The sequence below is a fragment of the Micromonospora sp. NPDC004551 genome, from assembly GCF_040609975.1.
Lineage (GTDB): Bacteria > Actinomycetota > Actinomycetes > Mycobacteriales > Micromonosporaceae > Micromonospora.
On record NZ_JBEXLM010000001.1, the window covers coordinates 289404 to 347074 of the forward strand.

47 protein-coding genes, 1 tRNA gene and 2 pseudogenes (2 of these 50 cut by a window edge) are annotated in these 57671 nt (G+C 73.1%); 30 read left to right on the forward strand and 20 right to left on the reverse strand.

What is annotated here, in order from left to right; translation table 11 throughout:
* On the reverse strand, positions 1–141 hold the beginning of the coding sequence (gene eccE, locus ABZW14_RS01460) for a type VII secretion protein EccE (protein ID WP_355337982.1). It extends 1662 nt beyond the left edge of the window; only the first 141 of its 1803 coding nucleotides appear in the window; its start codon is at positions 139–141; its stop codon lies beyond the left edge, outside the window.
* 234 nt (positions 142–375) lie between these two features.
* Here eccE and ABZW14_RS01465 point away from each other — a divergent pair, with 234 nt between their 5' ends.
* Together ABZW14_RS01465 and ABZW14_RS01470 are read left to right on the forward strand one after the other, a co-directional pair.
* Complete coding sequence (locus ABZW14_RS01465; RefSeq protein WP_355337985.1) at positions 376–693, forward strand: WXG100 family type VII secretion target; 318 nt, start codon at positions 376–378, stop codon at positions 691–693.
* A 19-nt stretch (positions 694–712) separates the two neighbouring features.
* Complete coding sequence (locus ABZW14_RS01470) at positions 713–1006, forward strand: WXG100 family type VII secretion target (protein WP_355337988.1); 294 nt, start codon at positions 713–715, stop codon at positions 1004–1006.
* 68 nt (positions 1007–1074) lie between these two features.
* On the opposite strand, the gene mycP is transcribed toward ABZW14_RS01470, so the two are convergent.
* On the reverse strand, positions 1075–2280 hold the full coding sequence (gene mycP, locus ABZW14_RS01475; protein WP_355337991.1) for a type VII secretion-associated serine protease mycosin: 1206 nt from the start codon (positions 2278–2280) through the stop codon (positions 1075–1077).
* 153 nt (positions 2281–2433) lie between these two features.
* Here mycP and ABZW14_RS01480 point away from each other — a divergent pair, with 153 nt between their 5' ends.
* Positions 2434–5751, forward strand: coding sequence for an SseB family protein (locus ABZW14_RS01480; protein ID WP_355337994.1), 3318 nt, complete (start codon positions 2434–2436; stop codon positions 5749–5751).
* The gene (locus tag ABZW14_RS01485) at positions 5748–6113 is read left to right on the forward strand and encodes a hypothetical protein (RefSeq protein ID WP_355337997.1); all 366 of its coding nucleotides are present in this window, start codon (positions 5748–5750) and stop codon (positions 6111–6113) included. Before ABZW14_RS01480 ends, ABZW14_RS01485 begins: the two co-directional genes overlap by 4 nt.
* A 1-nt stretch (position 6114) precedes the next feature.
* On the opposite strand, the gene ABZW14_RS01490 is transcribed toward ABZW14_RS01485, so the two are convergent.
* From ABZW14_RS01490 to acs, 5 genes are all read right to left on the reverse strand, one after another.
* On the reverse strand, positions 6115–7047 hold the full coding sequence (locus tag ABZW14_RS01490; RefSeq protein ID WP_355338000.1) for an alpha/beta hydrolase: 933 nt from the start codon (positions 7045–7047) through the stop codon (positions 6115–6117).
* 166 nt (positions 7048–7213) lie between these two features.
* Entirely contained in the window at positions 7214–9643 is a 2430-nt protein-coding gene (locus ABZW14_RS01495) for an immune inhibitor A domain-containing protein (protein WP_355339357.1), read from the reverse strand.
* Between the two features lie 283 nt (positions 9644–9926).
* On the reverse strand, positions 9927–12254 hold the full coding sequence (locus ABZW14_RS01500; protein WP_355338003.1) for an immune inhibitor A domain-containing protein: 2328 nt from the start codon (positions 12252–12254) through the stop codon (positions 9927–9929).
* 375 nt (positions 12255–12629) lie between these two features.
* Positions 12630–15422, reverse strand: coding sequence for an immune inhibitor A domain-containing protein (locus ABZW14_RS01505; RefSeq protein ID WP_355338006.1), 2793 nt, complete (start codon positions 15420–15422; stop codon positions 12630–12632).
* Positions 15423–15664: 242 nt separating this feature from the next.
* A complete protein-coding gene (acs, locus tag ABZW14_RS01510) occupies positions 15665–17653 on the reverse strand; it encodes an acetate--CoA ligase (RefSeq protein WP_355338009.1) in 1989 nt (662 codons plus the stop codon).
* Between the two features lie 198 nt (positions 17654–17851).
* On the opposite strand from acs, the gene ABZW14_RS01515 reads away from it, so the two are divergent.
* A complete protein-coding gene (locus ABZW14_RS01515; RefSeq protein WP_355338012.1) occupies positions 17852–18598 on the forward strand; it encodes an oxidoreductase in 747 nt (248 codons plus the stop codon).
* Between the two features lie 21 nt (positions 18599–18619).
* Here the strand turns inward: ABZW14_RS01515 and ABZW14_RS01520 are convergent, their stop codons facing one another.
* Entirely contained in the window at positions 18620–19426 is an 807-nt protein-coding gene (locus tag ABZW14_RS01520; protein WP_355338015.1) for an HAD-IB family hydrolase, read from the reverse strand.
* A gap of 362 nt (positions 19427–19788) precedes the next feature.
* Complete coding sequence (locus ABZW14_RS01525; RefSeq protein WP_355338018.1) at positions 19789–20394, reverse strand: DUF6518 family protein; 606 nt, start codon at positions 20392–20394, stop codon at positions 19789–19791.
* Positions 20395–20582: 188 nt separating this feature from the next.
* Here ABZW14_RS01525 and ssd point away from each other — a divergent pair, with 188 nt between their 5' ends.
* The 7 genes and pseudogenes from ssd to ABZW14_RS01560 all read left to right on the forward strand — a co-directional run bounded on the left by ssd (position 20583) and on the right by ABZW14_RS01560 (position 26006).
* Complete coding sequence (gene ssd, locus ABZW14_RS01530) at positions 20583–21686, forward strand: septum site-determining protein Ssd (RefSeq protein ID WP_355338021.1); 1104 nt, start codon at positions 20583–20585, stop codon at positions 21684–21686.
* Positions 21683–22894: a TadA family conjugal transfer-associated ATPase gene (locus ABZW14_RS01535; protein WP_355338024.1), complete on the forward strand. Its 1212-nt coding sequence runs from the start codon at positions 21683–21685 to the stop codon at positions 22892–22894. The genes ssd and ABZW14_RS01535 overlap by 4 nt, the downstream gene beginning before the upstream one ends.
* 1001 nt (positions 22895–23895) lie before the next feature.
* A pseudogene (locus tag ABZW14_RS01540) lies at positions 23896–24216 on the forward strand (hypothetical protein); the annotation flags it as partial.
* A complete protein-coding gene (locus ABZW14_RS01545; protein ID WP_355338027.1) occupies positions 24216–24998 on the forward strand; it encodes a type II secretion system F family protein in 783 nt (260 codons plus the stop codon). The pseudogene ABZW14_RS01540 and the gene ABZW14_RS01545, both read left to right, overlap by 1 nt.
* 23 nt (positions 24999–25021) lie before the next feature.
* Entirely contained in the window at positions 25022–25189 is a 168-nt protein-coding gene (locus ABZW14_RS01550; RefSeq protein WP_013283643.1) for a DUF4244 domain-containing protein, read from the forward strand.
* A complete protein-coding gene (locus ABZW14_RS01555) occupies positions 25186–25575 on the forward strand; it encodes a TadE family type IV pilus minor pilin (protein ID WP_355338030.1) in 390 nt (129 codons plus the stop codon). Before ABZW14_RS01550 ends, ABZW14_RS01555 begins: the two co-directional genes overlap by 4 nt.
* A gap of 77 nt (positions 25576–25652) precedes the next feature.
* Positions 25653–26006 (forward strand): Rv3654c family TadE-like protein, encoded by a 354-nt coding sequence (locus ABZW14_RS01560; RefSeq protein ID WP_355339360.1) that lies wholly within the window; start codon positions 25653–25655, stop codon positions 26004–26006.
* Between the two features lie 122 nt (positions 26007–26128).
* Here the strand turns inward: ABZW14_RS01560 and ABZW14_RS01565 are convergent, their stop codons facing one another.
* From ABZW14_RS01565 to ABZW14_RS01575, 3 genes are all read right to left on the reverse strand, one after another.
* The gene (locus ABZW14_RS01565) at positions 26129–26707 is read right to left on the reverse strand and encodes a hypothetical protein (RefSeq protein WP_355338033.1); all 579 of its coding nucleotides are present in this window, start codon (positions 26705–26707) and stop codon (positions 26129–26131) included.
* A 121-nt stretch (positions 26708–26828) separates the two neighbouring features.
* Positions 26829–27035: a hypothetical protein gene (locus ABZW14_RS01570; protein ID WP_355338036.1), complete on the reverse strand. Its 207-nt coding sequence runs from the start codon at positions 27033–27035 to the stop codon at positions 26829–26831.
* A gap of 103 nt (positions 27036–27138) precedes the next feature.
* Positions 27139–29532, reverse strand: a complete 2394-nt coding sequence (locus ABZW14_RS01575) for a DEAD/DEAH box helicase (RefSeq protein WP_355338039.1) — start codon at positions 29530–29532, stop codon at positions 27139–27141.
* 134 nt (positions 29533–29666) lie between these two features.
* Here ABZW14_RS01575 and ABZW14_RS01580 point away from each other — a divergent pair, with 134 nt between their 5' ends.
* The 7 genes from ABZW14_RS01580 to ABZW14_RS01610 all read left to right on the forward strand — a co-directional run bounded on the left by ABZW14_RS01580 (position 29667) and on the right by ABZW14_RS01610 (position 38594).
* Positions 29667–30023 carry an STAS domain-containing protein gene (locus ABZW14_RS01580; protein ID WP_091261160.1) on the forward strand — a complete coding sequence of 119 codons (357 nt, stop codon included), beginning with the start codon at positions 29667–29669 and terminating at the stop codon, positions 30021–30023.
* The gene (locus tag ABZW14_RS01585; protein WP_091261158.1) at positions 30023–30460 is read left to right on the forward strand and encodes an ATP-binding protein; all 438 of its coding nucleotides are present in this window, start codon (positions 30023–30025) and stop codon (positions 30458–30460) included. Before ABZW14_RS01580 ends, ABZW14_RS01585 begins: the two co-directional genes overlap by 1 nt.
* Before the next feature lie 317 nt (positions 30461–30777).
* Entirely contained in the window at positions 30778–33126 is a 2349-nt protein-coding gene (locus tag ABZW14_RS01590) for a sodium-translocating pyrophosphatase (RefSeq protein ID WP_355338042.1), read from the forward strand.
* A 118-nt stretch (positions 33127–33244) separates the two neighbouring features.
* Complete coding sequence (locus ABZW14_RS01595) at positions 33245–33784, forward strand: hypothetical protein (RefSeq protein WP_355338045.1); 540 nt, start codon at positions 33245–33247, stop codon at positions 33782–33784.
* Complete coding sequence (locus ABZW14_RS01600) at positions 33775–34383, forward strand: hypothetical protein (RefSeq protein ID WP_355338048.1); 609 nt, start codon at positions 33775–33777, stop codon at positions 34381–34383. Before ABZW14_RS01595 ends, ABZW14_RS01600 begins: the two co-directional genes overlap by 10 nt.
* 313 nt (positions 34384–34696) lie before the next feature.
* A complete protein-coding gene (topA, locus tag ABZW14_RS01605) occupies positions 34697–37522 on the forward strand; it encodes a type I DNA topoisomerase (RefSeq protein ID WP_355338051.1) in 2826 nt (941 codons plus the stop codon).
* Positions 37523–37640: 118 nt separating this feature from the next.
* A complete protein-coding gene (locus tag ABZW14_RS01610; RefSeq protein ID WP_355338054.1) occupies positions 37641–38594 on the forward strand; it encodes a DUF559 domain-containing protein in 954 nt (317 codons plus the stop codon).
* A gap of 15 nt (positions 38595–38609) precedes the next feature.
* On the opposite strand, the gene ABZW14_RS01615 is transcribed toward ABZW14_RS01610, so the two are convergent.
* Positions 38610–39917, reverse strand: a complete 1308-nt coding sequence (locus ABZW14_RS01615) for a D-arabinono-1,4-lactone oxidase (protein WP_355338057.1) — start codon at positions 39915–39917, stop codon at positions 38610–38612.
* 227 nt (positions 39918–40144) lie between these two features.
* On the opposite strand from ABZW14_RS01615, the gene ABZW14_RS01620 reads away from it, so the two are divergent.
* Entirely contained in the window at positions 40145–40720 is a 576-nt protein-coding gene (locus tag ABZW14_RS01620; RefSeq protein ID WP_154229631.1) for a TetR family transcriptional regulator, read from the forward strand.
* Between the two features lie 116 nt (positions 40721–40836).
* Here the strand turns inward: ABZW14_RS01620 and ABZW14_RS01625 are convergent, their stop codons facing one another.
* The gene (locus ABZW14_RS01625) at positions 40837–42045 is read right to left on the reverse strand and encodes an amino acid deaminase/aldolase (protein ID WP_355338060.1); all 1209 of its coding nucleotides are present in this window, start codon (positions 42043–42045) and stop codon (positions 40837–40839) included.
* 272 nt (positions 42046–42317) lie between these two features.
* Between ABZW14_RS01625 and tmk the strand changes: the two genes are divergently transcribed.
* The 6 genes from tmk to ricT all read left to right on the forward strand — a co-directional run bounded on the left by tmk (position 42318) and on the right by ricT (position 48293).
* The gene (gene tmk, locus ABZW14_RS01630) at positions 42318–44420 is read left to right on the forward strand and encodes a dTMP kinase (RefSeq protein ID WP_355339364.1); all 2103 of its coding nucleotides are present in this window, start codon (positions 42318–42320) and stop codon (positions 44418–44420) included.
* Positions 44417–45739, forward strand: coding sequence for a DNA polymerase III subunit delta' (locus ABZW14_RS01635; RefSeq protein WP_355338063.1), 1323 nt, complete (start codon positions 44417–44419; stop codon positions 45737–45739). The genes tmk and ABZW14_RS01635 overlap by 4 nt, the downstream gene beginning before the upstream one ends.
* Before the next feature lie 123 nt (positions 45740–45862).
* Positions 45863–46192, forward strand: coding sequence for a YbaB/EbfC family nucleoid-associated protein (locus ABZW14_RS01640; protein ID WP_091261137.1), 330 nt, complete (start codon positions 45863–45865; stop codon positions 46190–46192).
* Between the two features lies 1 nt (position 46193).
* Positions 46194–46499 carry a hypothetical protein gene (locus ABZW14_RS01645; RefSeq protein WP_355338066.1) on the forward strand — a complete coding sequence of 102 codons (306 nt, stop codon included), beginning with the start codon at positions 46194–46196 and terminating at the stop codon, positions 46497–46499.
* The gene (locus ABZW14_RS01650; protein WP_355338069.1) at positions 46499–47167 is read left to right on the forward strand and encodes a hypothetical protein; all 669 of its coding nucleotides are present in this window, start codon (positions 46499–46501) and stop codon (positions 47165–47167) included. Before ABZW14_RS01645 ends, ABZW14_RS01650 begins: the two co-directional genes overlap by 1 nt.
* 289 nt (positions 47168–47456) lie before the next feature.
* Complete coding sequence (gene ricT / locus ABZW14_RS01655) at positions 47457–48293, forward strand: regulatory iron-sulfur-containing complex subunit RicT (protein ID WP_154229637.1); 837 nt, start codon at positions 47457–47459, stop codon at positions 48291–48293.
* Between the two features lie 29 nt (positions 48294–48322).
* On the opposite strand, the gene ABZW14_RS01660 is transcribed toward ricT, so the two are convergent.
* Positions 48323–50026 (reverse strand): metallophosphoesterase, encoded by a 1704-nt coding sequence (locus tag ABZW14_RS01660; protein ID WP_355339367.1) that lies wholly within the window; start codon positions 50024–50026, stop codon positions 48323–48325.
* Between the two features lie 166 nt (positions 50027–50192).
* Between ABZW14_RS01660 and ABZW14_RS01665 the strand changes: the two genes are divergently transcribed.
* Positions 50193–50266, forward strand: a tRNA-Thr gene (locus ABZW14_RS01665).
* Between the two features lie 977 nt (positions 50267–51243).
* On the opposite strand, the gene ABZW14_RS01670 is transcribed toward ABZW14_RS01665, so the two are convergent.
* Both ABZW14_RS01670 and ABZW14_RS01675 read right to left on the reverse strand, forming a co-directional pair.
* Entirely contained in the window at positions 51244–51972 is a 729-nt protein-coding gene (locus tag ABZW14_RS01670; RefSeq protein WP_355338072.1) for an LPXTG cell wall anchor domain-containing protein, read from the reverse strand.
* A 170-nt stretch (positions 51973–52142) separates the two neighbouring features.
* Positions 52143–52592, reverse strand: a complete 450-nt coding sequence (locus tag ABZW14_RS01675; RefSeq protein WP_355338074.1) for an SRPBCC family protein — start codon at positions 52590–52592, stop codon at positions 52143–52145.
* Positions 52593–52706: 114 nt separating this feature from the next.
* Here ABZW14_RS01675 and ABZW14_RS01680 point away from each other — a divergent pair, with 114 nt between their 5' ends.
* Entirely contained in the window at positions 52707–53480 is a 774-nt protein-coding gene (locus tag ABZW14_RS01680; RefSeq protein ID WP_355338077.1) for a class I SAM-dependent methyltransferase, read from the forward strand.
* Between the two features lie 10 nt (positions 53481–53490).
* On the opposite strand, the gene ABZW14_RS01685 is transcribed toward ABZW14_RS01680, so the two are convergent.
* Positions 53491–54237 (reverse strand): DUF899 family protein, encoded by a 747-nt coding sequence (locus ABZW14_RS01685; protein WP_355338080.1) that lies wholly within the window; start codon positions 54235–54237, stop codon positions 53491–53493.
* A gap of 56 nt (positions 54238–54293) precedes the next feature.
* Here ABZW14_RS01685 and ABZW14_RS01690 point away from each other — a divergent pair, with 56 nt between their 5' ends.
* Entirely contained in the window at positions 54294–54932 is a 639-nt protein-coding gene (locus ABZW14_RS01690; protein WP_355338083.1) for a helix-turn-helix domain-containing protein, read from the forward strand.
* A gap of 207 nt (positions 54933–55139) precedes the next feature.
* Here the strand turns inward: ABZW14_RS01690 and ABZW14_RS01695 are convergent, their stop codons facing one another.
* Both ABZW14_RS01695 and ABZW14_RS01700 read right to left on the reverse strand, forming a co-directional pair.
* Positions 55140–55724, reverse strand: coding sequence for a GNAT family N-acetyltransferase (locus ABZW14_RS01695; protein ID WP_355338086.1), 585 nt, complete (start codon positions 55722–55724; stop codon positions 55140–55142).
* Between the two features lie 365 nt (positions 55725–56089).
* Positions 56090–56539: pseudogene (locus tag ABZW14_RS01700) on the reverse strand (SRPBCC family protein); the annotation flags it as partial.
* 354 nt (positions 56540–56893) lie between these two features.
* Between ABZW14_RS01700 and ABZW14_RS01705 the strand changes: the two are divergent.
* Positions 56894–57671 carry the 5' portion of an acyltransferase family protein gene (locus ABZW14_RS01705; protein ID WP_355338089.1) on the forward strand. Its footprint extends 1259 nt past the window's final position, so 778 of the gene's 2037 nt are visible here — the first part of the coding sequence; the start codon lies at positions 56894–56896; its stop codon lies beyond the right edge, outside the window.

Below are 57671 nucleotides of genomic sequence, written 5' to 3' on the forward strand. Positions count from 1 at the left end.
GCCCCGGCCGACGCCCGCGACCAGCGCGGCCACCGCGACCTGGGCGGCCACCACCTGCCCGGCCCGGACCGGCGGTGCCGGCCGGTGCGTCCGATGTGGTGGGCCGGCGGACACCGGTGGAACGGTGTGGGTCGCGCTCACCGCACCTCCTCCGCCTGTTCGCCGTGTGACGCCGCAGTGGCTCATCGTAGAGCTTCGCTGTCCACAGGGGAGCCCGAGGGGGTAGCAGAAGCGGAGTCGGGCGGCTACCGTCAGCGACGAGTTCCGCCGAGCGCGCGCCGTCCCCTGCCCCCTTCTCCGGTGGCGCGCTCCGGCGAGTCCACGGTGGTCGCTCCGGCGACCAGCCACGACCGAGGAGACGAGGTGACGTCCGGGGTGTCCCAGACTCAGGCAGAAGCCGCGGTGATGCAGCACACCGCCGCGAAGTTCGAGCAGGTCGACCAGTCGTTGCAGACCATGCTCAGCGGCCTGATGGCCGAGCTGGAGGTCCTGCAGCAGGCCTGGCGCGGCGCCGGCGGGCGCTCCTTCGAGCAGGTCAAGCAGCAGTGGGCGCAGGACCAGGCGGCCCTGCAGCGGGCGCTGCGGGAGACCGCGACGGCGATCCGCACGGCGGGCCGGCACTACGACGTGTCCGACACCGAGGCCGCCGGCCGGGTGGCGGGAACCAACCGCGGCATCCAGCTGCCCCTCTGACGCACGGAAGGACCGATCGATGGACCACGGTGTGCTGGTCGTCAACTTCGCCGCCCTGCAACAGGCCGGCGCCGACATCCAGAGGGCGCTGACCACCCTCGAAACCCAGCTCGGGCAGCTCGAACGCGACGCGACCCCGCTGGTGGCGAGCTGGTCCGGCGAGGCGCGCGAGGCCTACGAGCAGCGGCAGGCCCGCTGGCGGGCCGCCTCGCAGGACCTCCAGGCCATGCTGCGCGACATCAAGCTGGCCGTGGAGGACTCCGCGGCCGACTACCTCGACACCGAGAAGCGCAACGTCAACCTGTTCCAGTAGTCGCCGGCGGGCGGCACGGGCGCTCCCGTCCGTGCCGCCCGCCGCGGCATGCACGTGTTACCGACAGGTCAGGCCGGGCCGGCTGGGTGCCAGCGACGGCGCGCCCCGCGCGGCAGCACCACGGCGAGCAGTGCCACCACCAGGGCGGCTGCCCCGGCCGCGCCGGCCACCAGCAGCGCCCTGCCCCGGGCCGACGTGCGGGGGGCCTGCCGGGCCAGCTCCGCCCCGTCGGGCCGGTCCGCCGGCAGCGCGGCCCCGGCTCGGGGGCGACCGGCGGCGACGACCGGCGACTCGGTCACCGCGCGGTACGGGTTGAGCACCCCGGCGCCGTACCCGTCGCCGCGGCCCGGGGCCGGATCGGCGCCGGCCACGATCCGCCGGGCGATCTCCGCCGCGCTCAGCTCGGGGTGATACTGGCGCAGCAGCGCCGCGGTGCCGGCCACGAAGGGCGCCGCGTAGCTGGTCCCCTCCGCCCTGCGGTGACCCTGGCCGGGCGCCGCCATCAGCACGTCCGCGCCCGGAGCGACCAGGTCGACGTACGGGCCCGTCTGAGAGAACGTGGCACGGCTGCCGTCCGCCCCGATCGCCCCCACCCCGAGCACCCCGTTGTACGCGGCCGGGTACGGCCGGGGGTCCCCGCTGTCGTGCAGGTTGCCGGCGGCGGCCACCACCACGACATCCCGCCGGACCGCGTAGGCGACCGCGGCGCGTACGGCGGGGTGGTCCGCGTACAGCACGACGGAGAGGTTCACCACGTCGGCGTCGTGGTCCACCGCCCAGCGGATGGCCCGGGCGAACTCGGCCGCCCCGACCGTACGCCCCGACTCCCGCCCGTCGACCACCTGCTGTTCGCTGACGCGTACAGGCAGGATGCGGGCGTTCGGGGCGAGCCCGCGGAAGGACACTCCGGGCCGGGGCGCGGCGGCGACGAGGCTCGCGACGCCGGTGCCGTGCCCGGCACAGTCGCGGGTGCCGTCGCCGCCGGGATCGAGGAAGTCGGCGCCGTCGAGGACCCGGCCGGTGAGCTGCGGATGGGACCGGTCCACCCCGGAGTCGACCACCGCGACCACCACCCCGGCGCCGGTGGCGAGCGGGGTGAGCCGGTCCGGCGCGTACCGTTGCTGGGGCCACGGCTGCTCCGCCACCGGTCGGGCCGGCGCGGGTGGCGCGGCGCAGCCCGACGGCCCGCGGGCCGAGGCCGGGGCGGCCGGCAGCCCGGTGAGGAGGAGGGTCGCCAGGGCGGCCAGGGCCGGTCGCGCGGTGGGCCGGGACATCGACGGCCTCCGTATCGTGTCGACTCCGGAACGGGATGTTAGCGCCTCGCCGGCGGCCCGGCCGACCGGCGACATCCAGGCATTTGTGATCTTGTTACCACCTTGTAGGTTGTAGGCGATGCCTGTGGCCTGTTCACGGAAGGAGAGGTGGCCGTGACCGGATGGGAGCCGGCCACCGAGGCCGAGGTGGCGATGCGCGACGCGCTGCGCGCGCAGGACCAGCAGCTCTACTTCCGCATCCTGACCCGCGTCGAGCTGCACCTGCCGGTCGCCGCGGAGACGATCTCCGGGCCGGGCCCGGCGGGCTGGGGCACCTGGACCACCGGGGGCCGGACGCACGTGCTGGCCTTCACCTCCGCCACCGCGCTGCGCGCCTGCCTGGGCGAGAACGCCGGCACCACCCGCCGTGTCGCGTACGCCGAGCTGGCCACGGACTGGCCCAACCACGAGTGGTGGCTGGCGGTCAATCCGGGGCTGCCGATCGAGGGCTACCTGCCGGCCTGGTTCGTCGCGCAGCTCGCCCGGGGTGACGTGCGGCTGCCTGGCCGGACCATGGGCGCCCGGGCCCGCCTGGAGCGGGTGGAGAGCGCCGCCCGGGCCGCCCGGGGTGGCCCGTCGGCCCCCGGGCGGGACGTCCCGCCGTCGCCGGTGCCCGGAGGGCGGATCCCACCCGGCCCGCTGCCGCCGGTCCGCAACGGACCCGGGCCCGTCGGCGAGGAACCGTCGACAGTCCCGATCCCGACCGTCCCCGCCCCGAGCACCCGGGCCGGCGTCCCCGACCCGTCCGCCCCGGCCCTCCGCGCCGACCCCTCCATCCCGCCGGCTCTCCGCGCCGAGCCGTCCGTCCCGCCGGCCCGCCGCCGCGACCCGTCCGCCGTCCGCCCGGATCCGTCGGCAATCCGCCCGGATCTGCCGGTCTCGCCGCCGGCTCCCGGTCCCGAGCCGGCCAACGGGCGGCCGCCCCGCCCGCTCGGTCGCCGCGCTCCCGACGAGGCGCGGCCCGCGGACCCGCCCGCCGCCGATCCGGGCCAGGACAAGCTCGCCGGTTGGCTCACCGACCTGCGTCGGCGTCCCGACGAGCCCGATCCGTTCGCCGGCGCCGGCCGCCCCGACCCTGCAAACGGCCGGTCGGTCCAGTCCGCGCCGCCGCCCGCCCGGTCCTTCTTCGAGCCCGCCTCGGGCCACGCAGCCCGGCGGTCCTCGCCGCTGGACGCGCCCCGCCGCGGTGGGGAGCGGGCGACGCCGCCGTCCCGGTTCGCCGGTGGCGGCCAGCCGTTCCCGCGCCGGCGGCCGTTGAACGAGCCGGTGCCGGAGGACCCGACGCGGGCGTTCCGGGTGGATTCCGCCGAACCGGCCCCGGCGAGCCGGCCTGCGGAACCGGCCCGCCCGTTCCGCCCCGCCGCCCCACCCGCGGAGGCGACCCAGGTTCTGCCGCGCCGGCACCCCGGCACCGGTGACGCCCCGGGCTCCGACGAGCGGACCCAGCCGATCCCCAGCCCGGCCGACCTCGCCGACGCCGAGGAGCTTCCGCCGTCCATCGCCGAGCCGGTGTCCGGCCCGCCCGCGCCGCGCCGGGGCTTCACCCCGATCGTCATCGAGGGCACCGTCATCGAGTCCCGGGATCTGACCGAGCCGGCGGAGCAGCCGCCGCGCTCCGCCCCGGGTGCGCCGACCGGGCCCTACGCGGTGCCCACGGTGCCCGCCGCCGCGTCCGCGATGGAGACGGCGGCGGCTGATGGCGATGCCACGGTGCCCTGGGCCGGCCCCACCGATCCGACCCTGTCGCTGACGGTCGACCCGCCCCTCTCGCCCGCCCCCGCCCGGTCCGCGGCCGGCGAGACCGTCGATCTCGCGGCCGGCACGGCAGCCCGGCCCGCCGGCCCGCCGGGCGAGCCGACCGTGCCGCTGTTCGGCCCGTCCGCCCGGGTGGCGGCGGGCCCGTCGGACGACCTGCCCCCGCCGCCGTTCACCCCTCCCGGGACCGGGGCGGACACCGACGCGCCGGCGGCGGAGAAGCCGACCGCGCCGCTGGTGGAGCCGCCGTTCGCCCCATCGACGCCGCCCTCGTCCGACCGCGATGCCGCCGCGGACGCGACCACGTCACTGTTCGCGCCGACCTCGCCCGCGCCCGAGCCGACCACGTCGCCGTTCGCGCCGTCTTCTCCGGCGCCCGAGCCGACCACCACCCTGTTCCCGCCGGTCGAGCCGCTGTTCGAGCCGTCCGCTCCGGGGCCCGATCCGACCACGACGCTGTTCCCGCCGGTCGAGCCGACCGCGCCGCTGTTCGAACCGTCTGCGCGCTCGACCATGCCGGGATTCCCGCCGGGCGCGCCGACAGCCGCCGAGGGCGAGCCGACCACGTCGCTGTTCGAGTCGGCCGAGCCCACCGGGCCGGCCACCGCCGCGGACGAGCCGGCCACGTCGGTGTTCGCGCCGGCCGCGGAGGAGCCGCCGGCCGCCGGCATCCCGTCAGCCCGGGACGTCGCCGACAGCGCCCCGCAGGCCGAGTTCGTGCCGGCGAACGAGGTGGAGGAGGAACTGCTGACCGCTGCCGGCAGCGGCAGCACCGACGGCTTCCTCACCACTCTGCTGCTGGCCCGGGTGCTGCTGCCGGTCGCCCCCGAATCGGCGCCGGGCAGCCGCCCGGGGGACGCCGGTTTCGTGTGGCGTACCGAGCAGATCGACGATGGGACCTACGTGGTCGTCCACACCTCGCCGGAGCGCCTGGCGGACCGTGCCGGTGGCCCGGTCGAGACGGTACGGGTCAAGTTCGTCCAGCTCATCCGCCGCTGGCCGGACGTGAGCTGGTCGTTCGCCGTGAATCCGGGCACACCGGTCGGGGCGACGTACCCGGGGGAGCAGGTCCTCGCGCTCGCCAACTGGGCCGCCGAGGTGGGGCTGGGCGACGACCCGGAGACGGAGCCGCCCGCCACCGCACCGGAGCCGGCGGCGGAACCGCGGCCCGCGCCGCCGCCGGTCGATTCGACGCGCCCGGTCACCATGCAGAAGGCGATCGCGCCGAGCCAGCTCGCCTACTACCTGGAGCGGGGCTACGACCGGGTCTCCGGCTTCGTGCACCGGGCGAGCGAGCTGGCCCACCTCCGCAGCCCGGCCGAGCTGTACGACGCGCTCGGTCTCGGCCACCCCGGCTCGCCGTTCGCCCGCGACGCCGAGGAGATCTACCTGCTCCGCTGGCCGGCCTACCGGCCGAGCCTCTACCGCATCCCCTACGGAGGCCAGAACGAGGCCGCGATGCGGGCCATGGAGGGCTGGGTGATCGAGCGGTCCCCGTTCCGCGGCAACGGCTTCGCGCCGGGGGAGAGCAGCGACGTGGTCGCCGAGTTCAAGGTGGACAGCGCTCGGCTCCCGCACGGCGCCGAGCTGTGGCGCGTCGGCGCGGACCGCAGCGAGCGGGTGGTCGCCGTGCTGGACACCGACACGCTGCTCTGGGTCAGGGCGGGTGACGCGTGACCCGCGACGGCTACGTGGCGCGCTGGCGGGGCCGGGAGTACCAGGCCGGCCCCGACGGCGCCGACGTCCGCCTGTACCAGCCGGAGCCGGGCGAGGGCTTCACCGAGGTACGCCCCGGCCGGCACGTCCGGGTGGTGCCGGCCGCCGAGGTCGAGGACCTGGCGTACGTGCGGACCACCTGCACCTGGCAGGGGCAGCCGTTCATCGTGCTGGCGGAGCACGACGGCTGGCTACGGGTGGAGTACACGGGTGGCCGCTGGCCGGTGGCCCAGAAGATGGGGCTGGAGGCGTTCGACTTCGGCGTCTACCAGGGCTGGGCGCCCGCGAACGAGGTGACCGACCTGCGCGAGCAGCGGGTCTGAGTCAGGACTTCGTCCAGCGCAGGATCTCGCCCAGCACGAGGTCCCGGGCCTCGACGTGCGGGAAGTGGCCCACCCCGTCGAGCAGCCGCCATTCGTAGGGTGCGGTGACGTAGCGGCCGGAGCCCTGGGCGGTGCGCGGCAGCGAGGCCCGGTCCAGCGCGCCGTGCAGCTGGAGGGTCGGGGTGACCAGCGGCTTCTGCATGAGCCGGACGAACCGGTAGCCGTGCAGCCGCAGCACCGACCGGAACGCCCAGCGGTAGCCCTCCATGGCGCAGAACGCGGCCTGCGGGATCTGCATGGCCACCCGGCAGCACCGGGCGTACGCCTCGAAGTCGGGACCGTTCACCCAGCGCGGCCCGCCCCAGCGGCGCAGCATCGCCTCCACCTCGGCGGCGTCGTCGCGGGTCAGCACATGCTCGTAGCGGGGGAGCTGGAACTTCAGCGTGGGGGTGGACGCGGTGAACTGGCCGCGCGGGTCGGCGAAGATGGCGGCCCGCAGGCGCAGCGGGTGCGGCGCGCCGAGCACCACCATCCGCCGGACGAGGGTGGGGTGGAAGGAGGCGGCGGTCCAGGCGATGAGGCCGCCGGCGCCGCTGCCGACCAGGGTGGCCGACCGCTCACCGAGGGCGCGGATCAGCCCGGCGACGTCTGCGGCGAGGGTGTAACCGTCGTACCCCCGGGGTGGCTTGTCGCTCGCGCCGTAACCCCGCAGGTCGACGGCGACCGCGCGGAAGCCGGCGTCGGCGACGGCCGGCAGCATCTCGTGCCAGGCGTACCAGTATTCGGGGAAGCCGTGCAGGAAGAGCACCATGGGGCCGGTGCCGGCCTCGACGACGTGGAAGCGGCTGCCGTTCGCGCCGACGAACCGGTGCGTCCACGGCCCCTCGGGGAGCACGCAGGACTCGTCGACGGGTCCGCCACGCTGGTCGGTCATGGGGCACAGCCTAGGGCGGGCAGCGTGGGTACGACCCCGCAGGTGCGCAGGATCAGGGGATTCTCCGGGACACACCGGACGGGCCGCGCCCGGCCGGGCCCCGGAAAGGGCGATGCCCGGGCAGGTGACCTGCCCGGGCATCGCGGGTGTAGCGGTGATCAGCGGCTCAGGAGAAGCGGACCTTCATGGAGGTGCCGTTCTGCTGGAGAACCTTGATCTTGACGCCGGTGGCCGGGAGCTTGACGCCGTGGTTCGGCAGCTCCGGGTACCAGTACTGCTTGGTGTCGTCGAACAGCGGCTGCGCGGCCTGGCCACGGATGTACTGCGGCTGGCTGTTGATGTGCAGCGTGAACGAGTCCGCCTTCTTCAGGCTGAACGGCGCGTCGTAGACCTGGACGCGGGCCCGCCACGGGGCGCCGGTCAGGTTGTAGATCGGCCGCGGGTGCGCGTCGATGTAGAGGTTGCGGCCCTCACCCGGGTGCTCGAAGGTGTCGTTGTCCGCGTACCGGAGGTTCCAGTACGAGATCAGCAGACCCTCCTGGTACGCGTAGTGGTCCACCCAGTCCGGGCGGGTGTTCGCGTAGCCGAAGAAGTACGGGCCGGTCTTCAGGTACTTGTCGTACGAGACGTACGACCGGTTGCCCGCGATGTAGTAGTTGTCGAAGAGCCGGGTGTAGCTCTCCCCGGTGATGCTCCAGCCGTCGAGCGTCCAGTCGCCGGCACCGGTCTCGGCGCCGTCGCTGAGCACGGTCTGGCCGTCGGCGGTCACGGTGATGGCGTCACCGAAGAAGCCGCCCGAGGCGACACCACCGTCGGTGATGTAGTGGAAGCGGAACTGCACGACCTTGCCGGCCGCCGCGTCCATCGGAATGTTGATGTCCGCCCACTTGCCCGCGCTGCTGCCGGTCAGGCCCGGCGTCGGGTCGGTGTTGGACACCGGCGGGATCGGCTTGCCGTTGACGGTGCCGGGCAGCGCGGCCCAGGTCTTGCCGCCGTCCAGCGACGCCTCGAAGAAGAGGTAGTCGTAGCCGGTCTCGATGTTGAAGCGGCCCTTCATGGACAGCGACGCCGAGGTCTTCCCGGTGAAGTCGAGCGTCCTGGTCATGGTGTTGTCCAGGTCGTCGTCGTTGCCGGAGAAGTACTGCTTGGTGCCCTCGAACGGAGCGCCGTACTGGAAGGTGTACTCCCGCTGCGGCAGCACGACGACCGCGGCCTGTGCCTTCTTGGAGTTGTACTCCTCCGGGCCCAGGTCCAGGGTGCGCTTCTGCCCGGCCTTGACCACCTCGTAGTCGAGCCAGCCGAGCTGGAGCTTGTTCCAGGCGCCGAGGTCGCCACCGCGCTCGCCGATGCCCTGATCGTTCTTGTCGCCGAGCCGGCTCTGGGCCATCAGGGTCCAGTGCTCGTTGTTGTTGTCGCCGCCGTTGATGTTGTTGTAGTCGTCCGGCAGGCCGAGGTCGTGGCCGTACTCGTGGTAGAAGACGCTACGGCCACCGTTCTCCGGCTGGATCGTGTAGTCGCGGATCCAGACGCCGGTGTTGCCGATCTGGGTGCCGCCGATCGGGAAGTTCGGCGGGCCGACCCGGGAAGTGTTGTACGCCGCCCACCGGTGGCTCCAGATGGCGTCCTCACCCTGGTGCGGGTCACCGTCGGCCTGGTCGCCGCCGGAGTGGACGATCTGGAAGTGGTCGATGTAGCCGTCCGGCTCGTTGAAGTTGCCGTCGCCGTCGTAGTCGAACCGGTCCCACTGGTCGAACGACTGCATGTCGGCCTTGATCTGGGCGTCGGTGCGGCCCTTGGCCTTCTGGTCGGCGACCCACTGGTTGGCGGCGTCGCGGATCAGGTCCCAGGTGTTCGGGCAGACGTTGTCCGCGCAGACCGCCGGGTCGCCCGTCGGGTCGTCGTCGGCCTTCGGGTCGTCCGAGCGGCCGTAGCGGGCGGCGTTGTACTTGACCTTCACCCAATCGGTGACCGTGCCGTCCACCGTGTAGCGGCCGGAGGACTGTGCCTCGTAGTACTGCTTGAGCGACTCGTCGCCCGGCTTGGTGCCGAAGTACAGCTGCCGGAAGTGCTCGGCGCTGTAGTCGGCCTGCCAGACGGTGGAGTTGTCCACCGCCCGGTTGGGTTGCGGGATCTGGTTGTGCTGCGGGCCGTCGTACCCGGTCGGGCCGGCGATGTCCGGGTTGATGTCCTTGTCCGGGTAGGCCGGGTCGCGCTCGTCGCCGAACTCGGCGAGGATCACGAAGATCTTGTCGGTCCGCTCCCGGGCCAGCTCGACGTACTGGTCCTTCTTGCCCGCCTTGGCGTTGGCGGTCCGGGCGCCGGCCGCCGCCGCCGCGCCGCCGGCGGTCTCGCCGACCTTGACGACGGTGCTGCCGTTGATCTTCTGGGCCTTGGCCCGGCCGGACAGGACCTCGCTGAGGCCCTCCTGGCGGAGTGCCCGCCGCTTGTCCTCGAGCTTGTCCGGCAGATCGTGTGGGGCCTGCGGCTCGGCGACCGCCGGAGCGGCAGCCGGCAGTTTCGGGGTCGGCGCCGCGCTGGCGGCGGCGGAGCCCGCCACCAGTCCCGTCGCCGTCAGCGAAAGCCCGAGCAGACCCACTGCGACTTTGCGCACGTGGTACCTCCGGTGTGAGGGAACCGGCCCTACGGGGGTACGGGCCGGTGGAAGGTCCCACAAGTGGGACCACTGGTGAAGATAGACAGTCCCGTGACGCGTGGGAAGACAGGTGCGTCGATTTGTAGCAACTATTTGTTGGGAACGCTCCTCACCGTCACATCGGATCGGTCGATCGGGTCACCGTGAGCTGGGGCGAAAGGTTCCGGGGTACGCGAAAGGGGCCGCCGGCGTCCCCGCCGACGGCCCCTCCGGTGGTGCTACCCGATCAGTTGCTGATCTTGACGACCATGTCGCTGGTCGGGGTGGTGCCCTGCTTCAGGATCTCGATCTTGGTGCCGGTGCCGGCGACCTTCACCGAGTTCCACGGGTTGTTGCTGTTCCAGTACTTGTTGATCCCGCTGTCGGTGAACACCGGGTTCGGAGCGAGCTCCGGCACGGTGACCGCCACGTCGTTCTTGTGGAAGGTCTGCGCCGGCTTGGTGTACAGGCTGAACGTGGCGTCGTAGCCGTTACGCCGGTTGGTGATGTTGCCCTGGTTGCCGACCTGGATCTTGCCCGGCCGGACGTCGACCGGCAGGTTCAGGCCGTAGCCCGGGTGCTCCGACGTGTTGTTGTCGCCGTACGCGTAGTTCACGTACCAGACCAGCATGCCGGGCTGGTTCGAGAAACGCTCCACCCAGTTGGGGCGGCTGGCGAACCCGTAGTTGTAGCCACCGGTCCGCAGCGTGTCGTCGTAACCGAAGTAGGTCCGGTTCTCGGCGATGTAGAAGCGGGGGTAGCTGGCGGTGACCGAGCCACCCATCCGGGTCCAGCCCTTGGCGGTCCACTCCGCGGCGAGGGTCTCCGCGTCGTCGGTCCAGGCGACCGTGCCGTTCTTGGTCAGCGAGACGTTGTCCAGGAACGGACCGGCGAAGTGCACGCCGCCGTCGGTCGCGTAGCGGTAGCGGAACAGCACCGTCTTGCCGGCGTACGCCGACAGGTCATAGGTCGAGTCGACCCACGCGCCGTTGCTGGAACCGTCGATGCCGCTGTCACCCGCGTCGACGAGGTTGTTCTTCACGTCGGCCCAGGTGGCGCCGCCGTCGGTCGACACCTCCGCGTAGAGGTAGTCGTAGTCCTCTTCGATGTCGTACTGCAGCTTGGAGGTGATCGACGCGGTGGTCGCGCCGGTCAGGTCCAGGGTGCGGGTCAGCGAGGAGTTCAGGTCGTCCGCGCTGCCGCCCCACCACTCGTACGACCCGCCGAACGGCGTGTTGTAGTTCGTGGTCTGCGTCTGGTCGGGCAGGTTCACCACGACCGCCTGGGCCTTCGGCCCGTCACTGTCGCCGGCCGGGCCGAGGGTCACCTGGGTGGTGCCCGAGCCGTAGTCGACCGTGCTGTGGTTCAGCCAGCCCAGGTAGAGCTTCGACCACGGGTCCATGTAGCCCGGGGTCGAGCCGATGTCGTCGGTGCCGTGGCTCAGCCACGAACCCGAGGACATCAGCGTCCAGAAGCCCGTGCCGTTGTCGCCGCCCGCGGTGTCGTACAGGTCCGGCAGACCGAGGTCGTGACCGTACTCGTGAGCGAAGACGCCGAGGCCACCGTTCTCCGGCTCCGTGGTGTAGTCACGGATCCACATCCCGGTGTCGCCGATCTGCACACCGCCCGCGAGGTTGCCGGCCGGGCCGGCCTTGCCCTCGAGGTTGGTGAACGCCGCCCAGCGGTGCGACCAGATGGCGTCCTCGCCCTGGGCGCCGCCGCCGGCCTCCTCGCCCTCACCGGCGTGCACCGCCTGGAAGTGGTCGATGTAGCCGTCGGGCTCGTTGAAGTTGCCGTCGCCGTCGAAGTCGTACCGGTCCCAGACGTCGAACTGCTTGAGGTAGTCCTTGATCTCCTGGGCCGACTTGCCGGCCTTGACCTGGGTGTCGTACCAGGACGTGGCGCTGTCCCGGACGAAGTTCCAGTAGCCCTCGGCCTCGGAGATGTTGTCGTTCGGGTTGTTCGGGTCGTCGTTGTGACCGTAGCGGGCCTCGTTGTAAGGCACCGTGATCCAGTCGCTGACGTCGCCCTTGACCGTGTAACGACCACCGGACTGCTTCAGGTAGAAGTCCCGGAACGACTCGCCCTCACCGTAGAACATGTCCATGTAGTGCTCGCGGTGGAAGTCGGAGCGCCACAGGGTGCTGTTGTCGTCGGTGGAGCTGCCGTCCCAGTTGCGGTCCGGCTCCGGGATCTGGTTGACCACCGGCCCGGCGGAGCCGCCGGCGCGCGGGTCGGTCTTGTCGCCGAAGTTGACCAGCATCGTGAAGATGGGGTCTTCCTTCGGCGCCTGCTGGTACTCGACGAACAGGTCGTCCTTTACCTGGATGACCTTCGAGCCGTTGCGCGTCTGAAGCTTGGCCTTGCCCTGCAGCAGGTCCGAGATCGCCTGCTTCTTGAGCTCCCGCTGCTGATCCGCCTTGGGATCGGGCAGGTTGTCCTTGCCGTGCTTCGCCTTGTCGGCGCCGGGGGTGGCCTCCGCCGCCGGAGCGGCGGACGCCGGCGCCGTGACGACACCGGCTGCCAGCAGCGCGGCCGCGGCCGAGGCCAGGCCCGCTGTGACTCGTCTCCTCAAAGGTCCTCCTCCTTTGTGGATCTGTTACACGACAGAGACAGCTAAAGCCATCGCTGTCATGTCATGCGTCACTCACAATGACAGGTGTTTGCATCGTTGTCACCGGTCAATCACCCGATGAGCTGGCCACTTTTCCCGGGCAATCTGGGGCGAAAGCGCCCAGTGATTCGTCGCGGATTCACATTACGTTTTGGCCACGATCACTCAGTGTGACGGTGATTATGAGGTCCCCAAAGGGGAGCGCAGCGGCCCTGAAAAATGTCACACGGCCGCGAAGAAGAATTGTCCGCACGTAAGAAGGGCGGGGCCCGTCCGGAGCAGTGTGCTCCAGACGGGCCCCGCCGTGTGGTTCCGACGCGCCCTCGGCGTGTCAGGTCACGGGGTCGCCGGGGTCACGTACACCGTGGCGTACGAGTTGTCCTTGGCGGCCCGCTTGATGGTGATCGAGACGCCGTACGCGACGCCCTCGTCACCGGGGTTGCCGGTGCCGAGCACGATCGCCCCGCCGCCCAGGGTGGCCCCGTAGTACGCCGTGGCCGGCGTGCCGTCGGGGTTGGTCACCCGGGTGGTGTACTTCGCGTTGCCCCGCGACGGGACGACGACGGAGGCGTCGTTGTCCCGGGCGTACGCGGAGCCGTTGCGGATCTCGATGCCCGGGTACCAGCCCTTGGCGTCGGTGAACGTCGGCACCGCGGCCTGGGCCGGGAAGTTGGTGCAGTACTCGCTGTACGGCTCGTTCGCCGCCTCCAGGCACTCCTTGAAGGGGTACGAGGAGCCCAGCGAGAAGGCCGCGTTGGACGACTGCGGGCGGCTGGGCAGGTTGTCCAGCACCGACGGGTCCTTGACGGCCGCCTCGCCCTGCCGGCGGAGCGGGTCGTTGTGCGAGTCGACGATCAGCAGCCCGCCCTTGGCCCCGTAGCTGGGCAGCGCGGTCATCTGCGCGGTGACGTGGTTGACGTCGCCCAGCTCGGTGTCCCGGTACCAGACCAGCATGCCCGGGGCGTTGTACGAGAGCTTGTCGACCTTCCACGCCTCGTGCGAGTAGACCGTGTCGTACGTGTACTTCAGGCCCTTGTCGAAGCCGTCGAAGTTGCGCCACTCGGCCAGGTAGTAGTGCGACTTGACCTGGGTGCCCGAGTCGAAGTGCCAGCCGGCGCCGGTGGTGTCGGTGAAGGTGCCGCCGGTCTGGGTCCAGCCGTTGACGCCGCCCTCGACGTCGTCGCTCCAGGTGGTGGCGCCGCCGCCGGTGACCGAGAAGTCGTCGGCGAACCAGCCGCGCTCCACGAACGCCTCGTCGGTGGCGTACCGCAGCCGGACCTGGATGGTCTGCCCGGCGTACGCCGACAGGTCGACGTAGTCGTGGCGCCAGCCGCCCGTGCTGCCGGTCAGGCCGTACTTCTTGTTGCCGAAGTCGACCATGCGGCCGTTCGGGTCGGCGTACCCGTCGTTGGTGGTGACGAGCTTGCCGGTGGCGTCGTAGACCTTCTGCTCAGACCAGGTGGTGCCGCCGTTGGTGGAGACCTCCAGGAAGCCGTAGTCCCAGTCCGCCTCGATGACGTAGTTGTTCCACATCCAGAACTTCGCGTCCGCGGCGTTCGGGACGGTCACCGTCCGGCTCAGCTTGACGTCCGCCCAGTTCTGGTCGGCCCCGGAGTACCACATGTTGCTGCCGCTGTGCGGCTGCGCCAGGGTGATCACCTTGTCCGGCAGGTTGATCTTGATGCCGTCCTTGGTGCCGACCGGGGTGTTCGAGGTCTGGCCCAGCTGCACCGAGCGCGGGTCGTCGCCCGGGTTCAAGGTCAGCGGGTCGGCCCAGCCGAGCACCCACTTGTCCCAGAGGCCCATGTGGGTGGGCAGCGCCTGGAAGACCTCACCGCTGTGCGAACCCGAGGCCATCAGGTCCCAGAAGTCGACGTCCGAGTCGGCGTTGCCGGAGGTGTCGTAGAGGTCCGGCAGACCCAGGTCGTGCCCGAACTCGTGGGCGAACACACCGACGCCCGCGTCCTCCGGCTGCACGATGTAGTTCGCGACCCTCTTGTTGGTGCCCGGGATGGTGTAGCCGCCGGCCACCGTCGAGGAGTGCGCCCAGACCGAGTAGACGCCCACGTCGCCGCCACCGCGGGACTTGCCCTGGTTGGCGTGCACCAGCACCAGGTGGTCGATCACGCCGTCCGGCTCGTTGACGTTGCCGTCGCCGTCCGCGTCGCCCTGGTCCTCGATGTCGTAGTCGGCCCACGGGAAGTTCGGGTCCATCTTGGCCAGCGCGTCCACCGCGTCGGTGGCCAGGCGGCCCGCGCCCTGCGGGTTGTCCGGGTGGCCGTTCATGGACTGCTCACGACCGGCGACCCAGTTGCCGTTCTCGTCCTTGAAACAGCGGGAGGCCGCGTACCAGCCCTCCGAGTGCGGCACGGTGATCCACGGGCTGGCCTGCCCGTCCACCGTGTACGCACCCTTCGACATCTCCAGGTACATGTTGTGCATCGTGCGCCCGGAGATGTCGACCCCCGGCTTGCCGTCCGGCCCGGTCAGGTCCGTGCGGACCCGGTCGGTGATGCCCTCCTTGGTGTAGAGCATCTTGTCGTAGTGCGCCGGGGAGAAGTCCGGCACCCACATCGAGTTGTTGTCCTTGTGCGGCAGCGTGGCCGGGTTGGCGATCTGGTTGTGCTTCGGACCGTTCTGCACGGTGCCGGGGACACAGCTCCGGTCCTCGAAAACCGTCTTCGGCACCATCACGTTGGTGAAGTCGTCGTTCGCCTTGTCGTTGAACTCCACCAGCAGTGTCAGCAGCTTGGCGGTCTGGGTGCCCTTGGCCTTCTTGATCTGGCGGGGGCTCTGCCCCGTCTTGATCGCCTTGGCTTCGAGCTTCGCCAGTTCCCGTGCGGCCTTCGGGTTGCCGCCGGCGAACTTGCGGTCGTAGGCCCGCGCGGCGTCGACCGGACTGGTGAAGACCCCGTCCTTGCCCTTGACCTCCTTGCCGGGCGTGTCCGGCTGGACCTCCGGCTCGGCGTAGTTGATGTAGTAGTCGTCGGCCCCGATCGTCGCCCGGGCACCACCGGACGTCTGGGCGGCCGCGCTGCCGGTCACGGTCAGCGACGCGGCGGCGAGGGCGATGGCGGGCAGCGCGACGAGTAGGCGTCGGCGTGACCCGGACTGCGGAGATGTGTGCATTCCGCTCCGTTCGTAGGGCATGGGAGGGGGGAGCCGGCCGGTCGCGCGTCGCAGCGACGCCCGTCGAACCGGTCCGATGCGGCGAACCTAACCGAAGAGGGGCTCCATCGACAGGGGGCGACATAGCCTCTGGCCGATCAGCCTGGCGGACCTCCACCGAATTTCCGACAGGTGTCTCGACAGAACGACGGTGGGTGGCGGCCCGTCCGGACCGCCACCCACCGTCAGGGGTACGTCTGCCGTCAGTCCTCGTCGGACTTGCCGCCGCCCATCCCGGAGGAGATCAGGTCCATGACCGAGGAGTCCTGGAGCGTGGTGACGTCGCCGAGCGAGCGGTTCTCCGCCACGTCCCGCAGCAGCCGGCGCATGATCTTGCCGGACCGGGTCTTCGGCAGCTCCGGCACCAGCATGATCTGCCGCGGCTTGGCGATCGGGCCGAGCGTCTTCGCCACGTGGTTGCGCAGGTCGGCGATGAGCTTCTCGCCGGCCTCACCGGAGATCTCGGTGCTGCCGCGCGGGATGGCGAACGCCACGATCGCCTGGCCGGTGGTCGGGTCGGTCGCGCCGACCACCGCGGCCTCGGCCACCGACGGGTGGCTGACCAGCGCCGACTCCACCTCGGTGGTGGAGATGTTGTGGCCGGACACCAGCATGACGTCGTCGACCCGGCCGAGCAGCCAGATGTGCCCGTCGTCGTCCTTCTTCGCGCCGTCGCCCGCGAAGTAGACCCAGTCGTCGCCCTGGTTGGCGCCGGCGCCGAAGCGCGACCAGTAGGTCTCGATGAAGCGGTTGTCGTCGCCCCAGATCGTGCGCAGCATCGACGGCCACGGCTCACGGAGCACCAGGTAGCCGCCACCGCCGTTGGGCACCGACTGGCCCTGGTCGTCCACCACGTCGGCGGCGATGCCGGGCAGCGGGGTCATGGCCGAACCGGGCTTGGCCTCGGTGACGCCGGGCAGCGGGGAGATCATGATCGCGCCGGTCTCGGTCTGCCACCAGGTGTCGACGATGGGCAGTTCGCCCCGGCCGACGTGCTGCCGGTACCAGATCCACGCCTCCGGGTTGATCGGCTCACCGACGCTGCCCAGCAGGCGCAGCGACGAGAGGTCGTAACCGGCGGGGATGTCCTCGCCCCACTTCATCATGGTGCGGATCAGGGTGGGCGCGGTGTACAGGATGGTCACCTTGTACTTGTCGACGATCTCCCAGAACCGGCCCTTGTGCGGGGTGTCCGGGGTGCCCTCGTACATGACCTGGGTGGCGCCGTTGGAGAGCGGGCCGTAGACGATGTAGGAGTGCCCCGTGACCCAGCCGATGTCGGCGGTGCACCAGTAGACGTCGGTCTCCGGCTTCAGGTCGAAGACCGCGTGGGTGGTGTACGACGTCTGGGTGAGGTAGCCACCGGTGGTGTGCAGGATGCCCTTCGGCCGGGCGGTGGTGCCGCTCGTGTAGAGGATGAAGAGCGGGTGCTCGGCGTCGAACGGCTGCGCGGTGTGCTTCGGCGAGGCCGTCTCCACCGACTCGTGCCACCAGTGGTCCTTGCTCGACCAGGCGACCTCCTCGCCGGTGCGGCGGACCACGAGCACGTGCTCCACCGACGGGCACTTCGCCACCGCCTCGTCGACGGTCGGCTTGAGCGCGGACGGCTTGCCCCGGCGGAAACCGCCGTCCGCGGTGATGACGACCTTGGCGCTGGCGTCCTGGATCCGGTTGGTCAGCGCGTCGGCCGAGAAGCCGCCGAAGACCACGCTGTGCGTCGCGCCGATCCGGGCGCAGGCGAGCATGGCCACCGCGGCCTCGGGGATCATCGGCAGGTAGATGGCCACCCGGTCGCCGGCCGTGACGCCCAGCTCGGTCAGCGCGTTCGCCGCCTGGCAGGTGAGCTTGTGCAGGTCCGCGTAGGTGACCGTGCGGGTGTCACCCGGCTCGCCCTCCCAGTGGATCGCCACCTTGTCGCCGAGCCCGGCCTCCACGTGCCGGTCCAGGCAGTTGTACGCCACGTTGAGCCGGCCGCCCACGAACCACTTCGCGAACGGCGCGTTCGACCAGTCGAGCACCTGGTCCCACTGCTGGGCCCAGTGCAGCCGCCCGGCCTGGCGCTCCCAGAAGGCGAGCCGGTCCCCGGCCGCCTCGGCGTACGCGTCCGCGGTCACGTTGGCGTTCGCGGCGAGCTCGGCCGGCGGCGGGAACTGGCGCGTCTCGTTCAGCAAGTTGGCCAATGCCTCGCTCATGCGGTGACTCCTTCATCGCGTGACCTGCGTCTCCTACCCGGGAGAGGTTAGTCCGGGCGCGCCCCCCGCCGCGACCGCCCGGTCATCCGTCACGCGCCCAGTGGCCCTCCGCGCGCGCCGAGCAGTAGCGAGAGTGGCTCGCGTCGCTTCCCGGCGGCTGCCGCTCCGGCGGGGTGCCGGGCTCGCTAGCGTGGCGGGGTGACCACCGACCCGCTCGCCCCGCTGCTCGCGCTCGCCGACGTCGCGCCCGCCGTCGAACGGGCCCGCGACCGGGTCGACCAGGCCCACCGGCACCGCGCGCTGCGCCGTCAGGGTGGCCAGGTCGCCGCCGAGGTCAGTCTCCGCTCGGCCGTGGCCAGCGCCGCCCTGGAGGGCCGGGTGCACGACCGCGAGGAGGTACGCGCGGGCACGGTCACTGATCCACTGCTCCAGGGCGCCCTGCGGGTGGCCGGGGCGTTGCCCGGGCTGAGCGAACTGTGGCCGAAGGCGCCCCGCCAGGCCCTCGCCCGGCTGCACGTGCTCGCGGCCCGCGACGTCGTGGCCGAGGCGGAGCTGGGCCGGCCGGTGGCCGACCCGGTGGTGGCGGCCCGCCTCGACGGGCTCGCCGGGCTGGTGGCCGGTGGCACGAAGGTGCCGCCGCTGGTGCTGGCCGCCGTGGTGCACGGCGAGCTGCTCAACCTGCGCCCGTTCGCCGGCCCGTCCGGGGTCGTGGCACGGGCCGCCGCCCGGCTGGTGCTGATCTCCACGGGCTTCGACCCGCGGGGGCTGGTCGCCGTCGACGTCGGCCATCGCGAGCGGGAACCCGAGTACGTCGGCGCGGCCGGCGCCTTCGCCACCGGCACCCCCGACGGGCTGCGCTCGTGGCTGCGTCACTACATGACCGCCGTCGAGGTCGGCGCCGAGCAGATCACGCTCATCGGCGACGAGATCCTCGCCGCGTCCTGATCCGGTCCGGCCGGCCTGGGATCAGGCGGTGGGGGCGGCCGGGCGGGTGCGGCGGTGCCGCCCGTACCAGGCGATGCCGATGGCGACGCCGACGCCCACGCCGAGGGCCGCCGCGGCGACCGGCACGGCCGGGCGCTCCCGCAGCCGCCGGCCCAGCGGCACCGGATGCCGGAACTCCAGCACCGGCCACGAGTTCTCCACGGCCAGCTTGCGCAGCGCCCGGTCCGGGTTGACCACGGTCGGGTGCCCCACGCACTCCAGCAGCGGCCGGTCGCTGTACGAGTCGGAGTAGGCGTAGGAGTCGGCCAGGTCGTAGCCGCGGGCCAGGGCCAGCTCGCCGACGGCGTCGACCTTGCGCGGGCCGGCCGCGTAGAACTCGACCTCGCCGCTGTAGCGGCCGTCCGCCACCGCCATCCGCGTGGCGATCACGTCGGTCACCCCGAGCAGCTCGCCGATGGGGCGGACCATCTCCTCGCCCGAGGCGGAGACCAGCACCACGTCCCGCCCGGCGGCCTGGTGCTCCTCGATGAGGGCGGCGGCCTCGGCGTACACGTAGGGATTGATCAGTTCGTGCAGCGTCTCCGCGACGATCTGGCGGACCTGCTCCACGGGCCAGCCCTTGCACAGCGTGGCGAGGTAGTCCCGGGTGCGAGCCATGGTCTGCTCGTCGGTGCCGCCCAGCCGGAACATCAGCTGCGCGTACGCCGACTTGACCACGTCACGGCGCGTGATCAGACCGTCGCGGTAGAACGGCCGACCGAACGCCAGTGCGCTCGACTTGGCGATGACGGTCTTGTCGAGATCGAAGAAAGCGGCACTCCGGCCCACGGCGCGAAAGTCTAGCCGGACGGGGCGCGGCCGGCGGCTCCCCGGGGCCTCCGGGAAGGGGTCGGTAGGGGCACGCCACTCCTCTGAGTGACGGCGGTCACACACTCGTACCACTAATTAGCGTTGCGTGGAGTGGACACCACTCGACGTATAAGGGTCCATTGCGGCATGCTTGTCCTCGCGACGGGAGTCACGTCCCGTCGAGCACGAAGGCCCTCGGCGGTTGCACCCCCCGTGACCGCTGAGTGGGTTCGGCTCGACCCCCCCGGAGCCGAACCTCCCGACGACCCCCGTCTCCCCCCGACGGGGGTCGTCCCTTTCCGGGGTGATCCGGAGCGGACATCGGGAGACGCGGCGGGGGTTCAGGGGCCGGCAGCCACCGCGAACCCGAGGAAGATGACGGCGGCGACGGGCAGTGCCACGGCCAAGCCGAGCGCCCGCTGCCGGTTCGATCGGCCGACCAGCACGACGGCCAGGACGCCGAGCGCGACGTCGATCACGATGTTCCATGTCGCCCGCTGGTCGCCGGCCCGGCCGGCGAATCGTGCCGCCTCCTCGAAGAAGACCGCGGCCGGTAGTGCGGTCCCGAGGATCTGACGCGGGCCCGTCCCGCGGGCCCAGGTGCCGCCGACGCCGAAGACCACCCCGGCGAGCACGCCGAAGGCCATCCAGAGCAGCGACGTGGGCGCCCACACCACGGCCAGGTCGTCGCCCTGGAGCAGGGTCGCCGTGAGGTAGTAGCTCGGCACCGCGACGACGAGCAGGGCGGCGGCGCCCAGCGCCGCGCGCACCGGTCCCGACCGGACCCACCAGCCGAAGGCGAAGGCGGCGACGGCCCAGGTGGCCGTGGAGTTGCCGAGTTCGGCGAACGGATACGGCACCCACTTGATCCACATGAAGTCGAGGGAGCCGAGCAGGAGGCCACCCAGCACGGCGGTGAGCGCCGCCGTTCGATGATCGATCCGCACGGCGGGAAGCATACTGAGTATGCTCCGGTCCGGCGCCACCGGCCGCCCCTAGCAGATCGCCCGGCTGCCCGGAGGCCCGTCCACAGGCGCCCTCGCCGTCCACAGGGGAGCGGGCACCGGGAGGCCACTCGCCCGATCCGGCGGCAGGCTGCTCCGCGGCACGTCCGAGTCGACCGCTGGAGGCCGCCATGCCGCCCCGTACCCCGCTGCCGCCGTTCCGCCGGCTGCCCCTGCTCGTCACCGCCGACGGCGACCTCCTCGACGAGCTGCTGCGGCTCGCCGCGGCGGGCGGCACCGAGGTCGAGCTGGCCGCCGATCCCGCCGCCGCCCGGGCCCGGTGGACACCGGCGCCGCTGGTGCTGGTCGGCGCCGACCAGGCGCAGGCATGCCTGCGGGCCCGCCTGCCGCGCCGGCCCCGCACGGTGCTGGTGGGTCGCTCCGGCCGGCTCGATCCGGGTACGGAGGTCGCCGAGCTGATCGGCGCCGAGCACGTCGCCACCCTGCCCGCGGCCGAGCCGTGGCTGGTCGACCGCTTCGCCGAGTGCACCGGCGAGCCGCCCGGCGGCGGGCCGGCCCGCGTCGTGGCGGTGCTCGGCGGGCGGGGCGGCGCCGGGGCCAGCGTGCTGGCCGGGGGCCTCGCGGTCACCGCGGCCCGGGCCCGGCTGCGCACCCTCCTGGTCGACGCCGACCCGCTCGGCGGCGGCCTCGACCTCGTGCTGGGCTGGGAACAGCTCGAAGGGCTGCGCTGGCCCGGGCTCACCGGCACCGACGGCCGGGTGGACCCGCCGTCGCTGGTCCGGGCCCTGCCCAGCCGTGGCGACCTGGTCGTGCTCTCGTGGGACCGGGGCACCCTGCGGCACCTGCCGGCCGAGGCGATGGCCGCCACCGTCGACGCCGCCCGCCGGGGCCGCGACGTGGTCGTCCTCGACCTGCCCCGGCACCTGGACGACGCGGCCGTGGTCGCCCTCCAGGCGGCCGACCGGGCGCTGGTCGTCGTGCCGGCGGAGCTGCGGGCCACCGCCGCCGCGGCCCGGGTTGTCGCCGTGGCCGCCCCGCACTGCGCCGACCTGGCGGTGGTCGTGCGGGGCCCCGCTCCGGGCGGGCTCAGGGCCGGCGAGGTGGCCCGCGCACTCGGGTTGCCCCTCGCCGGCACCCTCCGGCCAGAGCCGGGACTCGGCCGGGGGCTGGAACGGGGCGAGGCGCCGGCCGCCAGCGGGAAGGGCCCGCTCGCCGTGCTCTGCCAGCGGCTCCTCGACGAGATGACCGACGTGCCCGCCGCGGGTGCGGCGTGAGCGGCCCGGCCGACTCCGAAGACCTGGCGGTCCGCGTGCGGCACCGGTTCGCCGCCGAGGCCACACCGGTCACTCCCGCGGCCATCGTCTCCGCCGTACGCGCCGAGCCGGACGCCGCCGTGCTCGGCGACACCGCCCTGCTCCGGATCGCCGACCGCGTCCACCACGATCTCGTCGGCGCCGGCCCCCTCGCGCCGCTGCTGGCCGACCCGCAGGTCACCGACGTGCTGGTGAACGGCACCCGGGTCTGGGTCGACCGGGGCCGGGGGCTGCACCAGGTGGCCGTGCCGCTCGGCACGGTCGACGACGTACGCCGGCTGGCCCAGCGCCTCACCTCCGCCGCCGGGCGCCGGCTCGACGACGCGTCCCCGTACGCCGACGCCCGCCTGCCCGACGGCACCCGGCTGCACGCCGTGCTGCCACCGGTGGCGACCGACGGCCCCTACCTGTCGCTGCGCACCTTCCGGCAGCGGCCGTTCACCCTCGACGAGCTGGTTCGGCAGGGCACCGTGCCCCGGCCGGTCGCCCCGCTGCTCGCCGCCGTGGTGGCCGCCCGCCTCGCCTACCTGGTGACCGGCGGGACCGGCTCCGGCAAGACCACCCTGCTCAACACGCTGCTCGGTCTGGTGCCGGGGACCGAACGCATCGTGCTGGTGGAGGACGCGGCCGAGCTGCGGCCCGTGCACCCGCACGTGATCGGTCTCCAGGCGCGCACGTCCAATGTGGAGGGCGCCGGGGCCGTCGGGCTGAGCGACCTGGTCCGGCAGGCGCTGCGGATGCGGCCGGACCGGCTGGTGGTGGGCGAGTGCCGGGGCGCCGAGGTGGTCGACCTGCTCGCCGCGCTGAACACCGGTCACGACGGCGGAGCCGGGACGCTGCACGCCAACGCACCGTCGGACGTGCCGGCCCGGCTGGAGGCGCTCGGGATGCTCGGCGGCCTGCCCCGGGCCGCCCTGCACGCCCAGGTCGCCGCCGCACTCCAGGTTCTTCTCCAGGTCCGGCGGACCACCGAGGGCCGGGTGCTGGAGTCGGTCGCCCTGCTCCTCCCCGAGGGGCCCGACCGGGTGGTCACCGTGGTCCCCGCCTGGGTACGCGGACGCGGGCTGGGCCTCGCCGCCCGTCCGCTCGGTGTGCTGCTCCGCGAGCGGGGCGTGGCCCTCCCGCCGATCCTCTGCGCACCGTGGCCCGGCTCGGCGGACCCGTCGTGACCGGCCAGGTGTGGCTGGTGGCCATGCTCCTGGGCGGCGCCGCGGCGGCGGTCGCCTGGCCGGTACGCGCCGCGCGGGCCCGGCGGCACGCCGTCCTCGACCTGGGGAGTCTCCCCGATCAGGCCGGTACGCGGCCGGTGTGCGCCCGCCCCGGCGCCGGGCCGGGACCCCTGATGCGGACACCGCGTCCCAGCCTCTCCCACCGGCCCGCGACGCTGCTCGGACCTCCCGCCGACCGTCCCCCTCCCGGCCGCCCGCCGGGGCGGCGGGAACCGACCCGCCCGACCTCCGGCCTCATCCCCACCGATCGTGAGTCCCGGTTCAGGCGGGCGGCACCTCTGTCACCCGCCGATCCCGTGGCCCGGTTGGCAACCCCCACCCTCGCCGCCGATCACACGGCCGGGTCCCGGTCGGCCACCGCTCTCATCCCCACCGGCCGCACGCCCTGGCTCCGGCTGGCCGCCACCTCAACCGCCGACCGCGCACTCCGACTGGCCGCCGGGCTCCGGTCCGGGCGATCGGGCGCCGCCTCGCCGGCATCGTCCGGCCCTGGCGCTCGTGCTCCGCTCTCCGGGCGACCAGCCCTGGCGGCGGCCGCCGTGGTCGGTGCCGGGGCCGGAGTGCTGCTCGGTGGCCCGGTGGCCGCACTGGTGCTGGCCGCGTACGGGACGCTCGCGGCTCGGGCGGTGCTGCGCCGGCGGGCTCGCCGGGCCGCCGACCTGGCCCACCGCCACGACCTGGACCAGCTCGGCGCCCTCGCCGCCGATCTGCGCGCCGGCCTGCCAGCCGGCGGCGCATTCGCCGCCGAGGTGCGGACCAGCCTCCCGGGCGATGACGGGTTCGCCGCCGACGTGCGAGCCGGTCTGCCGGCCGGTGGCGCGTTCGCCGCTGATGTGCGGACCGGCCTGCCGGCCGGTGGCGCGTTCGCCGCCGATGTCCGGGCGGGTCTGCCGTCCGGTGGCGCGATCGGCGACGGTCAGCGGCGCGTCGACCGGTTGGCGCGGGCCGCCGTGCGGCTGGCCGACCGCACCGGGGCGCCCCTGGCCGAGCTGCTCGAACGGGTCGAGGCCGACGCCCGGGCGGCGGATCGGGGCCTCGCCGCGGCGGCCGCTCAGGCGGCCGGTGCCCGGGCGACCGCCTGGCTGCTCGCCGCGCTGCCGCTCGGCGGGATCGGGCTGGGGTACGCCATCGGCGTCGACCCGGTGGCGGTGCTCCTGCACACCCCGGTCGGCGGCGGCAGTGCCGTCGCGGCCGTCGCGTTGCAGATCGGCGGGCTGCTCTGGGCGGAGCGGCTCGGTGCGGCACCCGCGCGGGCCGCCTGATGTCGCGGCAGGTGGCAGCCGCGGCCTGCCTGGGCGTGGCGGCGCTGCTCCTGGTGGCGTCCGGGGATGCCGTCCGTCCGGCACGGCGGCTGCGCCTCCTGGGGCTCACCCGTCGGCCGGGGCGGTCCAGCCGGCCCGGTGCCGGCGGGGAGTCCGACGGGTCGGGCCGCCGGAGCCGCCCGGCCTGGTGGCCGGACCGGATCCGGCTCGGCGCGGGCCTGGCGGGGGTCGCCGCACTGGTCGTGGTGGGCGGCTGGCCGGGTGTGCTCGTCGGGGCGCTGGCCGGAACGGCGGCCGACCGGCTGCTGCGCCGGATCGAGCCACGCGCCGTCCGCGACCGCCGGCTGCGGGAGACCGCCGACCTGCCCCTCGCCGCCGACCTGCTGGCCGCCGCGCTCCGGGCCGGCGCACCGGTGGACCGCTCGGTGCTGGCGGTGGCCGAGGCGCTCGGTGGACCGCTCGCGGACCGGCTCGGCCGGGTCGGGCGGACGCTGGAACTCGGCGGCACGGCGGTGGAGGCGTGGGACCACCTGCGACCCGCGCCCGGGGCCGAGCGCCTGGTGAGCGGCGCGATCCGCTCGTCGCGCAGCGGCGCCGCGCTGGCCGGCGCACTCACCCGGCTCGCCGACGACCTGCGGTCCGACCGCTCGACCGCGGCCGAGGCCGCCGCCCGCCGGGCCGGGGTGCTCATCGTGCTGCCGCTCGGGCTCTGCTTCCTGCCCGCCTTCATTCTCGCCGGTCTGGTGCCGGTGATCGTCGCCGTTCTCGGCGACGTGCTGTGAACCCTGAGGAAAGGGACTACGACATGCGCAAACTCCTCACCCGCCTGCGCGGCGACGCCGGGATGAACACGGCCGAGTACGCCGTCGGCACCCTCGCCGCGGTCGCGTTCGCCGGCATCCTGCTGAAGGTGCTCACCTCCGGCAACGTGCAGTCCGCGCTCACCGCCGTCATCGACCGGGCCTTGAAGTGACCCGTCGCCGGTGGGTCGGCCGCCAGCGGTCGTGGGGTGCGCGGGAGCGGGGCTCGTTCACGGCCGAGCTGGCGGCCGGCCTGCCGGCGCTGATGCTTCTCCTCTTCGCCGGTCTCACGGCCGTCGACGCCGTCACCACGAAGGCCGGCTGCGTCGACGCGGCCCGGGAGGCGGCGCTCGCGGCCGCCCGCGGCGAGCCCGGGTCGGCCGCCGGCTCCCGGTACGCCCCGGCCGGCGCGGACATCGCGGTGACCGTGGCCGGTGACCGCGTCACCGTGACCGTGCGGGCGCCGGTCCGGAGCTTCGGGGCCCGGCTGCCCCGGCTCACCGTGTCGGGCACCGCGGTGGCCGCCGTCGAACCCGGCGCCCCCGGACCGCACCCGTGACCGCGTGCGACGGGGTCCGCCCGGCTGAGCGGGGGCGAGGGTGCCCAGGCCGGGCTGCGGAGGCGGCCGGCGGGAGGCTGCACCACGGCACCGACCGGGGCGGGGCGACCGTGTGCCTGCTCGCCGTGGGGTTGGTGCTCGTGCTGGTCGGGCTCCTCGGCGCCGGGCTCGGCGCGGCCCGGTGCGCCCGCCACCAGGCCCGGAACGCCGCCGACTTCGGGGCTCTCGCGGGCGCCGCCCGCGCCCTCGAAGGCGCCGAGGCGGCGTGTGGACGGGCCGCCGACCTGGCGGCGGCCAACGGCGGCCGCTTGACGGCCTGCCGGCTCGACGGGCTCGACGTCGTCGTGACGACGGAGGTGACGGTCGCCCCGCTGCCCTGGCTCACCCGCGCGGCGACCGCGACCTCCCGGGCGGGCCCGGCCCGAGGCTGACGAGCACAGGCGGCGCGAAGCGGTGCGTGCCCGCCTCGCTGACGACTGCGGCCGGTGTCGGGGCGGAAGACCCACGCCCCCGACACCGGCCGCGTCGACATCTGCCGGCCGAACTGCCCGCGTCAGCGCGACTGGAGGGCGTCCAGGCCGACCGCCATGGCGATCACCAGTCGGCGGTCGATCTGCGGGTGGTGGATGTCGACGACGTACCGGTCGCGCAGGCCCCACTTCTTGTCGACCGAGAACACCGGCTGGCCGTTCGCCACGAAGTCGAAGTGGTAGGGCAGCCAGGAGAGCGAGTCGACGAAGCGGCGCAGCAGCGCCACCGGCAGGCTGCGCTCCTGCCCGGTGATCTGCGGCAGGCCGGCCTGCTCGACGTGCCAGGTGGAACGGAGCAGCGACTGGGCGAAGTCCTTGCGGAACAGGCCGATCGGGGTGCCGGCGTGGTCGGTCACGTCGTACGTGGCGCCGAGGTCGAGGCGCTGCCGGGCCTTGAAGCCGAGCAGGGGGTACTGCTTGGAGTCGTCGGTGTAGATGGTCACCTGCTCCTTGAACGCGAGCCGCTTCTGCTGCGCGAACGCGAGCAGCCCACCCTCCGAGCCGTCCGGCGTCACCGAGTGGACCTCGTACTGGTTGACCATCATCCGGATCCGCTGCCGGACGATGAACCGCTGCTGGGCCTGCAAGCTGTCGAGCTGCATCTGATCTCCTTGAAGACGTGAACGCCGGAGTCTCGCACAAGCGTGCCGTCACCGCCCGCCCGCGCCCGGCCCGTACCGCCCGGTGATCCGATCGATCGCTGTCGACCGCCGCCGGGGGCGTTCAGCGACCGCCGTCGACGGTCGCCTTCATGGCCCAGGCGTTGAGCACCTGGTGGATGCCGCGCAGGCGCTCGTTGATCTGCTCCAGGCGCTCCGCCTGGGCCAGGTTCGCCAGCGCGGCGCCCAGCGCGATCTGCTGGTCGGGGGTGAGGTTGTCCTGGTCGATCGTGTAGAGCAGGTCGACGGTCTCGGCGATCGTGTCGGCCACGGCGGTACCTCCGGCGCGAAGAAGCTCAGGGACATGGAAGCGCTCCCATGCATCAATGCCCCGATGCCGCCCCGCTCATGCGCCCGTCCCACCAGCCAGGAGGTCAGTCGGCGGCGCGACCCTCCTGCCGGGGCAGCGCCGCCCCGCGCCCGCCCTCGGCCGCCGCCAGGTTGGCGAGGACCACGTCGAGGACCTTCACCGCGTCCGGCTTGGAGAGCGGGTTGTTGCCGTTGCCGCACTTCGGGGACTGGACGCAGGACGGGCACCCCGACTCGCACCCGCATTCGGCGATCGCGTCCCGGGTGGCGCGCAGCCAGGCCGACGCCGTCCCGTACGCCCGCTCGGCGAAGCCCGCCCCACCCGGGTGGCCGTCGTAGACGAAGACGGTGGGCGCCTCGGTGTCCGGGTGCAGGGCGGTGGAGAGCCCGCCGATGTCCCAGCGGTCGCAGGTCGCCATCAGGGGGAGCAGGCCGATCGCGGCGTGTTCGGCCGCGTGCAGCGCACCCGGGATGTCCGCCGCCTCGACTCCGGCGAGCGCCAGCGACTCCGGCGAGAGCGTGAACCAGACCGCGACGGTGCGCAGTTCCCGCGCCGGCAGGTCGAGCGGCCGGGTGTCGATCACCTCGCCGGTGGCGATGCGCCGCCGCTGGTACGACACGACCTGGCTGGTCACATCCACCTCGCCGAGAAAGAGCCCGACCGGCCCGGCGTCCACGTAGGACCGGACGGACACCACGGACAGCGAGGTGACGTCCCGGGCGTGGGTGGACCAGTCCGGCTCCTCGGCGTGCACGAGCGCGCACCCGTCGGCCAGGTCGAGCGAGTCGACCACGTACGAGACGCCCTGGTGCAGGTAGACCGCGCCGGAGTGGAGCAGGAAGTGCGAGGAGCCGCCGTCGACCGTGCCGAGCAGCCGGCCGGTGGACTCCTCCACCACGCAGACCGGTGCGCCGCCCTCGCCGCGCAGGTCGACCTCGGGGCGTTCCCGGTGCCGCCAGTACCAGCCGGTGGGCCGCTGCCGCAGCGCGCCCGCCTCGACCAGCGAGTCGACCGCCTCCTTCGCGCCCTCGCCGAAGAGTTCCAGGTCGGCCGGGGTGAGCGGGGCCTCGTGCGCGGCGCAGGCGAGCTGCGGCGCGAGCACGTACGGGTTGGCCGGGTCGAGCACGGTCGCCTCGACGGGCCGCCCGAACAGCGCCTCGGGATGGTGCACCAGGTAGGTGTCGAGCGGGTCATCGCGGGCCACCAGCACGGCGAGCGCCTCGTCGCCGGAGCGGCCGGCCCGGCCCGCCTGCTGCCAGAGCGAGGCCCGGGTGCCCGGCCAGCCGCAGATCAGCACGGCGTCCAGCCCGACCAGGTCGACGCCGAGTTCCAGGGCGTTGGTGGAGGCGAGCCCGAGCAGGTCGCCGGTGAGCAGCGCGCGTTCCAGCTCGCGGCGCTCCTCCCGCAGGTAGCCGGCCCGGTAGGCGGCCACCCGGTCGCCCAGCCCGGGCACCGCCTCGTCGAGCGCCCGCCGGGCGTTCGCGGCGACCACCTCGGCGCCGCGCCGGGACCGGACGAAGGCGAGCGTGCGTACGCCCTCGATCACGCTGTCGGCCAGCAGGTCGGCGGTCTCCCGCAGCGCCGAGCGCCGGACCTGGAGGAGGTCGGCCTCGGGAGAGGCGGCGTCGGAGGAGGGCAGCAGCGGCGGTTCCCAGAGCGCGAACGTCACCCCGCCGCGCGGCGAGGTGTCCTCGGTGACGGCCGCGACGGGCAGGCCGGTGAGCCGCCCGGCCGCCGTCGCCGGGTCGCCCGACGTGGCCGAGGCCAGCACGAAGACGGGGGTACGCCCGTAGCGCGCGCACTGCCGGCGCAGCCGCCGCAGCACGTGCGCGACGTGCGAGCCGAACACACCCCGGTAGGTGTGGCACTCGTCGACCACCACGTACGCGAGCCGGCGCAGGAAGCCCGACCAGTGCGCGTGCCCGGGCAGGATGCCGTGGTGCAGCATGTCGGGGTTGGTCAGCACGAACCGGGAGTGCCGCCGGATCCACTCGCGCTCGGTGCGCGGGGTGTCCCCGTCGTAGGTGGCGGGGCGCACCCCCTCCAGCTCCAGGCCGGCGACGGCGCGGAGCTGGTCGGCGGCGAGCGCCTTGGTCGGGGCCAGGTAGAGCACCGTGGCGCGCGGGTCGGCGAGCAGGGTGCCCAGCGCCGGCAGCTGGTACGCCAGCGACTTACCGGACGCCGTGCCGGTGGCCACCACGACGTGCTCTCCCGCGTACGCCAGCTCGGCGGCCTCGGCCTGGTGCCGCCACGGGGCGACCACGCCGCGCCGCGCGAACGCCGCCCGCAGCTCGGCGGGCGCCCAGTCCGGCCACGGCGCCGGCTCGCCGGCCCGGGCCGGCACCCGCTCGACGTGGGTGACCGGGTCGGCGACGTGCCGCAGGCGCAGCCGGCGGAGCAGCTCGCCCGGAGGCCGCCCGGGTCCACTGCCGGGCGGCGCGGTGGCTGCACTGGTCACGTCCTGCACTCTCGCACTGGTGTTCGGAATTGGAAACCGGGGGGCGTGGGTATGGGGAAGCCTCCGCCGGTGACCCGAAGGGGTCGCGCGGGGGGATGGTTAGATGCCCAGGAGAGCTTACCGAGGAGGGGCCGATGGAGCTGTCGCTGGCGACCCGCACCGTGGGGGAGCACACGGTGCTCGAGGTCGGCGGTGAGGTGGACGTCTACACCGCGCCGCGCCTGCGGGAACGGCTCCTGGAGTTGATCGACGGCGGTGCCCGCCGGGTCGTGGTCGACCTGGGCCGTGTGGACTTCCTCGACTCGACCGGCCTGGGCGTGCTGGTGGGTGCGCTCAAGCGGCTCCGCTCGGCCGGCGGTTCCTTCGCGCTGGTCTGCGACAAGGAGCCGCTGCTCAAGATCTTCCGGATCACCGCCCTGGATCAGGTGTTCCCGTTGCATCCCACGGTCGACGCGGCGATCGACGCCGACGCGACCGGCGCCGGCGCGTGATGGCGACCGTCAAGCTGTCGTTCTCGCCGGCGCCGGTGCACGTCCGCACCGCCCGCCTGGTCGGCGTCGCGGTGGCCCGCCGGGCCGGGGTGCGCGAGGACCTGCTCGACGAGGTACGGCTGGCCATCGGCGAGGCGTGCACCCGGGCGGTCGCGCTGCACCGGCAGTACGGGCTGCCCGACCCGGTCTACGTCGAGATGTCCGACAGCGGGGCGTACACGGTGCGGGTGGTGGACCGTGCCCCGATCGAGGCGAGTATCGGGCTCGCCGCGCTGCCACCCGACGAGCTGGCCAAGGAGTCGCTCAGCGAGGACGCGCTGACCACCGGGGTGGGCTTCGCCCTGCTCGCGGGCTTCGTCGAGGACCTGCAGGTGCGCCCGGTCGACGAGGGCGTCGGCACCGAGGTCCGGATGGTCTGGCCGGTCGGCCGCGCCTGATCCTGCTCCACCGCAGGCCGCGTTTCCCCTCGGGGAGCGCGGCCTCGTCGTGCTGCACGGCGCTTATATCAGATTTCTTCACATAGCACAGTTACGAAGATCATCGACCGACGGTGCCCCCTGCCTGTGACCCTCACCACGTCGGAGGGCTACAGTACCCGGGTTGTCAGCAAGTGACCTGTCTCGCAGCCAGCGGGAATGGGTGTTCATCGCTGGTCCGCCGGGGTGGGTTGGCGCGCGCTTGCGAGTCCGCATCCAGGCGTCGGTCCGTGCGTCTCCACTGACCGGCGCGAGTTGTTCGGTACAGGAGGACATAGATGTCCGGGACCTTGGCCGCCGACGGCGGCGCACTGTCCCTTACCGGAGCCAACGTGACGTACGTCGTCATCGCCGCGGTCATCGCGCTGGTGGCGCTCGTCTTCGCGGCCGCCTTGACCAAGGCGGTACTGGCAGCCGGTACGGGAACCACCAACATGCAGGAGATTTCCGGGGCGGTGCAGGAGGGCGCGTCCGCGTACCTGCTGCGGCAGTTCCGCACCCTGGCGATCTTCGTGGTGATCGCCGTCGTGCTGCTGTTCCTGCTGCCGGTGCACGACACCGACGGCAACGAGACCCTGGTGAAGATCGGCCGCTCGGCATTCTTCGTGGTGGGCGCCGGGTTCAGCGCGTTCATCGGCGGCGCCGGCATGTGGCTGGCCACCCGGGCCAACCTGCGGGTCGCCGCGGCCGCCCGGGAGCGCGAAGGCGGGCGCGAGGGCGCCATGAAGATCGCCTTCCGCACGGGTGGCGTGGTCGGCTTCCTCACCGTCGGCCTCGGCCTGTTCGGTGCGGCGCTGGTCGTGCTGATCTTCCGGGGCGACGCCCCGACCGTGCTGGAGGGCTTCGGCTTCGGCGCCGCGCTGCTCGCCATGTTCATGCGGGTCGGCGGCGGCATCTTCACCAAGGCCGCCGACGTCGGCGCCGACCTGGTCGGCAAGGTCGAGCAGGGCATCCCGGAGGACGACCCGCGCAACGCCGCCACCATCGCCGACAACGTGGGCGACAACGTCGGCGACTGCGCCGGCATGGCCGCGGACCTCTTCGAGTCGTACGCCGTCACCCTGGTCGCCGCGCTGATCCTCGGCCGCGCCGCATTCGGCGAGACCGGCCTGGTCTTCCCGCTGATCATCTCCACCATCGGTGTGCTCGTCGCGATCGTCGGCGTCTTCATCACCCGGCTGCGCACCTCGGACCGCAACGGCCTGACCGCGATCAACCGGGCCTTCTACCTCTCCGCGGTGATCGCCGCGGTGCTGGTGGCGATCGCCGCGTTCGCCTACCTGCCGGCGACCTTCGGGGAGCTGGAGGGCGGCCTCACCGGCGTCGACCGCAACCCGCGTCTGGTGGCCATCGGCGCCGTCGTCATCGGCATCGTGCTGGCCGCCGCCATCCAGGCGCTCACCGGCTACTTCACCGAGACCAACCGGCGCCCGGTGCAGGACATCGGCAAGAGCTCGCAGACCGGCGCGGCAACCGTCATCCTCGCCGGCATCAGCGTCGGCCTGGAGTCGGCGGTCTACTCGGCGCTGCTCATCGGCGCGGGCGTCTTCGGCGCGTTCCTGCTCGGCGGCAGCTCGATCACGCTGTCGCTGTTCGCGGTGGCGCTGGCCGGCACCGGCCTGCTCACCACCGTCGGCGTCATCGTCGCCATGGACACCTTCGGCCCGATCTCCGACAACGCTCAGGGCGTGGCCGAGATGTCCGGCGACATCGACGAGCACGGCGCGCGGACGCTCACCGAGCTGGACGCCGTCGGCAACACCACCAAGGCGATCACCAAGGGCATCGCGATCGCCACGGCCGTGCTGGCCGCGACCGCGCTGTTCGGCTCGTACACGGACACGCTGCGCTCCTCGTACGAGGACGCGGGCGTGGGCGACGTCGGCGCCGAGATCCTCAACTCGCTGAACGTGGCCAACCCGCGCAACCTGGTGGGCCTCATCATCGGCGCGGCGGTGGTCTTCCTCTTCTCCGGCCTGGCCATCAACGCGGTCTCCCGCTCGGCCGGCGCCGTGGTCATGGAGGTACGCCGGCAGTTCCGCGAGCTGCCCGGCATCATGGACCGCACCCAGCGCCCCGAGTACGGCAAGGTCGTCGACATCTGCACCCGGGACGCGCAGCGCGAGCTGATGACCCCCGGCCTGCTGGCCATCCTGGCCCCGATCGCGGTCGGCTTCGGCCTCGGCCCGGGCGCGCTGGCCTCGTACCTGGCCGGTGCGATCGGCGCGGGCACCCTCATGGCGGTCTTCCTGGCCAACTCCGGTGGCGCCTGGGACAACGGCAAGAAGCTGGTGGAGGACGGCGCGTACGGCGGCAAGGGCTCCGAGTCGCACGCCGCGACCGTCATCGGCGACACCGTCGGTGACCCGTTCAAGGACACCGCCGGTCCGGCGATCAACCCGCTGATCAAGGTGATGAACCTGGTCTCGCTGCTGATCGCCCCGGCCGTGGTGGCCTGGAGCGTTGGCGACGACCGGAACACCCCGCTGCGGATCGCGATCGCCGTGGTGGCCGCCCTGGTCATCGTGGCGGCCGTGGTGTTCAGCAAGCGCAAGGGCGTGGCGATGGCGGACTCGGACCGCGACGCCGGCACCCCGGACCAGCACCCGGAGACGGTCAACGCCTGACCCGGCGACGCGACGGTTCCCGGTCGGCCTCGGCCGGCCGGGAACCGTGCCGTCCGGCGGTCCCGTGCACGAAACCTGACCGGTGGCACTTCCACCGCGAGGTCGTACGCTGCAACGCATGCGTACGCGCCGGGCGGCAACCGCCGGAAAGCTCACGGTGGTCCTGGCCACGCTGGTTCTCGTGGTCGCCGGGTGCGGCGGCCCCAGCCCGCAGGCCTGGGCCGCGTCGGTCTGCCAGGCGCTTAGCCCGTGGCGCGCCGAGATCAACAAGCTGACGAGCAGCACCCAGCAGCAGATGACCGCGCAGACCACTCCCGCGCAGGCCAAGGAGAACCTGGTCCGCCTCTTCGCCGGGGCCGAGCAGGCCAGCGAGACGGCCCGGCGCAAGGTCGAGGAGGCCGGCGTGCCGGACACCGATCACGGTGACGAGGTCTCCGCCGGGTTCCGCGCCTCGCTCAGCAAGGTGCGGGACGCGTACGGGCGGGCCCGGGACACGATCGACCGGCTGGACACGGCCCAGGCCGGACCGTTCTACGACGGGGTGCGGGCCGCCGTGGACACGCTCAACAAGGAGTACGACGCGAGCGCGCTGGACACCAGCCGGCTCAACTCACCCGAGCTGAAAGAGGCCTTCGACGAGGTCCCGGAGTGTCGCTGACCCCTCCCTCCCCGAACCCGGCCCGCCAGCCCTCGCTGTTCTCCACCGAGGCGGCCGATCCGTCGCTGGCGGACCTCGCCGGCCTGCTCGCCGGGCCCGGTGAGGTGGTCCGGATGGGCGGGACGGCCCGGGTCTCCGTGGTGGTGGACGCCGCCTGGCGGGTGCACGTGCTGGTGGCCGAGCTGGGTGCCCGGGGGATCCCGGCGAGCTGGGAGCCGACCGGGGACGGGCGGCACCTGGTGCGCACCGCGTACGCCACCACGCTGTCCCCGCTCGCCGTTGCCTGGCTGCGGGGGGCGGTCAAGCGACCCCCCGCCGCGTTCCACCTCAACGGGCGGCGGCTGCGGCTCTGGCTGGCCGCCGCCGGTGCGGCCGATCCGGCCGGGTTCCGGCTCCGGCTCGGCCCGGCCGACGAGGAGTGCTGGCCGCCGGTGCGCGCCGCGCTGGCCGCGGTGGGGCTCCCGGCCGCGTTCGTGGAGGCGGACGAGGGCGGGCCGGCGTACCGGCTCACCGGCCGGCGGGTGGCCCGGCTGGCGGAGCTGGTGGGGGACCGGCCCCGCGCCGTGCCGGCGGCCGAGTGGCCGGGGACGCACGGCTGACCCTCCGGCGCAACCCCGCCGGCTGTCCGATCCGGGACACACCGTGCGGATGTTTGCGCAGGAAAACGACCGGTGTCCCCTCCGCCGTGGGTGCGTGATCGTCACAGTGACCCGCTCGGCGCCCTACCCACGGTGTACGGTGGCGCCGTCCGGCGGGGTGCCGGCCGATGGTCGACGCCACCTGATCATTTGCCGCCCACGAAACCCGGAACGCGGACGGCGCGTTACGTTGGACATCCGGACCGCCGATGGTCCGGCAGGGTGCAACACGCCCCGAAGCGGGCATTGAGTAGGAGTGAGGTCGGGGAGAGACGTGCCGAGCAACGCTGGAACCACCCGTCTGGTCATCGTCGAGTCACCGGCGAAGGCCAAGACGATCTCGGGCTACCTCGGCCCGGGGTACGTCGTGGAGGCCAGCTTCGGCCACGTCCGGGACCTGCCCCGCAACGCCGCCGAGATCCCGGCCGCCTACGAGGACAAGCCCTGGGCCCGGCTCGGCGTGGACGTGGACAACGGCTTCGCCGCCCTCTACGTGGTCTCCGCCGACCGACGCAAGCAGATCACCAAGCTGAAGTCGCTGGCCAAGGAGGTGGACGAGATCTTCCTCGCCACCGACGAGGACCGCGAGGGCGAGGCGATCGCCTGGCACCTCGTGGAGACGCTGAAGCCCAAGGTGCCGGTCAAGCGGATGGTCTTCCACGAGATCACCAAGCCGGCCATCCAGGCCGCGGTGGCCAACCCTCGGGAGATCGACCGAGACCTGGTCGACGCCCAGGAAGCCCGGCGCATCCTCGACCGGCTCTACGGCTACGAGGTCTCCCCGGTGCTCTGGCGCAAGGTCCGCAGCGGCCTGTCCGCCGGCCGGGTGCAGTCCGTGGCGACCCGGATCGTGGTCGAGCGGGAGCGGCAGCGGATGGCGTTCCGCACCGCCGAGTACTGGGACATCCTGGCCACCCTGGCGGTCGCGAACCCCGGCGAGGGGCCGCGCACCTTCAACGCCACCCTGATCGCGCTGGACGGCGACCGGATCGCCACCGGCAAGGACTTCGAGCCCACCACGGGCCGGGTCCGGGCCGGCGCGGGCGTGGTGCACCTCGACGAGAGCGGGGCCCGGGGGCTGGCCGCGCGGCTGGACGGTCGGCCGTTCACGGTCACCCGGGTTGAGGAGAAGCCCTACCGCCGCCGCCCGTACGCGCCGTTCATCACCTCGACCCTCCAGCAGGAGGCGGCCCGCAAGCTGCGGTTCTCGTCGCAGCAGACGATGCGCACCGCGCAGCGGCTCTACGAGAACGGCTACATCACCTACATGCGTACCGACTCGGTGAACCTGTCGGAGACCGCCATCTCGGCGGCCCGCCGGCAGATCGTCGAGCTGTACGGCGAGCGCAGCGTGCCGCCGGAGCCGCGCCGCTACACCGGCAAGGTGAAGAACGCGCAGGAGGCGCACGAGGCGATCCGCCCGGCGGGGGACAACTTCCGCACCCCGGGCGAGGTGGCCAAGGAGCTGTCCGCCGAGGAGTTCAAGCTCTACGAGCTGATCTGGCGGCGCACCATCGCCTCGCAGATGACCGACGCGGTCGGCTCCAGCGTCTCGGTGCGCATCCGCGCGATCTCCTCCACGAGCGAGGAGGTCGACTTCGGCGCGACCGGCAAGACCATCACCGACCCCGGCTTCCTGCGCGCGTACGTCGAGTCGAGCGACGACGAGAACGCCGAGGCCGAGGACGCCGAGCGGCGGCTGCCCACCCTCACCAAGGACCAGCCGCTCACCGCCGACGAGCTGGCCGCCCAGGGCCACCACACCCAGCCGCCCGCCCGCTACACCGAGGCGTCGCTGGTCAAGGCGCTGGAGGAGCTCGGCATCGGCCGCCCGTCGACGTACGCGTCGATCATGCAGACCATCCAGGACCGCGGGTACGTCTCCAAGCGCGGCCAGGCCATGATCCCGTCGTTCCTGGCGTTCGCCGTGATCGGGCTGCTGGAGCGGCACTACCCGCGCCTCATCGACTACGACTTCACGGCCAGCATGGAGAACGAGCTGGACGAGATCGCCGGCGGTGACCACGCCGCGGTCGACTTCCTCACCTCGTTCTACTTCGGCAGCGCCAACGGCACCGGCGACCAGGCCATCGCTCACGCGGGCGGGCTGAAAAAGCTGGTCACCGAGAACCTCAGCGAGATCGACGCCCGCAGCGTCAACTCGATCCCGCTCTTCACCGACGAGGACGGGCGCGAGGTCGTCGTCCGGGTCGGCCGCTACGGGCCGTACCTCCAGCGGGCGATGCCGGGCGAGCAGCCCACGCCGCCCGCGGAGGGCGAGGAGGGTGGCGGCCAGGGCGACCGGGCGCCGATCCCCGAGGGGCTGGCCCCCGACGAGCTGACCCCGGAGAAGGTGCACGAGCTGTTCCTCGGCGGCGGGGGCGAGCGCAAGCTCGGCGACGACCCGGCCACCGGCGAGCCGATCCTGCTCAAGTCCGGCCGGTTCGGCCCGTACGTGGCCAGCGGCGAGCGGAAGTCCTCGCTGCTGCGCTCGCAGTCGCCGGACAGCCTCACCTTCGATCAGGCGTTGCAGCTGCTCAGCCTGCCCCGGCTCATCGGCACCGACCCCGAGGGCAACGAGGTGCTCGCCAACAACGGCCGCTACGGCCCGTACGTCAAGCGCGGTGACGAGTTCCGCTCGCTGGACTCGGAAGACAAGATGTTCACCGTCACGCTGGACGAGGCGCTCGCCCTGCTGGCCGCCCCGAAGACCCGCCAGCGCCGGGCCGCCGCGCCGCCGCTGCGGGAGATGGGCAACGACCCGCTCACCGAGAAGCCGCTGGTCATCAAGGACGGGCGGTTCGGCCCGTACGTGACGGACGGGGAGACCAACGCCTCGCTGCGGCGTGCGCAGACCCCGGAGGCGCTGACCCTGGAGGAAGCCTCCGAGATGCTCGCCGAGAAGCGGGCGAAGGGTCCGGCGCCGAAGAAGAAGGCGGCGAAGAAGGCCGCCCCGGCCAAGAAGACGACGGCGGCCAAGAAGACCGCTGCCGCGACGAAGTCCACGGCCGCCAAGAAGACCACGACAGCCAAGGCCACGGCAAAGAAGGCCCCAGCGAAGAAGGCGGCCCCGAAGAAGGCCACCACGTCGTCGGAGTAGGTCGCTCCACTTCGAGATCTTGGAAGGAAAGGGCCCTCATGGGGGCCGGTTCCTTCCAAGATCTTTCTTTGTCCACAGGGGCGGTGGGAAGGGGCGCGCCTCGGGCAGGGTCGGTCAGGTGGAGACTTCCTGGGCGGCGTTGCGGCGGGCGATGCCGCGCGATGACGCGGACGAGCTGAGCTGGTTGCTGTTCCGACAGGACGACGTGATCGGCCTGGGGCAAGCGCGGGAGCACCTGACCCGCAAGGCGATCCGGCACCGGGTGGTGACCGGTCGCTGGCGCCAGGTGCACCGGGCGGTGCTGGTCGCACACAACGGTCCGATCGGTGCGGTCCAGCTGCGGTGGATCGCCGTGCTGGCCGCCGGGCCCACCGCGCTGCTCGGTGGGCTCACCGCCGCCCACGCGGGCGGGCTGCGCGGGTTCCCCGACCGTGTGGTGCACCTGCTGCTTCCGGCAGCCGTTCGTCGTGCCCCGCTGCCGACGGGCGTCCGGGCACACCGCACGAGCCACCTACCGGACCGGGACGTGCTGCCCGTGGCGCAGCCACCCCGGACGGCCGCCGCCCGAGCGGTCGTCGACGCGGCCCAGTGGGCTCCCAGCGACGGGCAGGCCCGGGCCATCGTCGCGGCAGCCTTCCAGCAGCGGCTGGTGGGCGGTGACGACCTGCACGAGGTCGTCGACCGGATGCCGCGCCTCCGCCGGCGCCGGCTGATTCTGACCACCGCGACGGACGCCGCAGGCGGCGCGCACTCGCTGGGCGAGCTGGACCTGTTGAGCCTGGTTCGCCGGGCCGGGCTGCCGGAGCCGACGCGCCAGCAGGTCCGACGGGATGCCGCCGGCCGGCGCCGGTATCTGGACGCGTACTTCGAGGAGTGGCGGGTGCATGTCGAGGTCGACGGTGGCCAGCACCTCGACCCCGCCCACGCCTGGGCCGACATGCGTCGGCAGAACGATCTCTGGGTGGAGGGCGACCGGGTCCTCCGTTTTCCCTCCTGGGCCCTTCGTGCCGACCCCGAAGGCGTTGTCGCCCAGCTACAGGCCGCCCTGCGCGCCGCCGGCTGGCCCGGCTGACGGATCGAGGAGGCGTTACTCGCCCAGGACCTGGTTCAGGTACGGATTCGTGAAGCGGCGGTCGGGGTCCAGGCGGTCGCGGACCGTCCGGAAGTCTCCGAACTTCGGGTACGCCGCAGCCAGCGACTCCGCGTCCCGCCAGTGCAGCTTGCCCCAGTGGGGGCGGCCGCCCAGTTCGGTGGCGACCTTTTCGAACGCCCGGAAGTACGGCTCGTACGGCATTCCCACGTACTGGTGGATGGCGACGTACGCGGAGTCCCGCCCGTAGCCGTGGGAGAGCCAGATGTCGTCGGCGGCGGTGAACCGCACCTCGACCGGGAATAGCACCTTGAACGGCAGCCCGTCCACGATCCGCCGCAGTTCGGTCAGGGCGGTGGGCAGGGCGGCGCGCGGGAGGCCGTACTCCATCTCCACGAAGCGGACCCGGCGCGGGGTGCAGAAGACCCGGTCGGAGCGGCCCGTGTAGGTGCGTTCGGTGAGCGCCCGGGCGGAGATCGCGCTGATCCCGGGTGCGAGGGCCGGCACGGCGCGACCGAGCCGGCAGGCCCCGGCGAAGACGGTGTTGGAGAGGAACTCGTCGTCCAGCCAGCCGCGCCAGCGGGGCAGCGGCCGGTCGTCGGCGGGCACCCGGTCGTTGGCCTTGACCTGCACCCGGTCGGTATAGGGGAACCAGTAGAACTCGGCGTGGTCGTGCCGCTCGACCAGGCCGGGCAGGTCGTTGAGCACGGCGGCGAGCGCGGCCGGCCGCTCGTGCGCGCGGAGCACGAAGGCGTCGACGCACCGCAGCGTGACCTCGACCAGCACGCCGACGGCGCCGAGCCCGACCCGCGCGGCGGCGAACACGTCGCGGTGCTCGTCGGCGGAGCAGCGCAGCACCTCGCCGGTGCCGGTGACCAGGGTCAGCGCGGTGACGAAGGTGGACAGGCAGCCGAGTTTCCCGCCGGTGCCGTGGGTGCCGGTGGAGAGCGCGCCGGCGACCGTCTGCGCGTCGATGTCGCCGAGGTTGGGCAGCGCCAGGCCGTGGCGGGCGAGCAGGTCGTTGAGCGTGTGCAGGGTCGTCCCGGCCGGTACGGTGACCAGGCGGCGAGCGGGGTCGACGGTGACCCCGGTGTCCAGGTCGGCGAGGTCGAGCCGGTGCCCGTCGGCGACGGCGGTGCCGGTGAAGGAGTGTCCGCTGCCCACCGCCCGGATCGTCCGGCCGGTGTCGGCGGCGTGGCGGACCGCCTCGACGACCTCCTCGACGGTGCGGGGGCGCACCGTCAGGGCGGCGGTGCTGCGCTGGTTGCCGGCCCAGTTGGACCAGGCGGCTGGCGTGCCGGCCATGGGGACGCTCCTCGACGTGAATATGAACTGACTTCATATCAGGAACGTTGTACCTGGTAAATACCGCAATCGAGCCCGGCTCGTTGTACCGGTAGTCACAGACTCGTGACGTGCAGATATGTTCATCCGTCGAAGGGGGGTGGCGCCGAGTGTCCACACCAGCCGCCACGACCGGGCCGCTGCGTCGGGTACCGGTGCAGGGTCGAAGTGTCGCGCGGGTCCAGCGGATGCTGGACGCCTGCGCCGAGCTCGTCGACGAGGTGGGGTACGAGGGCTTGACCACGACCCTTCTCGCCGAGCGTGCCGAGGTGGCGATCGGGTCGGTCTACCAGTTCTTTCCGGACAAGCGGGCCATCGTGCAGGCGCTGACGCTGCGCACGATGGAGTCCTATCTCCAGCGGCTCGACGAGCGGTTCTCCTCGCCCGACCTGACCCACTGGTGGGACGGGGTCGACGCGGCGATCGACGAGTACATCTCGATGCACCGCACGGTCCCCGGTTTCCGTACCCTGCACTTCGGCGACGTGGTCGACCTGCACCTGCTGGACGAGCAGCGGGACAACAACGGGGTGATCGCCGATCAGCTCGCCCGGGTGCTCACGGAACGGTTCGGTCTGGCCGGCGTGCCGGACCTGCGGTTCCATCTGGAGGTCGCGGTGGAGGCGGCCGACTCCCTGATCAAGCTGGCGTTCCGCCGGAAGACCGAGGGCGACGAGCGGGTGCTGGTCGAGGCCAAGGCGCTCATCCGGGAGTACCTGCACCGGCAGGTCGACGCCCGGACGGAGGCCGTGCAACAGAGTTGAGCAGGGCGTCACCGCCCCTGGTGCCGGCGGTGACGAAGCGGTGCGGCGCCCGGGGTGCGACCAGGCAGACGACGAGCGGCGGGTTCCCGAGATGTCCGGGACCCGCCGTCACCGTTCTAGAGGAACGCGTGGCCCTCGCCCCGGTAGGTCGGCACGGTGGCCACCACGCTGTCGCCGTCGACGAGATGCACCTCGTTGACGTGCTCGCACAGCTCGCCGGCCTTCGCGTGCCGGAACCACACCCGGTCGCCGATCCGCAGGGCGGTGGCGACGTCGCCGGCCAGCGGGGTCTGCACCTCGCCCGCGCCCTCCGCGCCCAGCAGCTTGAGCCCGGCCGGCAGCCACGGCCGGGGCAGCCGGCTGTCGGCGGCCGGGCCCGAGGCGATCCAGCCACCGCCGAGCACCGTGGCCAGCCCGGGCCCCGGGCGGCGGACCACCGCGCAGGCGAAGAACGCCGCCGGGGTCGGCCGCCAGGCACGGTACGCGTCGAAGAGTGTCGGCCCGTACAGGCCGGAGCCCGCGGTGACTTCGGTGACGGCGGGGTCGGCGCTGGTGGCGGCCACGCTGCCGGTGCCGCCACCGTTGACGAACTCCAGGTCGGCGTGCTCGCGTACCGCGGCGACGGCGGCCGCCCGGCGGGCCAGCAGTTCCCGGTACGACCCCCGCTGGGTGACCCGGATGGCCGTGCCGAGCACCGCCTGACCGGGCGGGGCGTCACCGAGGCCGGCGATCTGCGCCTCGTACGACATGAGGCCGACCAGCCGGAAGCCCGGCCGGCCGGCGACGGTGGCGGCGAGGCTGCCGGCCGCCCCGGCGCTGTGCACCGGGGATCGCCGCACGCCGACGTGCACCCGGCCGCCGAGGGGCCGCCAGGAGGCGTCGAGTTCGAGGCAGACCCGCAGCGCCGGCCGGCGATCGGGCGGGCAGACCTGGTCGACCAGGTCGAGCTGCCCGGCGTCGTCGACCATGAGGGTGACCGCGTCGGCGAGCGCCGGGTCGGCGGCCAGTTCGGCGAGCGCCCGCCGGTCGGCGGTCGGATAGGCGACCAGCACGTCGTCGCTGACGCCGCTGCGGGCCAGCCAGAGCGCCTCGGGGAGGGTGAACGCCATCACGCCGCGCCAGCCGGGCCGGGCCAGTGCCCGGGTCAGCAGCTCCCGGACCCGGACCGACTTGCTGGCGATCCGCACCGGCTTGCCGTCGGCACGGGCGACCAGCGCGTCGGCGTTCGCGTCGAAGGCGGAGAGATCGATCACCGCGTAGGGCGGGTCGAGGTGGGCGGTCGCCCGATCGAGGCGATCGCGAAGTTTGTCACGGTCGATGGCCACGTCTGCACGCTAACTGTCTGGACGCCAATGCGAAATACCCTCGCGTCTGTCCGGGCTGCGGGCGGTGGTTCCGGCGGCCTAGGCTCGGCGAGCAGGCGAATGTCGCGCAGGGGGACGCATCTCGCCGCGACTAGAGTGTTCCACCGGGAGGGCCCAGCTCTGGGCCGGCACGTGGAGGTACGGCCATCGAAAGCCAGAACAACGGCGAGTCGCCCGGCGTGTCGTCGCCCGCGGCCCAGGCCGACCGCTCCGGCGCCGCCGCCATCCGGTCGGTGCTGCGCATCCGGCCGTTCCGGCGGCTGTGGATCGTGCTCGGCGTCGCCTCCTTCGGCGACTGGCTCGGCCTGCTCGCCACCTCGGTCTTCGCCGCCGCCCAGGTCTCCGGCAGCACCGCCAAGGGCGCCGCGTTCGGCACGCTGATCGCGATCCGGCTGCTCCCGGCGCTGGTGCTCGGCCCGGTGGCCGGCGTCTTCGCCGACCGGTTCGACCGGCGCTGGACCATGGTCATCTGCGACCTGCTGCGCTTCGTGCTCTTCGCCTCCATCCCGCTCTACGCGCTCACCGGCGCCAGCGGCGGCCTGGTGGTCACCTGGGCGGCGATCGCCACCTTCCTCATCGAGACGGTCACCCTGCTGTGGATCCCGGCCAAGGAGGCCGCGGTCCCGAACCTCATCCCGCGGACCCGGCTGGAGACGGCCAACCAGCTCACCCTCATCACCACGTACGGCATCACGCCGATCGCCGCCGCGATCGTGGCCGCCGTGCTGGACCGCAGCGTGCGCGGGCTGGTCGGAGGCGACCTGCCCGACTGGGCCGAGCCGGCCCAGCTCGCGCTCTGGGTCAACTCGTTCTCCCGGCTGGCCACCGCGCTGGTCGTGGCGTTCGGGATCAAGGAGATCAGCCAGAGCCGGGGCGGTGAGCGCGAGCAGGCCGAGCAGACCATGGTCCGCCAGTTCGCCGAGGGCTGGAAGTTCATCGGCCAGACCCCACTGGTCCGCGGCCTGGTGCTCGGCATCTTCGGCGCCTTCGCGGGCGGCGGCATCGTGGTCGGCACGGCGAAGTTCTTCGCCGCCTCGCTCGGCGCCGGTGACGCCGCCTTCTTCCTGCTCTTCGGCGCGATCTTCATCGGCCTGGCGATCGGCATCGGGGCCGGCCCGATGATCGTCCGGGACATGTCCCGGCGCCGCTGGTTCGGCATGAGCATCGTGCTGGCCAGTGCCTCGGTGCTGGTGCTCGCCTTCGCCATCCACCTGTCCATGGCGATGCTCGGCGCGGTCCTGGTCGGCGCGGGCGCCGGCATGGCCTTCCTGGCCGGCACCACGCTGCTCGGCGGCGAGGTCGCCGACGAGGTCCGCGGCCGGGTGTTCGCGGTGGTGCAGATCGGCACCCGGCTGGTGCTGATCCTGGCCATCGCGCTGAGCAGCCTCCTGGTCGGCGTCGGCGGCTCCCGCCAGCTGACCATCGCCGACCTGGGCATCTCGGTCTCCTCGACCCGCCTGCTGCTGCTCGCCGCGGGCGCCGCCGGCATCTTCGCCGGGATCAGCGCCTTCGGCCAGATGGACGACAAGAAGGGCGTACCGGTCCTGGCCGACCTCTGGGGTTCGATCCGGGGCCGCCCGCTCATGCCGTCCGAGCCCTTCGTCTCCAGCGGCCTCTTCGTGGTCTTCGAGGGCGGCGAGGGAGCCGGCAAGTCCACCCAGCTCACCGCGCTCGCCGAGCGCCTGCGCGGGCAGGGCCGCGACGTCGTGGTCACCCGGGAGCCGGGGGCCACCGGCATCGGCGAGCGCATCCGCTCGCTGGTGCTGGAGACCTCCGACGACGATGCCCCGTCGCCGCGCGCCGAGGCGCTGCTCTACGCCGCCGACCGGGCGCACCACGTCGCCACGGTGGTCCGGCCCGCGCTGGTCCGTGGCGCGGTGGTGGTCAGCGACCGGTACGTCGACTCGTCGCTGGCCTACCAGGGGGCCGGGCGGACCCTGCCGGTGCAGGAGGTCTCCTGGCTCTCCTCGTGGGCCACCGGCGGGCTCAAGCCCGACCTCGTGGTGCTCCTCGACGTCGACCCGCACACCGGCCGGTCCCGGGTCGACTCCCGCAACCAGGGCGCCGACCGGCTGGAGGCCGAGTCGCTCGCGTTCCACGAGCGGGTCCGGTACGCGTTCCTCGACCTGGCCGCCGCCGACCCCAAGCGCTACCTGGTGCTCGACGCGTCCCGCCCGGTCGAGGAGATCGCCGCGGCGGTCGCCCGCCGGGTGGACGAGTTCCTCCTCGACCCGGCCGCCATCGTGCACCCGCGCCCGGCCCAGGGCCCCGACACCACGGTCCAGCCCGAGTTATCCGACGCGGAGCTGGTGACGATGGAACGCCCCCAGCGATGACCGACGTCTTCGCCGACCTGGTCGGGCAGGACGAGGCGGTGGCCACGCTCCGGCGGGCCGCGGCCTCGGCCGCCGCCCTGCTGCGTGTCACCGCGCCCGCGGTGACGCGGGCGGGCACCCCGGCGGCCGGCGGAGCGGACCCGGACGGCGGGCACGACGACCTCGACGCGCTCGCCGAGGAGTTCGACGAGCCGGGCGACGCCACCCGTCAGGGCGCCGAGGGCGTCAACCCGGGCGCCGGGATGACCCACGCCTGGATCTTCACGGGGCCGCCCGGTTCCGGCCGGTCGGTGGCCGCGCGCGCCTTCGCCGCCGCCCTCCAGTGCGTGCACGGCACCGGCTGCGGTCACTGCCCCGGCTGCCACACCACCCTCGCCGGCACGCACGCCGACGTGCGGCTGGTGGTGCCCGAGGGGCTCTCCATCGGCGTGAGCGAGATGCGCGCGCTGGTGCTGCGGGCGGCCAGCACGCCGTCCGGCGGCCGCTGGCAGGTGGTCATCATCGAGGACGCCGACCGGCTCACCGAGGCCGCCGGCAACGCGCTGCTCAAGGCGGTCGAGGAGCCGCCGCCGCGTACCGTCTTCCTGCTCTGCGCCCCCTCCACCCACCCGGACGACATCTCGGTGACCATCCGGTCGCGGTGCCGGATCGTGCCGCTGCGGCAGCCGCCGGCCGGCGCGGTGGCCGAGGTGCTCGTACGCCGGGACGGCATCGCCCTCGACGTGGCCGAGTGGGCCGCCGCGGCGGCGCAGGGGCACGTGGGCCGGGCCCGGCGGCTGGCCCGCGATCCGGAGGCCCGGCAGCGGCGCGACGCCGTGCTCGCCGTGCCGCGCCGGCTGACCGGGGTCGGTGCCGCGTTCGACGCCGCCTCGGCGCTGATCGAGGCGGCGGAGGCGGAGGCCGCCGCGGCGGTCGCCGAGATCGACGAGACGGAGAAGGCCGCGCTCCAGACCGCGCTCGGCGCGGGCGGCACCGGCCGGGGTGCGGCCGGGGCCATGCGGGGCGCCGCCGGGCAGCTCAAGGACCTGGAGCGGCGGCAGAAGTCGCGGGCCACCCGGGCGCAGCGGGACGCGCTCGACCGGGCGCTGGTCGACCTGGCCGGCTTCTACCGGGACGCGCTCACCATGGCGCTGCGGGCACCGGTCGCCCCCGTGCACACCGACACCGCGGCGCTCGCCGGGGCCGGCGCGCAGAAGTGGGACGCCGAGGGGGCGCTGCGCCGGCTGGAGGCCGTGCTGGAATGCCGGACGGCGATCGAGGCGAACGTCAAGCCGCGGATCGCGGTGGAGGCCATGATGCTCGCGCTGTGGCGGGGCTGACCACCTTTCGACGTTGTCCACAGGGCATCGACAGGCTTTGTTGACTGAGGTACGGTCCGGTGTGGCCGCGCGGTGACCATGGCGGCACGCTCAGTGATGAGGTCAGCCGGGAGGAGTCCGCCGATGCCACGCGGGGAGATCGACGAGGCCTGGATCGAGGAGGCGGTGCGGCGCTACCGGCGCATCGAGACCCTCCAGGCCGAGTTCGACCAGGCGGTGGCGACGGTCGAGGTCACCGTCCGCTCGCCGGACGGCCTCGTCGAGGTGGTGGTGACCGCCGGCGGGCGGATCACCGACGTGCGGTTCCTCGGCCCGCTGCACCAGCGCAACCCCCGGGACGTCGCCGGCTCGGTGCAGGCCGCCGTGACCGCCGCCGCCGACGCGGCGCAGTGGGCCCGCGAGAAGCTGCACAACGAGACCTTCGCGGCCTACCGGCCGCTGGCGGGAGCCTGAGATGGAGACGCTGCGCGCGCTGGCCGCCCGCCTGGACGAGGCCGGGGCGACCCTCGCCACGCTGGCCCACACGGTGACCGCAACCGACCCGCCCCACCCCGCGTTCGGCGCACACGCCGGCGGCCGGCCCGGCGAGGTCGGCCGGGCCCTGCACCGGCAGTGGACCGCCGCCACCGGCGACCGGGCCCGCGAGGCGCAGGCCGCCGCCGCCCGGCTGGCCGCCGCCGCGGCCGCCCTGCGCAGCGCCGCCGACCGCTACCCGGCGACCGACGAGTCCGTCGCGCGGCGGCTCGCCCGGGAGGCGTGATGGACGCCCTCGACCGCCTCGCCGAGCCGGGTCTCGACCTGCTCACCCAGGTGGACGCGCTGCTCGCCGCCGGCGCGCCCGAGGGACACCGGCTCTGGCCGCTGCTGCGCCGGATGCAGGTGCTCCCTGGCGCGGCCGTGCGCGAGTTCCTCGACCTGCACCCCGCGCCGCTGACCGGCGCCGGCCACGCCGTGCGCCGGCTCGTCCGGGGGTACGACGACACCTGCGCCGCCCTCGCCGACCCGGTCGCCTGGTCGGGGCCGGCCGCCGCGGCCTACGACGAGGCCCGCACCGCCCTGCTCCGGCACCTCGACGAGGGGCCGGAGAGCCTCGTCGGGCGGCTGGAGTCGACCGCCGGCTACGCCGACGCGCTGGCCGACTGGGTGGAGCGGAGCCGGCTCGCGCTGGCCCGGGCGCTGGCCGAGGTGCTGCGCTCGGCCGAGGCGGTCACCGTGCACGTCGCCACCCGCCCGGGTGCCGAGGCCGGGCGCTCCGGGCCCCTCGCGGCGGCCGAGATCGCCGACCGGGTGCTGGGCGTGCTCGGGGTGGCCTACGACGGCGCGGAGACGCTGCTGCGCCAGTGGGCGCCGAGTCTGGCCGAGACGACCTGGCGGGACCGGGTCACGAGCGGTCCCCGCTACGGCGGCACCACCCGGATCGGGCACTGACCGGGGCGTGGCAGGTCCACGGCGTCGCGCACCGGAGCGGCCGTGGCCGGGCTCCGGCGGCGACGCCGTGGCCTTCCCCTGCACCCCCCGCAGGTATGGATTCACTCAACGCGGTCGACGGCCGTTTGTCCCGTAGCCGACTCATGTTTCAACCGTCCGGGCGAGGATCAATCACACGAGGGGTCGGCTCCGGTTCGGTCGAGTCGACAATCATGGATCGCTGCGCCCGGTGACCGGACGGCGACGGGCGACCGTCCCGGTGCCGCGCGAAGGTCGTAGGGTGGTGGGCATGGGCATGCTCTGCGCGGTCAGTTTCAACCGGTACGGGCGCCTCTTCTACCTCGATCCCGGTGAGCTGCGCCCGCAGGTGGGCGACAAGGTGCTGGTGCCCACCGACGACGGGCCCGAGGTGGCCGAGTGCGTCTGGGCCGCGCAGTGGGTCAGCGAGGACACCGAAGGCTTCCCCCGCCTCGCCGGCCTGGCGGGAGACGAGGACCTGCGGCGCGACGAGTTGCTGCGCCGGCGCAAGGCCGACGCCAAGGTGGCCGCCAAGCGGCTGATCCGCGAGCACGGCCTGCCCATGAAGGTGGTGGCCATCGACCACGTCTTCGCCACCCCGGAGACCGGCAGCGACCGGACGACCGTCTATTTCACCGCGCCGCACCGGGTCGACTTCCGCTCCCTCGTCCGCGACCTCGGCGCGACCCTGCACTGCCGGGTCGAGCTGCGCCAGCTCTCGGCCCGGGACTCGGCCCGCGTGCAGGGCGGGATCGGTTCCTGCGGGCGGGACCTGTGCTGCGCCACCTTCCTCACCGACTTCGAGCCGGTGACCATCCGGATGGCCAAGGACCAGGACCTGCCGCTCAACCCGCTGCGCATCTCCGGGGCGTGCGGCCGGCTGATGTGCTGCCTCAAGTACGAGCACCCGCTGTACCAGCGGTTCCAGGAGTCCGCGCCGGCCATCGGCAGCCGCGTCTCCACGCCCGAGGGCGAGGGCAAGGTGGTCGGCCACAGCGTCCCCCGCGACTCGGTGACGGTCCGCCTCGACGCGGACGGCTCCCGCTGCTCGTGCAGCCGCGCCTCGGTCTGCGCCCCCCGCCAAGCCCACGACCAGCACTACTCCTGACCCGTCCCGCGGCCTCCCCGCGGCGGGTCTCAGCAGAGGATGATCGGGGGTTCGGCCAGGCGGGGGGTCAGGGGGGTCTTCGGGAGGATCCAGCTCGCGGTGGGGGATTCGTCCGGGTTGAGCTGCCAGTTGTGGGAGACCTTGTCGACCGCGATCGGGTAGATGGTCAGGGTGCCGTCCGGGTCGATGCGGAAGCGGAGGAACGACTTCGAGTCCTCGATGCCCTGGCCGGCGAAGAGCTCGTTGACGTTCACACCGAATGAGCCGGCCACCAGCAGGTAGAGCGCCACCAGCTGGCTGGCGACCAGCCCGCTCACCGGCCCGTACAGGACCGCGGCGGCGACCGCCGGCAGTGGCCACGGCCAGTCGTAGAGGGGCAGTTGCAGCCAGAGCCAGGTGCCGCCGGCGGCCAGCGCCACGTGGGCCAGCCCGTGCGTCACGCCGAGGATCCAGTGCCGGGCGTGCCGCTTCCCGCCGGAGCTGGGCGGCTTGGCGAAGAACGCCGCGCTCAACAGGGTCACCACCAGCATGATCACCAACGGGACGCTGAGCAGCCGCTGCTCGGTCGTGCCCACCTGATTCGCCGCGACCCCGGCCATGGCCAGCATGAGCAGCGTGTGCAGGGTGCCCAGCAGGGTGGTGAAACCCGGGTTGCGGAACGGCAGCCGGGCGAAGATCCCCCAGCCGTACCGCCGGGAGCGGGCCTTGTCCGGATAGCGGGCGGCCAGCTCGTACTCGCGGGTGCGGCTGGACCGGCGGGCCAGGGTGTCCCGGGGCGGCACCTCCAGCCGCTCGGGCAACTGATGGGTGGGGTAGAGGTAGGCGCCGCCGCCCCCGCAGGTGATGAGCTGCCGCTCCGGGCCGGTGTAGCGGGCGTAGTGGTGCAGGTCGCCGGAGACCAGCAGCCGCACCTGCGCGCCGGTGGGCGCGACGATCGTACGGATGAAGTAGTCGATCGAGTCGTAGGCCGTGGGGTGGTCGTGGGCCTTCACCCAGGTCGGCGCCGGCACCGCAAGGATCACCTTGGCCCGCGGGCCGAGCTTCCGGGCGACCTCGTCGAAGTAGGTGAGCTGCGGGTCGTCCAGGTACGAGCCCGACTGGTCGTCGAGGCCCAGCAGCCACCAGTCGGCCGGCAACTCCACGGCGAAGTACGAGCGGGACTGGCCGGTACCCCAGCCCGCGAAGTGCCGGTCCCGGGACCGGACGAACAGCCGCAGGAACGCGGTCAGGCCGTCGTACCAGTCGTGGTTGCCGGGCACCGCGAACAGCGTCGGCCGCTGCGGCGGCGCGATCGGCAGCGCGGCCTGGTACGGCCCCTTGCACCGGTCCTCGTACGCCTCGTAGGCGGCCGACGGGTAGACCTGGTCGCCGCCCATCACCAGGGTCTGCGCCCGGGGCAGCCGGTGCCCGTCCACCTCCAGTTCCGGCTGGGCGAGCAGGTACGCGACCGAGTACGTGGCGTCGAACCCGTCGCCCAGGTCGGCCACGTAGTCCAGCCAGAGCCCGCCGTCCGGCCCCACCTGCCGGAACGTGCCGTCACCGAACGCGTTCTGCAGCTCGCGCTTGTCCAGGTACGCCCCGAACAGCATCGCCAGCAGAGTCCGTAGCCCGGTGCTGATGAGCAGCAGCGGCGCAAGCCAGGGGACCGGCTTCCGCGGGGTGAAGCCCAACTCCAGCGGGTCCAGGCTGCGTGGCCGCCGGCTGGCCCGCTCGCCGGGATGCGCCTCGGGGATCGGCTGCTGCGGCGGTACGTGATCGTCACTCACCCGCCGCAGGGTAGTCCCGACCGGGCGCGAAGTCTCTCCCGCGGAAGTACTGAAACTCCCGGATGTCCGGATCGAGGTGAGGGGGGATCCCGTTCGGCGTCCGGCGGGGTGTGCCGTACACTTGACGATCGTTGCCGCCTTAGCTCAGTCGGCTAGAGCGACGCACTCGTAATGCGTAGGTCGACGGTTCGATTCCGTCAGGCGGCTCGGTGAAGAAGCCCAGGTCATTGGCCTGGGCTTCGCCGTTTTCCAAGGTCGATCACGTCGCCGCTGGCCCGTCGAGTCCTTGAACAGTCCTTGCCCCGTGCCGCGACCGCCTCGTCCAGCCGGTTGGCGACCGCGTTCAGGTCGTCGTCAAAGCCTCGCAGTCCAGCATTTACCTGGCATCGAGCCCTCGCGCCGGCGACTTACACAGCACGTACGTCAACAGCAAATGCCAGCGCACCCCATGGCCCACCGCGGTCCTCGACCAACGGAACCGCGACGCCATCTGGACACTCTGCGAAAAGCTAGCCAGCTAACACGCGTGACGCCCCGAGCTCTCGTCATACGCCACGACGCCGCAGCGCCCACCACGGCCGACTCTGCACGACGCGCGGTTCTGTGATCCGACAGCTGATGTGCGACGCAGTTCTGCCAGGTGATGTGCGACGGACGGTCTAGGAAACTGAGGTAGCGATCCGCGGTCGCTGGCCTTTGATGCTACGGACTGGCTGGGTGGTGGTGCGCCTGACGACCTTGGTGTCGCCGTCGGTGAGTTCGATGGCCAGGGTCGTCTCGGAGACGGTCACGGTGACTGTCTCGTGCTGGTGGAGTCGGCCGAGGGCGACCTTCTGACCGGCGACCATGATGATTCCGCTGTTGGAGGCCCCGGGCCAGTAGCCGGTACCCCGAGCGGTCACCGCCGGGGGTCAGCACGGCGTCACCGCATGCAGGCGTTCAGGACATCACGGCGCGCTCCACAGCGCGCCGCATACCGATCACGTGATGGAGGATGCGATCCGTGTCGTATCCGGTTGCGGCGGATGGTGGCCGAGTGGGACCTGAAATGCCCACGGTTCTCGACGGCGATGTCGGCGAGTTGCGGCAGGAATGTCGAGCCGGGACGCCGGCGGCTGTGGAAACCCATGTCTCGAAAGACGCGCCCGGCCCGACGAAGCATCGAGCCGGGCGCGTCGATTGAGCTATGCCACGAAGCGGGAACGGCGCCGGCGTCCGATCAGGTAGCCCGCGCCGCCGAGGAGCAGAAGGGCGCCGCCGATGCCGGCCACGGTCGCGGTGTCGGCACCGGTCACGGGCAGCCCACCGCCCTCGCCGCCGGGAGCGTCCGGGCTCGCGGAGGAGACAGGGGTCGGCGCAACGGTCGTCGTGGCGCTGGGCGTGGCGCTCGGTGTCGCCGTGGGCTCAGACGTTGGCGGCACCGTGGGCTGAGACGCGCAGTCGAGCGCACGTGCGTCGTACAGGCCGTTGTTCAGGTACGTCAGGAAGGCATCGATGGCTCCGTCGTCGAGCACCTTCTGCGCGGCCGCCTTCACGTTGGCACCGGCGCCCGTCAACGTCCGGACCACCGTGATCCGCAGATCCGTTGACCAGGCGTTCTGCACGTCTGCCTTGAGGAATGCGCGCAGATCATCCGCGGTGCCGTCCAGGCGCTCCTGCAGCACACGAGGCAGAATGGGCAACGCGTCGGCCTTTGCCGCGGCCAGGATCTGGTTGGCCAACACGCGCACCTCGACATTGGTGGCGGTGTCCAGGTCGATGGTGACAAGCTCGCGGATATCCTTGTACACCTTGCGCTCGACCGTCTGGCACGCCTCGTTCAGCCCGGGCGATTCGATTTGCGCCACCGCCGGTGCCGCCGGAATCAGAAAGGCCAGCGCCACCAGGACGCCGGCCGGGATGCTCCATCGCATGTGGTCTTCCTCCCCGTTGCAGACCAAAACGTGGAGATATTAGCGGCGCTCACGGCAAGTCGTTGCCCCGTCCGCGACCGGCCTCGCAACCGGCGCCAACCGTGTCTGCTCGCTTCGCCGTTTCCCGAGGCGACGCACCGCCGCCGGCTGCCACCCTTCGCCTGAGCCACCTACGGTGCGGGGAACTGCCGGTGTATGGCGATATCCGCTACCCGGTGCAATGTCTCGGCGTTGCGCGGGCGAATCATCAGCGCCATCAGGGTCTCCGGGACGAAGCGGGCGGCGCCTGCGGCCGCCCGCCAGCCCATCCGTACCCGCGTGGTGGTGGCGGAGACCGGCTCCAGCACCAGGCGGACACGAGCGATCCCGATCGGCCCGGCGTGCGCGTCGAGTTCGAGCAGACGGTTCGGCTCCATCTGGCGTACCACGGTCCGGTCCTCGATCTGCAGCGGCCAAGGGCCGACGCGGTGATGGACCCGGGTGCCCACGGCGGGCCAGCCGTCGTCGACGGCCCGTATGTGGGCGGCGCCGACAACCCAGCTGGCGTAGCTCCAACCATCCGACAGCACAGCGAAGATCCGCTCGGGTGAGGTGGGGATGGTGCGGCGGACCTCGATCATCACGCCTCCTCACTTCTGCGAGCCGTGGCCTTCCCTGCCCGCACGGAGGCAAACGGGGGCGCGTGGGCCTTTCGCGGCCCGAGCAGGTGTGGCGCGGCTGGCTAGGGTGACCGCGTGGAGGAACCGCTGCTTCTCAGCTCGTCGTTCGGCACCGCGGCGGCCGCGTACGCGGAGCACCGCCCGGACTACGCGCGGGCCGCGGTGCGCTGGGCGCTCGACCCCGCCCCCGGCCTGCGAGTGCTCGACCTCGGCGCCGGCACCGGGAAGCTGACCGCCGCACTGGTCGCGCTGGGTGCCGACGTTGTCGCGGTCGAGCCCGACCCGGCGATGCTGGCCGAACTGCGCCGCGCGCTGCCGGCCGTGCGTGCCCTGCCGGGCAGCGCCGAGGAGATCCCGCTGCCGGACGCCTCCGTCGATGCCGTGCTGGCCGGCAACGCCCTGCACTGGTTCGACATGGCCGTCGCCGGACCGGAGATCGCCAGGGTCCTCGCGCCCGGAGGCATCCTGGCCGGCCTGTGGAACGTCATGGACAACCGGGTCGACTGGGTTGCCGGACTCGAACGGGTCGGCGGGAGCGCGGCCATCGGCCCGCGTGACACGCTGAGCAACTGGCGCGCCGCGACGGACGACCTGCACCTTCCGGGCGCCGGACAGCCCGCCCGGTTCGGTTCACCCGAGCAGGCCGAGTTCCCGCACGGGCAGCGCCGCACCGCCGACTCCCTCGTCGCGACCCTCGCGACCCGCGCGGGGATGCTGGTCATGCCGGCAGCGGACCGGGAGGCCACGCTCGGCCGGATCCGCGCCCTCCTCGGGGACACGCCCGAAACCGCCGACGGCGAGTTCACCCTTCCGATGCTGACGGGGGTGCTCCGCACGCGGCGGCTGTAACGGTCAGCCGTCAGTGGCACTGGTGCTCGCCGCCACCGCTCCCGGTGGTGCCCAGGTCGTCGTCGCGGCCGGCGGTCAGGCGGGACCACTGCGATGTGGGCCGCCCGTCGAGCCGGAACTGATCGCCGTCGGTCCGGAACTTCCGCGGCCAGCCCTCCGGCGAGTCCTCCCAGTCCTCCTGGCGACCGTGGACGGTCATGTCGAGCACCCCGTACGACGGCGCCATCGGCTCGACGCCCCGCCCGCTGGTCCAGTAGGTCTCGAACACCCGGTCGCCCTGGCGCAGGTAGCACGCCTTCATCCCGAACGCGCGCCCGGCGAGGAGGGGGTCGGCCGACTCCGGGGGCACCGAGTACCAGGGTGCCTGCCAGCCCATGAAGTCACGGTAGCGGGACGACTCCTCGAACGGTCCCTGGCAGAAGACCGCGAACGTGACGTCGCGCGAGTGCAGGTAGGACAGTTCGAGCAGCTGACCGTTGAAGAACGTGCAGCCCTCGCACTGGTCGGCTGCCGACCTGCCGGTGTGCCACATGTGGTACGACGCGAACAGCTGGCTCCGGCCCTCGAAGACATCGAGCAGGGACACCGGACCGCCGTCGCCGATCAGGTGGATGGTCGGGTCGACCTCGACCATCGGTAGCCGCCGGCGGGCCGCCGCGATGGCGTCACCCTCGCGGGTGTGCGCCTTCTCGCGGATCCGGAGCTCGTCGAGCTGCTTCTGCCAGGTCTCGCGGTCGGTGAGCGGAGGTGTCGACATGCTATGACGCTAATAGCAGCTACTATGCGCGGGCAAGTGCGACGGAGAGGTGATCCATGCCGGTTCAGCGGGGCTATCGGCAGGCCTGCGGCATCGCGCGCGGCCTCGACATCGTGGGCGAGCGGTGGTCCCTGCTCGTGGTGCGCGAGCTGCTGCTCGGGCCCAAACGGTTCACCGATCTCCAGCAGGCGCTCCCGACCGCCAGCCCGAACGCGCTGTCCGACCGGTTGCGTGAGCTGGCGGATGCGGGCGTCGTGCGTCGCCGGCAACTGCCTCCGCCCGGCAACGTGCGGGTCTACGAGCTGACCGCCTGGGGGCGCGGCCTGGAGCCGGTCGTGCTCGCGCTCGGCACCTGGGCCCTGGCCGCCCCGCCGTCCGCCGAACAGCACTTCGTGAGCGTGGACAGCGCCATGCTGAGCATCCGCACCTATTACCTGCCGACGCCGGAGCGGCCCGGGGCGACGCTCCGGGTCGAACTCCGCGACCACGGTCCCGCCGGGGTGTTCGGTGTCCGTCTCACGCCGGCCGGCGCCGAGGTCTCCCACGAGCCGCCCGAAGACCCGGACGCGGTCCTGGTCACCACGACGGATGCTCTCGTCGCCGCCTTCGGCAACGCCGACCTGACCGCCGGGTCCGTCGTCACCGGTGATCCCGACGCCGTACGTCGTCTCCTCGCGGGCGTTCGCCTCCCCTAGGATCCGCTCCTCATGGAGATCGACGACGGACTGCCCGAGCGGCCGGCACCGACGGACGGACCCTCGGCTCTGCCATGGGTGTCGGCGATGGTCGCCCGCGACGGCAGGTCCGTCACCGTGTACGCCGGTACGAGTGCGCAGTGCAAGGAGCTCGTGCAGCCCCAGGTGGCGGTCGCCGGGCAGCCTGACCTGGAGCTGACCGGGCGGTCAGGCCGGCTGTTGCATGATCCAGGTCGGCAGCGGGGAGGTGATCTCGCGCACCACGTGCCAGCCGGCCCGGCGGTAGACCGCCACGTTGGCGGGGTTGCTGGTTTCCAGCACCGCCGGCAGCCCGTCCGCGGCAGCCCGCTGCAGCCCGGCCCGCATGACGGCGTGGCCCCAGCGACGGCCGGCGCTGTCGGGGTGGGTGCCGAGGACACCGAGGTACCAGAACGGGCCGGTGGGCAGCGCGGCGTGCACGGCCGCGTCGTAGGCGCGTACCCGGGCGAGCGCGTCGGCGGGCAGGTGGGCGGCGAGCGGATCGGCCGGGCCCGGCTCCGCCGGGGTGGGTGGTTCCCAGATCGCCACCGAGGCGCCCCCGCCGATCGTCCAGATCGTCTCCCGACTCACGCGCTTGTCGAAGAGGTGCCCGAAGAAGGCGGCGGCGTACCGGGGGTAGTCGGCCGGGCCGGGGAAGAGGTGCGTCAGAACGGGGTCGGCGGCGAACGCGGCGACCAGCGAGTCGACCACCCGCCCGCGGTCCGCCGGGGTCGCCACGGTGATCTCCGGTGTGCGGCGTCCGAGGTCGGTCACGGCCCGCACGATACGCGCCACACGAAGCGAGCCCGGCGGGCACGGCGCGGGGGCCGGCCCACCGGGCTCGCTCCGGCAGGGAGGTGAAAGGTCTAGAGCGTGCGGCGCGGGTCCGCCGGGTCGGGCGGGAACGCGCCGGTTCGCTGCACGGGGACGTCGGTCACCACGTACTCCGTCTCGGGCTCCAGCGTGGGTTCCTCGTCGTTGTCCGAGCGGTGCCTGGCCACCGCGGCGGCCCCGGCCGCTGCCGCGCCCGCCGCGCCCGCCCCGGCCGCGACCGCCTTGCCCGAGACGCCGGCCTTTCCGTCGTCGCCACGCGAGGCGGCGGCGTGCTCCACGCCGGGCGTGCCGAGGGTACGGCCCTCGTCGACGGTGCCCCGCCAGGCGCCCGTCTCCACGCCCCGGCCCTCGATGTACGACTTGAACTTCTCCAGGTCGGCCTCGGCGCGCTTCTCCACGAGGTGCAGCTTGTCGCCGGCCTTCTCGACCAGCCCCTCCGGCTCGTACTCGAGGGAGAGCTGGACCTGGGTGCGGTCGGTGCCGATCGGCTGGAAATGGACGGCGCCCGCGTTGGTGGCGCCGCTGGTGGCGGCCCAGGCGATCTTGCGGTCCGGCACCTGCTCCAGCACCTTGGCGTCCCACTCGCGCTTCACGCCCGCGATCTCGGCGACCCAGTGCAGCCGCCGGTCGTCGAGCTGACGCACCTCCTGCACGCCGCCCATGAACCGCGGGAACTCCTCGAACTGTGTCCACTGGTTGTACGCGGTGCTGACCGGCACGTCGACTTCGATGGACTTCTCGACCTTCGTGGTCATGAGCACTCCTCGTCGTTCAGTCTTCCGTACCGAAATCCGTACCCCAGGGGATCGGGCCTAATCGGGCACCCGCCGCTCGACGGGCCTGGCCAGGGCCGGCTGCCGCCGAGGGCTGTCACGATTGCCCGCCCGCCTGACCAGCCGCTATCGTTCCCGAGGCCGGAGTCCCCCCCAAGCCTGAGGATCGTGATGACTTCCCCGGAGTTGACGACCGTTGCCGCCCCGGGAAGTCCCCAGATCCAGAGGCCGGCCCCGGCGGGACCCGGCACTCTCCCGGACCCGGCGGCGGCGCCCGAGCCGCGCCGGGAGCCCACGCCGAGTCGCTTCCGGGGCGACGTCGCCGGGCTTCGCGCGGTGGCCGTCGGGCTGGTGCTGCTGTACCACGCCGGGCTGCCGTTCCTTCCGGGCGGTTTCGTCGGGGTCGACGTCTTCTTCGTGATCTCCGGTTTCCTCATCACCGGGCAGCTCGTCAACGAGATCGATCGAACCGGCCGCATCTCGTTGCCGGGGTTCTACGCGCGGCGGGCCAAGCGGATCCTGCCCGCCGCGACGGTGGTGCTGGCGGCCACCGCCGTGGCGGTCCGGCTGTTCGTCCCCCGGGGGCAGTGGCAGGAGACGGGCGGCGACATCGCCGCCGCGGCGATCTACGTGGTGAACTGGCGATTCGCTGACCGCGCGGTCGACTACCTCGCCGCCGACAATGAATTCACCTCGCCGGTCCAGCACTTCTGGTCGCTCGCCGTCGAGGAGCAGTTCTACCTGCTCTGGCCGCTGTTGATCATTATCGCCATCTTCGCGGCGCGGAGGCTCCGGCGGACGAACGTGCGGCCGGTCCTGTGGATCGGCCTCGCGGTCCTGGCGGTGCCGTCGTTCGCCTGGTCGATCCTGGAGACGGCGAACTCCCCGGAGCGTGCGTTCTTCGTCTCCACGACGCGGCTGTGGGAGCTCGCCGTCGGTGCGGGCATCGCCCTGGCCGCGACCCGCGTCGCGCGCATGCCACGGGCACTGGCCGTCCCCCTCGGGTGGCTCGGCCTCGCCGCGATCGTGGCGGCGGCGCTGCTGGTGACGAAGCAGACGGCCTGGCCCGGGTACGCTGCCGCGCTGCCCACGCTCGGCGCCGCCGCGGTGATCG

What these genes read in the sequence shown, in the direction of transcription:
- ABZW14_RS01470 (WP_355337988.1), top strand. Translation starts at nt 713, where the DNA reads ATGGACCACGGTGTGCTGGTCGTCAACTTCGCCGCCCTGCAACAGGCC.
- mycP (WP_355337991.1), bottom strand. Translation starts at nt 2,280, where the DNA reads ATGTCCCGGCCCACCGCGCGACCGGCCCTGGCCGCCCTGGCGACCCTC.
- ABZW14_RS01490 (WP_355338000.1), bottom strand. Translation starts at nt 7,047, where the DNA reads ATGACCGACCAGCGTGGCGGACCCGTCGACGAGTCCTGCGTGCTCCCC.
- ABZW14_RS01505 (WP_355338006.1), bottom strand. Translation starts at nt 15,422, where the DNA reads ATGCACACATCTCCGCAGTCCGGGTCACGCCGACGCCTACTCGTCGCG.
- acs (WP_355338009.1), bottom strand. Translation starts at nt 17,653, where the DNA reads ATGAGCGAGGCATTGGCCAACTTGCTGAACGAGACGCGCCAGTTCCCG.
- ssd (WP_355338021.1), top strand. Translation starts at nt 20,583, where the DNA reads ATGCCGCCCCGTACCCCGCTGCCGCCGTTCCGCCGGCTGCCCCTGCTC.
- ABZW14_RS01545 (WP_355338027.1), top strand. Translation starts at nt 24,216, where the DNA reads ATGTCGCGGCAGGTGGCAGCCGCGGCCTGCCTGGGCGTGGCGGCGCTG.
- ABZW14_RS01550 (WP_013283643.1), top strand. Translation starts at nt 25,022, where the DNA reads ATGCGCAAACTCCTCACCCGCCTGCGCGGCGACGCCGGGATGAACACG.
- ABZW14_RS01565 (WP_355338033.1), bottom strand. Translation starts at nt 26,707, where the DNA reads ATGCAGCTCGACAGCTTGCAGGCCCAGCAGCGGTTCATCGTCCGGCAG.
- ABZW14_RS01580 (WP_091261160.1), top strand. Translation starts at nt 29,667, where the DNA reads ATGGAGCTGTCGCTGGCGACCCGCACCGTGGGGGAGCACACGGTGCTC.
- ABZW14_RS01585 (WP_091261158.1), top strand. Translation starts at nt 30,023, where the DNA reads ATGGCGACCGTCAAGCTGTCGTTCTCGCCGGCGCCGGTGCACGTCCGC.
- ABZW14_RS01590 (WP_355338042.1), top strand. Translation starts at nt 30,778, where the DNA reads ATGTCCGGGACCTTGGCCGCCGACGGCGGCGCACTGTCCCTTACCGGA.
- ABZW14_RS01595 (WP_355338045.1), top strand. Translation starts at nt 33,245, where the DNA reads ATGCGTACGCGCCGGGCGGCAACCGCCGGAAAGCTCACGGTGGTCCTG.
- ABZW14_RS01615 (WP_355338057.1), bottom strand. Translation starts at nt 39,917, where the DNA reads ATGGCCGGCACGCCAGCCGCCTGGTCCAACTGGGCCGGCAACCAGCGC.
- ABZW14_RS01620 (WP_154229631.1), top strand. Translation starts at nt 40,145, where the DNA reads ATGCTGGACGCCTGCGCCGAGCTCGTCGACGAGGTGGGGTACGAGGGC.
- ABZW14_RS01635 (WP_355338063.1), top strand. Translation starts at nt 44,417, where the DNA reads ATGACCGACGTCTTCGCCGACCTGGTCGGGCAGGACGAGGCGGTGGCC.
- ABZW14_RS01640 (WP_091261137.1), top strand. Translation starts at nt 45,863, where the DNA reads ATGCCACGCGGGGAGATCGACGAGGCCTGGATCGAGGAGGCGGTGCGG.
- ABZW14_RS01645 (WP_355338066.1), top strand. Translation starts at nt 46,194, where the DNA reads ATGGAGACGCTGCGCGCGCTGGCCGCCCGCCTGGACGAGGCCGGGGCG.
- ABZW14_RS01650 (WP_355338069.1), top strand. Translation starts at nt 46,499, where the DNA reads ATGGACGCCCTCGACCGCCTCGCCGAGCCGGGTCTCGACCTGCTCACC.
- ricT (WP_154229637.1), top strand. Translation starts at nt 47,457, where the DNA reads ATGGGCATGCTCTGCGCGGTCAGTTTCAACCGGTACGGGCGCCTCTTC.
- ABZW14_RS01670 (WP_355338072.1), bottom strand. Translation starts at nt 51,972, where the DNA reads ATGCGATGGAGCATCCCGGCCGGCGTCCTGGTGGCGCTGGCCTTTCTG.
- ABZW14_RS01675 (WP_355338074.1), bottom strand. Translation starts at nt 52,592, where the DNA reads ATGATCGAGGTCCGCCGCACCATCCCCACCTCACCCGAGCGGATCTTC.
- ABZW14_RS01685 (WP_355338080.1), bottom strand. Translation starts at nt 54,237, where the DNA reads ATGTCGACACCTCCGCTCACCGACCGCGAGACCTGGCAGAAGCAGCTC.
- ABZW14_RS01690 (WP_355338083.1), top strand. Translation starts at nt 54,294, where the DNA reads ATGCCGGTTCAGCGGGGCTATCGGCAGGCCTGCGGCATCGCGCGCGGC.